This window comes from Blastococcus litoris (assembly GCF_003075095.1).
GTDB lineage: Bacteria > Actinomycetota > Actinomycetes > Mycobacteriales > Geodermatophilaceae > Blastococcus_B > Blastococcus_B litoris.
In genome coordinates this window covers 56002-113167 of the sequence record NZ_QCZF01000010.1, presented here as the reverse complement: position 1 = coordinate 113167, position 57166 = coordinate 56002, and the positions used below count along the sequence as shown (strand labels likewise).

Sequence of the window (57166 nt, the reverse complement as noted above, 5' to 3'; positions counted from 1 at the left end):
ACTGTCAGCACCACCCGATAGACAGCAGTTCGAGCACCTCGATCGCGGCTCTTCCCCAGCCCTCCGATCCGCCCCAGCAAGCTCCGCTCAGCACGCCACCACCAGGGAGAGCTCCACACCATGACCGAGACCGACGACCGCTTGGCCGGCACCCGCGCACGGCGCAGCGCCAAGGCGCCGAGCCGCAAGGGCCTGAAGATCAAGCGCGTCTTCACCACTGCCGGTGTGCACCCGTACGACGAGGTGACCTGGGAGCGCCGCGACGTCGTCATGACCAACTGGCGTGACGGCTCGATCAACTTCGAGCAGCGCGGCGTGGAGTTCCCCGCCGAGTGGAGCATCAACGCGACGAACATCGTCACCACGAAGTACTTCCGTGGCGCGGTGGGGAGCCCCCAGCGCGAGAGCAGCCTCCGCCAGCTCATCGACCGCGTGGTGCTCACCTACGGTGCGGCCGGCCGCGAGCACAGCTACTTCGCCACCGAGGGCGACGCCGAGATCTTCGAGCACGAGCTGACCTGGATGCTCATGCACCAGTACTTCAGCTTCAACTCCCCGGTGTGGTTCAACGTCGGCACCAGCGCGCCGCAGCAGGTCAGCGCGTGCTTCATCCTCGCCGTCGACGACGAGATGGACTCGATCCTGAACTGGTACCGCGAGGAGGGCCTGATCTTCAAGGGCGGCTCCGGTGCCGGCCTCAACCTCTCCCGCATCCGCTCGTCCAAGGAGCTGCTCTCCTCGGGCGGCACCGCGTCGGGCCCGGTCAGCTTCATGCGCGGCGCCGACGCCTCCGCCGGGACCATCAAGTCCGGTGGCGCGACCCGCCGCGCGGCGAAGATGGTCGTCCTCGACATCGACCACCCCGACATCGAGGAGTTCATCGAGACCAAGGCGCGCGAGGAGGACAAGATCCGCGCGCTGCGCGACGCCGGCTACGACATGGACCTCGGCGGCAAGGACATCACCAGCGTCCAGTACCAGAACGCCAACAACTCCGTCCGCGTCTCCGACGAGTTCATGCGCGCGGTGGAGGAGGGCGACGAGTTCGGTCTGCGTGCCCGCCTCGACCACTCGGTCATCGAGACCGTCGACGCCAAGACCCTGTTCCGCAAGGTCACCCAGGCCGCCTGGGAGTGCGCCGACCCGGGCATCCAGTACGACGACACGATCAACGACTGGCACACCAACCCCGAGACCGGTCGCATCAACGCGTCCAACCCGTGCTCGGAGTACATGAGCCTGGACAACAGCTCGTGCAACCTGGCGTCGCTGAACCTCATGAAGTTCCTCAAGGCGGACGGCACGTTCGACTCGAAGAACTTCGTGAAGGCCGTGGAGCTGGTCATCACGGCGATGGACATCTCCATCTGCTTCGCCGACTTCCCGACCGCGCCCATCGGTGAGACGACCCGCGCGTACCGCCAGCTGGGCATCGGCTACGCCAACCTCGGCGCGCTGCTCATGGCGACCGGCCACGCCTACGACTCGCGCGGCGGCCAGACCCTCGCGGCGGCCATCACCTCGCTGATGACCGGCACCGCCTACCGCCGCTCGGCCGAGCTGGCCGGCATCGTCGGCGCCTACGACGGGTTCGCCCGCAACGCCGACGCCCACGCACGGGTCATGCGCAAGCACTCCGCGGCCAACGACGCCATCCGCCCGGTCGGCGCCGACGACGCCGACGTGCTCAAGGCCGCCACGCAGCAGTGGCAGGAGTGCCTCGAGATCGGTGCCGACAACGGCTGGCGCAACGCGCAGGCCTCGGTCCTGGCCCCCACCGGGACCATCGGCTTCATGATGGACTGCGACACGACCGGCATCGAGCCGGACTTCTCGCTGGTCAAGTTCAAGAAGCTGGTCGGCGGCGGCTCCATGCAGATCGTCAACCAGACGGTGCCGCGGGCGCTCAAGAGCCTGGGCTACCAGGAGGAGCAGATCGAGGCGATCGTCGAGTACATCGCCGAGCACGGCCACGTCGTCAACGCCCCGAGCCTGCGCCCGGAGCACTACGAGGTGTTCGACTGCGCGATGGGCGAGCGGGCCATCTCCCCGATGGGCCACGTCCGGATGATGGCCGCGGTGCAGCCGTTCATCTCCGGCGCCATCTCCAAGACGGTCAACATGCCGGAGACGGCGACCGTCGACGAGGTCGAGAACATCTACTTCCAGGGCTGGAAGATGGGCCTCAAGGCGCTGGCCATCTACCGCGACAACTGCAAGGTCGGCCAGCCGCTGTCCGACGCCAAGGCCAAGAAGGTCGAGGCAAAGGTCGAAGAGGTCGCCCCGTCCGCGCTCTCGCACCCGGTGCGCAAGCGCCTGCCCAAGAAGCGGACGAGCGTCACGACGTCCTTCAGCGTCGCCGGCGCCGAGGGCTACATGACCGCCGGCATGTACGAGGACGGCAGCCTCGGCGAGGTCTTCCTCAAGCTCGGAAAGCAGGGCTCGACCCTCGCCGGCGTGATGGACGCCTTCTCCATCTCGCTGTCGATCGCGCTGCAGCACGGTGTGCCGCTGGAGACCTACATCCAGAAGTTCACCAACATGCGGTTCGAGCCGGCCGGCATGACCGACGACCCGGACATCCGGATCGCCCAGTCGGTGATGGACTACATCTTCCGCCGTCTGGCGCTCGACCACCTGCCGGTCGAGACGCGCGCCACCCTCGGCATCTTCAGCGCCGAGGAGCGGGCCGCCCAGGTCTCCGGCTACGGCACCTCCGCCTCGACCGCCACGGTCACCGAAGAGGAGGAGGTCGACCTGGAGCAGCTGCGCAGCTCCGCGCCGATCGAGACCGCCCCTGCCCAGGAGAAGGTCACCCCGGAGGGCCCGAAGACGGTCAAGGAGGCGCACTCCTCGGCCGAGCTCCTGGAGCTGGTGACCGGCACCGCCACCGACGCGCCGCTGTGCATGACCTGCGGCACGAAGATGCGCCCGGCCGGCAGCTGCTACGTGTGCGAGGGCTGCGGCTCCACCAGCGGCTGCAGCTGAGAACGTGGCGGTCCGCCGATAGGTGACGGACCTCCCGAGAGCGGGCGGCGGGGTCGCGCGTGCGTGCGGCGCACGACTCCCGCGGCCAGGTACCGAGGGACGGGGCGTGGGACCAGCGGGTCCCACGCCCCGTGTCCGTTGCTGCGTTCCTGCATGCGGCACTGCGGCCGCGGGCGTTCCGGTGCCGCTCATCGGAGCGGGCCCTCCGGTAGGTAACGGCGGCGCTCTTCGGCTGAACAACCTGCAGCTCACGCCGATGACAAACCTCGACGAGAGAACAGTCGTGGGCCATCCGGTGGTGTGAGTTCCTGACCGTGTGCGTCCCGGCGTGAGCCACAGCAGGAGAATCGATGCGCCGTCGTCCCCAGGTCACCGCTGCACCGTCGGCGGCTCCGATGCCGCGGGACGTGGAGGCGGTCGAGAAGGTCATCGCTGCCCTCGATGGCGTCAAGAGTCGCACCGCCGCTTTCCGCACCGTGGGCGAGACGCTGGTCGAGGCTCTCGGGCTCGGCTACGGCGCGGTGTGGGTCGCCGACGAGAGCGGGTTCTTCCAGCTCGTCGGTGAGTCCGGCCAGCTGGCCGCCGCCATCGCCAACACCCCCGGAGGTCGGATCGAGGGACTGCGGGCCGGTGACGGCTTCGGCGGCGAGGCGATCAGGACGCGCCGGGTGGTGCTGACCGACGCCACCAGCAACCCTGCGGAGTGCCTCCGGTGGCAGGCGGCGCGAGCGGCCGGTGCGACCCACGGGGTCCTGGTCCCCGTCATCGAGGACGGCCAGGTCGTGGCGTTGAAGGAGTACTACAACGCCGGGCCGATGACCTTCGTCGGTGCCCGTCGGGAGAAGTGGGAAGCGCTGGACCGGCTGGTGGCCCACGCCCGGCGAGCTGCCCTGGACCGGACCGCGCTGCGGGAGACCCTCGACGACCGGGCCGCGGTCACGACGGTGGTCACCGAGATCGGCACGGCGGCGAACGCCGAGGCGGCCCTGCGGATCGCGCTGGACACGGTACGCACGGCCTTCGGCTGGGCGTACGGCTCGTACTGGGCTCTGGACGCGGATGCGCAACTCCTGCGCTTCCAGCAGGAATCCGGGTCCGCCGGCGAGGAGTTCCGCAAGGTCACCCTGGCCGCCAGCTTCGCCGAAGGTGTCGGGCTGTCCGGTCGCGCGTGGCGAGCCCGGGATCTCTACTTCGTCCGCGACCTGGCGGAGGTGACCGACTGCGTGCGCGCCCCCGCCGCCCAGCGCGCCGGTGTCCGCTCGGGAGTGTGCTTCCCGCTCATCGTCGGCGGCCGGGTCGTCGGCACGATGGACTTCTTCGTCACCGAGACGATCGAGCTGTCCGAGTCCCGTGCCGCTGCCCTGCGCAACGTCCAGCAGCTGGTGTCCCAGCGACTCGACGTGCTGCGCCGCACGGAGGCCTCGGCCGACAGCGCGCGTGACCTGCTCGACACCGTGGCCCGACTGCGCGAAGCCGCCGGGGACGCCGGACGGGTCGCCGAACAGGCGGTGACGCAGGCATCGACCATGAGTGGCGAGGTCGATGCGCTCTCGCAGGCGTCGAACGCGATCGGCGAGGTGATCCGGATCATCTCCGGCATCGCCGAGCAGACCAACCTCCTGGCACTGAACGCCACCATCGAGGCAGCCCGCGCCGGTGAGGCGGGGAAGGGCTTCGCCGTCGTCGCCAGCGAGGTCAAGGACCTGGCCCGGGAAACAGCCAAGGCCACCCAGCGGGTTGCCGACCAGATCGCGGCCATCCAGGCCACCAGCCAGACCGTCACCACCGGCATCGAGGCGACGAGCGAGATCATCGGACGACTCGACGTCGTCCAGGCACGCATCGGTGAGGTCCTCGAGGAGCAGGCGGGCATGGCAGCGGCCTTCGGTTCGATGGCCTCCTGAGCAGCAGGGCCGGCCCGCCGGGGCCTTCTCCGCCAGGTCGGCCCCGACCGTCGAGAGGCCCCGCCGCCTGCGCGAGCAGGGGGCGGGGCCTCCGTCCGTGGGGCGGCACCGCGAGATGCCGCCCCACGACGCCCGTCTACTGGGCGGTCTGCGCCTCGCGGCGGGGGAGCACCCAGTCCGGCCGCACGTAGTGGCACGTGTAGCCGTAGGGGTACTTCACCAGGTAGTCCTGGTGCTCCTCCTCGGCCTCCCAGAACGGGCCGGCCGCCGTCACCTCGGTGACGACCTTGCCCGGCCACAGACCGGAGGCGTCGACGTCGGCGATCGTGTCGAGCGCGACCGCCTTCTGCTCGTCGCTGGTGTAGAAGATCGCCGAGCGGTAGCTGCGGCCCACGTCGTTGCCCTGACGGTCCTTCGTCGAGGGGTCGTGGATCTGGAAGAAGAACTCCAGCAGCTCACGGAACGAGATCACGCTCGGGTCGAAGACGATCTCGACCGCCTCCGCGTGATCACCGTGGTTCCGGTAGGTCGCGTTGGGGGTGTCGCCACCCGAGTAGCCGACCCGGGTCGAGAGCACGCCGGGACGCTTGCGCAGCAGGTCCTGGGCGCCCCAGAAACAGCCGCCCGCGAGGATCGCCGTCTCAGTGGTCATGGGTGTGTGCCTCCTTCTGGTCGAGCACGCCTGGCACAACGCCGGCACCGCCCGCGGTGTTTCCTACCGCGCGCACGAACGGGCGGTGTCAGCGGCCCAGCGCCACGACCTCGTCCAGCCCGGCCTGCAGATCGGCGACCAGCCCGCCCGGGTCGGTCACCGCGGCGGCGTCGACGTTGATCCCGATGCAGCACGTGTCCTCGTGCGAGAGCAGCGTGATCATCGCCGCGCACCCGGGCAGCGGACCGAAGGGGAACATCCGCACGATGCGGGAGCCGGCGATGTAGACCGGGTGCGACACCCCCGGCATGTTCGACACCTGCACGTCGTTCGCGCTGGTCAGCGAGCCGGACAGCGCTCCGATCACCGGCGCCGGCAGCCACCCCAGGATCGGCCCGACCAGGTCGTCGAGCACGCCGGAGCCGCTCTCGTTCCGCGCCGACAGCACGAACTCGCGGATCGCCTTGATCCGCGTCGCCGGGTCCGGCTCGGCCAGCGACGCCGGCAACCGGGCGCCGGTGAACCGGTTCCCGCCCTGCGGGTCGTCCTGCGCGCGCAGGCTGATCGGGATGCCCAGGGTCAGCGTCTCCGCGGGCGCCCCCAGCCGCTCGTGGTAGCGCCGGAACCCACCCACGACGGCGGCGAGGAGGCCGTCGTTGAGCGAGCCGCCGGCCGCCTTGGACCCGGCCTTGAGGTCGGCCAGCGGCACCTCCGCCACCTCGAAGTGCCAGCCGCCCCCGCGCGGCGTCAGCAGCGACGAGCCGCTCTTCGGCGGCGACAGCGTCGAGGTCGCCGACCGTGCGGCGTCGACGGCGGAGGTCGCGGCCTCCCACGGCCGCCGCAGGGTGCCCAGCGCGCCGACACCGCGCCGCAGCGCGGCCAGCGGTACCGACTTCGCGGTACCGACGATCTGGTCCCGCAGCACGCCCACGGGCGAGGCGTCCCCGGGCGCGGGCACCGGCGGCTCCGGGCGGGACGGGTCGTGCTCGGCGGTCCGGCTGTGCAGCAGGCTCATCAGCTGCACCGCGCCCAGGCCGTCGGTGGTGCTGTGGTGGGTCTTGACGACGTAACCCGCGCGCCCGTCCTCCAGTCCCTCGACCAGCAGCACCTCCCACAGCGGGCGGTCGCGGTCCAGCGGCGCGGCGGCGAACTCGCCGACGACGTCGAGCAGCTGCCGCATCGAGCCGGGAGCCTCCAGCCGCACCCGCCGCACGTGGTGCTCGAGGTCGAGCTCGGCGACCGTCACCCACCGCGGCGCGCCCACGCCGAGAGCCGGCTCGACCACCCGCTGGCGCATCCGGGGCACCATCCGCGAGGCCCACTCGTGCGCCCCGCGCAGCCGCTCCCACTCGGGTGCGGGCTCCAGCAGCTCGAGCAGGGTGACGTTGCTGCGCAGCCGCGGGTCGGCCACCTCCGCCCGCCACATCGCCGTCTCGAGGGGGTTCATCTCCGGTGAGATGCCCCAGTCCAGCGGCGTGGCCGGGGGAGCGGCGGCCCCGTCGTCGGCGCCGGCCTCGGTGACCTCGACGGGGCGGTCGCTGCGTCCCGACCAGTTGGCCAGGGTGTCGAGGTACTGGGCGCGGACCTCCGCCACCCGGGCGTCGATGTCCTCGACCGTCCACCCGTCGGTCGGGATCGGCGGCAGCACCCGTACCTGCACGGTGCCCGAGTGGATGGTGGCCGCGCCCCGCCACATCAGCTCGCCGGCGTTGCGGATCACGATCGGCACGACCGGCACCCCGGCCTGCATGGCGACGTGGAACGCGCCCTTCTTGAACGGGCCGAGGTTCGGCGTCGCCGAGCGCGTCCCCTCCGGCGCGATCACCAGCGAGATGCCCTCCCGCAGCCGTTGGACCGCCGGTTCCAGCGCCTGGCGCGCCTTCGCCGGGTCGCCGCGGTCGACGAACGCGACGTCGGCCAGCCGGAACGCCAGCCCGAAGCCCGGCGTGTTCGCCAGCTCCTTCTTGGCGACCGCCGTGAACCCGCCGCGCAGCAGCTTGGCCAGCACGAGCACGTCGAGCTGGCTCTGGTGGTTGAACAGGTAGACAGCCGGCCGCGTGGCCAGGTGCTCGGCGCCCTGGACGTCGAGCCGCACGCCGGCGAGCGCGCTGCCCAGCTCGCCGCCGAGCGTGATGCCGAGGTCGACCGCCTCGCGCCGCGAGCCGCTGAGCGCGCCGATGGCCACGCCGGTGGCGAAGCCGCCCAGCATGCCGCCGATCCCGGCAGCCGTCCGGGCGAGCTCGGCGGGCCCCCCGCGGCCGCGGGAGCGGAACCGGGCGATCGGCCACGAGTAGTGCCGGGCGGCAGCCTCCAGACCGCTGCCCGGGTTGAGCGCCCGGGAGCGGCCTGCGGTGCGGAGGAACGGCACGTCCTCGTCGCCGTTGGAGTAGGCGAAGCTCCGCGTCAGGTCGATGCCGTGCTCCTCGGCGAACGCCCGCACCGCGGTGGCCTTGCCCGCGCGCCACAGCAGCGGGCCCCCGGGCCGGCCGGTGCAGATGCCGTCCACGATCTCGACCGGCGACACCAGGATGTGCTCCACCCCCATGGCGCGGGCGGCCGGCTCCACCTGGAAGCGGGTCGCCGACGACGCGAGGACGACGGTGTGCCCCGCTCGCAGGTGCGCGGTGACCAGCCGCCAGGCCTCCGGGTACAGCGAGCCGGCGATGCCCTGCACGAACAGCCGCTCGCCGAGCTCGACCAGCTCGTCCTCGCTGCGCCCGGCCCACGCCTTCATGCCGGCGACGGTGAACCGCTCGAAGTCCTCCTCGGTCGTCACCCCGCGCAGGCCGGTCAGCAGCAGCTGCCCGAGGTCGGCGGGCGTCACGTGCAGCGAGCGCAGGTGGTGCCGGGCGAAGGCGGCCAGCGAGTACCCGTCGATGACCGTGCCGTCGAAGTCGAAGAACGCGCCGACGCGAGGGCCGCGCGGTGCCGCCTCGACGTCGGCGAGCAGCTGCTCCTCGCTCCACTCGCCCGCCCGGGCGGTCGTGGCCGGTTCCTGCTCGCTGCTCACGGCTCCACTCCCACGCTCTCCCGCCGTGCGGCGGCGTCCAGCTCGTCGATGACGACCACGCGGCGGACGACGTCGCGCACCTGCGCCGCCCACTCCTGCCGGTTGCGGGCCAGCTCCTCGCGGCCGGGGTCCACCAGGTCGAGGTTGCGGGCCAGCTGCATCGCGGTGGCGAACAGCTCGCGTGACAGCGACTCCGGCCCGTGCAGCCGGCCCTGCAGCAGCATCTGCTGACCCATCCCGCTGCACTCGGCGAGGAATTCCGGCTCGACGACCGGCGTGCGGGGATCCCTCGCCGCCAGCCGCTCGGCCACCACCAGCTGCGCGTCGACGAACGAGCGCAGCACCCGGTGGGCCACCAGGAGCGGCGCCCGGCAGAGCACCTCGCGGCCGTCGGCGGTCTCCCACTCCGGGTCCAGGCGCTCGAGCTCCGCGCCGATCCGCTCCCGGTAGGCGTCGCGCTCCGGGAAGAAGAACTCGAACTTCAGCTGGTCGCGCAGCCGGAACGCCTCGTCCCAGCGGTCGACCGGGTCCCCGAGCATGACCAGCTCGGCGATCGCCCGGTCGACGACGTGGTGGATGGCGCTGTTGCGGTAGAAGGCGGCCACCAGGTGCTGGCCGCGCTCGATGGCGTGCACCGGCTCCTCGCCGCCGTCGTAGACGGTGACGACGCCCTGGCCGGCCAGCGTGGTGAGCACCTGCCGCACCCCGCGGAAGGTGCGCAGCGCACCGCCGGAGTGCGGCAGCTCCCGCTCGTCGAGGAAGTCGAGCAGCGGCTCCACCACCCGGCGCACCTGGCCGAGCGTGAGCGCCCGGTCGCGGACCCCCAGCAGCGCCAGGGTGACCAGCGCCGTCGCGGTCGCCGGCGTCACGGAGTTGATGCCCACGGCCACCTGGAAGGCGACCTTCTGCAGCGTCAGCCGCCGGGCGTCGGGGTCGGACGGGTCCGCCCCCGCGGCCAGCGCCGCCGCGAGGGACAGCGGCTCGGCGAACGCGACGTGCACGGTGCCCAGCGGCGTGCTCACCTGCTCGCGCGCGTAGGAGGCCAGCCACGACAGGCCCTCGCCGCGCTTGGCGGCACCGCCCTGCTCGGCCGCCATCAGCGAGACCTCGCGGAGCTGGTCGTAGGTGATGGCCACCGGCACGAGGAGGACGTCGTCGACCCGGCGGCGCTCGACGGCGTCGGCGACGTAGCGCAGCAGCCCGTGCCGCGGGGGGCGCAGCTTGCCCGTCCGGGAACGGCCGCCCTCCATGTACCACTCGAGGTTGAAGCGCTTGGACAGCAGGAACGCGAAGTACTCGCGGACGGCGAGCTTGTAGACCTGGTCGTCGCCGAAGCTGCGGCGGATGAAGACGATCCCCGCGCGCTTCGCCAGCGGACCGACCGGCCAGAAGCTCAGGTTGTCCCCGCCCAGCACGTGGTTGCGGGGGAAGTCGTGCGCGGCGAGGACGTCGGCGAGCACCAGTGGGTCGACGTAGGAGCGGTGGCTGGGCAGGAAGACCAGCGGGTGCCGGCGGTTGAGCTCCCGCAGCCGGGCGAGCCCGTCGGTGTCGGCCTGCACGTCCCACGCCCGTGAGTGCAGCGGCCGGAACATGCCGGTGAACACCTCGACGGCGGCCGGGTCGACGGCGGCCACCAGCCCGTCCAGCGCGCTCGTGGCGCGGGCGCGCAGCTCGTCCTCGGGGCAGTCCAGGCGCTCGGCGAGCGCGGACAGCTCGCGGCGGAACTCGGGGCTGGCCTCGATCGCCTCGACCACGTGCCGGGGGACCTTCACCCGCTCGCCGACGACGCCCCGCTCGGCCCGGTCGAGGGCGAGGGACGCCTGCTGGGCGACGAAGTCGGGCAGCGACCCGTTGCCCGACCACCGCCCGGCCAGCTCGGCGACGGTCGCCGGCGCCGCCAGCACCACCTGCGCGCGGTCAGGGTCCCGGTCGAGCGCCAGCTTCTGCAGCGGCCCGGGAGGGCGGCGGCGCAACGAGGGCATGGCCGCCGACCAGCGGCCCCTGCGCCGCCGGCCGTCCTCCTCGTGGCCCACCGGGTGCCGCGGCGTCCAGGCGACGCGGAGCGCGGTCACCACGGTGTCCGGGTCGGCGCCGGACAGCGGCTGCTCGAGGGCCGACCCGCGCAGGGGGAGCACCGTCGCGGTCCGGCCGGACGCCTCCTCCGCGAGCGCGGCCTGGACCAGCCGGCGTTCGGTGTCGCTCGAGGCGTCGACCAGCACGATCAGGGAGGCCCCATCGCCCACCTGCAGTCGGCTCACTCCTGCCCACCTCTCCTCGGGGACGCGAACCCTAGAGGAGAACGTGTCCCATCCGCGCCGCGGCCGCGACCGCAGGGCCGTCCGACTCCCGTCAGGCGCACGGGCGGCGAGCCACGTCGAGAACTCGAACGACCACGGAGCGCGCAGGTGACGGGCAGGCCGGTGGGTCAGCGGCCACGGATGTCGTTCGCACGCCTCCGTGGGCCGTACCGCGGTGGGCGTCGGCCGCCGGCGAGCACGAGCTGGAGCACGCGCTGCCGGTGCGGGCGGTGGGGCTCGAGCAGCTCGAGCATGCGAGCATCGTCGGCCCGCGGCTCACCGGCCAGCGTCCACGCGACCATCGACGGGATGCCGTCGTCCCCGACGATCGCGATGTCCCGGTCGCCCCAGCAGCGCGCGCCGAGGCAGCTGCACGTCCAGGGGCCCAGGCCGCGGACCGACCGGACCGCGGGCAGCGCCTCCTCGAACGGGCGGTCCACGAGCGGCGCCAGTGCCCGCGCAGCCCGGGCTGCGGACACCAGGTGCTCGGCCCGCCGGCGGTCGATCCCGAGCCGGTGGAAGTCCGCCGAGCCCAACCGTCCGACCGTCGCCGGGTCCGGCGGGTGGACCAGCCCGGGCACCGTCTCCGAGGGCGAGCCGTAGCCGTGCACCAGCCGTTTCCACTGCGCCGCCGCGTCCACCCGGCTGATCCGCTGCTGCACGATCAGGTAGGCCGCGTCGTGCCAGAGGGTGCTGGTCCGGGCGATGCGTCGGCCTCGGTTCCGGCGCCACAGATCCCGCACGGGCTGCTCGCGCGGATCGAACCCGGTCACGTCGTCCAGCAGCCCGAGCAGGCCCGGCGCGCGGGTCAGCAGCCAGGTGCCGCCAGGACCGCCGGCCTCGATGCGGGCCGCCGACCCGGACCACGTGACGACGAGCCCACCGGGCCCGTCCGGGGTCAGCGTCGCCCGCTCGAACCGCCCCGGTGCCGTGCGCAGCGTCGGGTCCCCGGGCAGCCAGGCGAGCGCGCCGAGCGTCGCCTCCAGATCGATCCCCTGGACGTCGACCTCGTCAGTCGTCACGGGGCTCCTCCGGTCAGACCCCGGGTGGGGGACGAACCCAGCGTAGGACGGGCGTACGGGCGCAGAGCCGACGGTCGGCCCCTGTGCCCCGAGCTCACGTCCGGCGAGCCGGGGTCCCGGCGAGCCGGCGGTGGGTGACCCCGCCCAGCCTCAGCGAGACGGCGCGGCCGGCCGCGTCGCGCTGCACCGGGACGAGCTCGCCGGCCGGGCCGAAACCGGGCTGCGCGGCGACCCGCAGGGTGTCGTCGTCCACCACCTCGAGCTCCTCCGCACCCGGCAGCGGGTCGTCTGCCGTCGGCCGGACGAGCACCAGGCGACCGCCCAGCTCCGCCACGTCCAGGACACCCCACAGGCTCGCGAACCGGCCGGTGAACGACGTCGTCGGTGCGCCGGCGGGCGGGGCCGCCACCTCGGCGCGCGGTGCCAGCGCCAGGTCGACCAGCTTGACCAGCCCGACCGCGAGGCCCTCCGCCGGCCCGTCGACGGCGTTGGTCAGCACGCTGACGACCAGCCGGCCGACCGGGTCGACCAGCGTGAGCGTGATGTGGCCGGGATAGCCGCCGCTGTGCCCCACGAGCTGCCGCTCGCCGACCTCCTGCAGCGCCATGCCGACGCCGTACCGGCCGACCTCGCGCCCGTACGCCGTCACCACCGACTCCAGCCGCTGCATCAGCCGCTTGGAGCCGTCGGTGAGCAGCCTCTCGTCGCCGAGGAAGTGGGCCGCCCCGTACGTGCAGAGGTCCTCCGCGGTGGACCAGAAGCCGGTGGCCGCTGCCATGGCCCCGGTGGGGGCCGGCGCGATCGTCTCCCGGGTGGTGGCGCCCAGCAGCAGGCCCGTGTGCCCCGCGGCGTACTCGCCGGCGCGGGCCGGGTCGTGGTCCGGGCCGGTGCGGCGCAGCCCGAGCGGCTCGACCACGGCACGGCGCAGGTGGTCGGCGTACGAGGTCCCGGTCACCGCCTCGACGGCCATGCCGAGGAGCCCGTAGCCGGCGTTGGAGTACTTGAAGTGCTCGTTGCGGCGGTGCACGGCTCCGGCCCGCAGGACCTCGCGCAGCACGCCGTCCCGGTCGGGGAAGGGCTGCTCCAGCTGCCAGAAGTCGGCGCGCGCCCCGTCGCGGACGACGCCGCCCTGGTGGCCGAGCAGCTCGCGGACCGTCACCGCCGCGACGTCCGAGCCCTCGAGCTCCGGCACGTGCCGGCCGATCGGGTCGTCGAGCCGGATCCGGCCGGCCTCGGCCAGCTGCAGCACCGCGGTGGCCGTGAAGGTCTTCGAGTGCGACGCGACGGGGAACAGGTGCTCGGTGGTCAGCGGGGCGCCGGTGGTCTCGTCGGCGACACCCACGGCGGCCGACAGGACGAGCTCGTCACCGGAGCGGACGGCCACCTGCACCCCGGGCACCCGGCGGTGCGCGGCCTGCGCCTCGACCCACGACCGCAGGTAGGGGGCGGCCGAGCGGATCGTCGCGGTCGTCGTCACGGGCGCCGAGCGTAGGCAATTCGGGCGGGTGCCCTGGACCGGCCGACGGCCAGGCTGTACACCGACGGGGTGACGACGTCCCTGGCCGACCTGGACATGCCCGTGGTGCTGCCCCGCTGGGTCCCCTCCGGTGCCGTCGAGGTCGTGTCGACCGGCAAGGGGCGGGCCGGGTCAGGGCCCGAGTACTGGGACGACATCAGCGTCGGCCCCGCCGGGCACCGCAGCGGCCCGCGGCCCTGGACGGTGCGCACCCTGGCCCGCCGCGGGTGCCGCCCCGGACGGAACGGCGGGTGGACGCAGGACCCGCCGCTGGACCGGGCCGCGGCGACCGCCGTCGTGGAGCTGCTGCTGCAGCGGATCCCGACTGGGTTGTCGGGGGACGCCGTCCGGCAGCTGGTGGACCAGGCGGGCGACACCGGAGACCGGGTGGCCCGGCGGCTGATGGACGAGCGCAGCTGGCACCGGGAGACCGCGGACGTCGACGGCCACGAGTTCGTCCTGTGGTTCCACGGGAGGCGGGAGGGTTTCGCGGCCGTCGCGGACCTCGGCCTGGTCACCCTGATCACGCACGGCTCGGTCCCGCCCGACGTCTGGGTCTTCTCCCTCGTCTGGCCGGACCAGGCGCGCGCGGTGCTCGACCGGTCGCGGCGCGCTGGACAACGGACCGGCCGTGCCTGACGCTTCGGGCATGGCGGAGCAGCGGTACTCCATCCCGCTCGACGAGCTGGTGTCGAGCGCGCGCATCCCGGTCGCCGAGCAGGTCGAGCTGCAGAACGAACCGCGGCAGCCCCCGGTCGACTGGTCGGCCGGGGTGCACCCCTACGGGGACGGGGCGTCCGGCGACGCCGACGGCGACTGAGCCCGGGTCACCGGCCGGGCGGCAGCGCCCGGTCGTGGCGCTTGTTCCAGCCGAGAGCGGCCGTCGCGGCGAAGAACAGCACGCCGACGACGGCGAGCCAGAACAGCCCCTTCACCACCGCTCCGATCACGGTGATCGCCAGCCAGATCACCAGCAGCAGTCCCAGCAGGCGCAGCATCGGGGTCTCCCCAGGTCGGATCGGGTCGTCCCGACCAGCGTAGAGCCGTCAGCAGCCCACGTCGGCGATGTCGTGGTCGGCGGCCCGGCCGGTCGCCGTCGCGAGGTCGTAGCCGGAGCAGAAGTAGAAGCTCAGCCGCTCGGACCGGTCCAGCGCCACGGGGCGCCAGGTGCCGGTCGCATCCGGCTCCAGGTACCGGAGGCTCTCCGCCAGCAGCGCGTCGTCGGCGGCCGGGTCGTGCTGCAGGTACTTCGCCAGCCACGCCTGCGTGTAGACGCTGGACAGCGCCTGGCCCCAGCGGGACGCGGGCAGCACGTAGGCGATGTCGGTGTACTCCAGGTGGGTCGAGGCGCGCGGGACGACGACCATCGAGTCGACGCCGGCCACCGTCCAGCCGTCGAAGCCGGTGGCGAGTTCCCGGCGCGGATCGGGGGCCTCGGTCGGCGAGCCGGCGCCGGAGGCGTCGAACAGGCCGGAGTTGGCGAAGTACGGCGCAACCGTGAACCCGTACTCCGACTGGACCCCGAGCGCCGGCACGACCGGCTCCAGCGGACCCAGGGCGTCGAACTCCTCGCCGTCGCGGACCGCGGCGGTCGTCGACAGCTTGTCGAGGGCAACGACGGTCTGGATCCGGTCGTCCACGCCCTGCAGGTAGGAGACGGCGATGGCGCCCAGGGAGTGGCCGATCACGGCGAGCCGGGTGGTGCGGCCCGGTGTGGCGGTGTCCGGGTCGGGCGAGCGGTCGAAGGACTCCCAGAGCGGGTTGTAGGCGTCGACGTCGACGCTGCCGGCCGACGGGCTGCCGTAGGGCGCCGACGGCGTGGAGAGGAAGAAGTCGATCGCGTCCTGGGTGCCGTAGACGAAGTTCGAGGTCTGCTGGAACGGCACGCCGGGGCAGCCGGTCTGCTCGCCGGCCAGCGGGGCCGCGGCGAACGAGCAGTAGGGCAGGTCGGCCGGGTCGGCCTGGTGGGGGAAGGTCTCGCTGCGGCCCTGGCCCTGCACGTCGTAGGTGAGGACGACGTAGCCCCGCTCGGCGAGGTCCTGGGCCAGCCACCAGTACATGCGCTCGCTGCCCTGGACCGAGCCCGTGGTCAGGACGACGCCCGGGAAGGGGCCCTCCAACGGCTCGCCGGTGTAGGGGTCGGTCGCGCCCGGCAGCGGGGAGAAGACGTCGCCCTGGATGAGGGCGCCGTACCGGTTCGGAAAGGACACCGGGGTGATCTGCCCGCGGGTGCCGTCCCAGCCGGCGCGGTACGGGTTGCCGCTGTTCCACCCGGGCACGGCCTGCCCCGGCGTGAGCGCCGGCCGGTTCGGCCGGGCGGCCTGCGCGAGCAGGTCGGCCGCGAACACGGGGTTGATGTACGCCGGCGATGCCAGCCCGTAGGCGGGGGAGAGCTGCCCGTCCGGGGCGGTCTGGCGGCCGTAGGCGTCGGCGATGTTCTGCGCGTCGCGGGCCAGGTACCCCGGCGTTCCCGGAGCGGGGTCGTCCGGTGCCGCGGCGGCGCCGGGGTTCCCGGTGAGGACGACGGCGAGAGCGGCACCCAGGGCGAGCACGGCACGGGGCAGCGGACGGCGCATGCGGACTCCTTCGTCGGCGGGTGCGCTGTCAACGAGCCGCCGCGGATCCGGTTACCGCTGGACACAGGTATCGCTCCGCGGAGCGGCCGGGCAGCATGGGCGCATGAGCTACCGCGCAGCCGAGGACCGCTACGACTCCATGACCTACCGGCGGACCGGCCGCAGCGGCTTGGACCTGCCCGCGATCAGCCTGGGGCTCTGGCACAACTTCGGCGACGACATGCCGTTCGACCGCCAGCGGGCGATCCTGCGCCGCGCCTTCGACCTGGGCATCACGCACTTCGACCTGGCCAACAACTACGGGCCGCCCTACGGCTCCGCGGAGACCAACTTCGGCCGCCACCTGGCCGACGACTTCGCGCCCTACCGCGACGAGCTGGTCATCTCCACCAAGGCCGGCTACGACATGTGGCCCGGCCCGTACGGGCAGGGCGGCGGCGGTCGCAAGTACGTGCTGTCCAGCCTCGACCAGTCGCTGAAGCGCATGGGCCTGGACTACGTGGACATCTTCTACAGCCACCGCCCCGACCCGACGACGCCGCTCGAGGAGACGATGGGCGCCCTCGACACGGCGGTCCGGTCCGGGCGCGCGCTGTACGCGGGCATCAGCTCCTACTCGCCGCAGGACACCGCGAAGGCGGCGGCGATCCTCGCCGACCTCGGGACTCCGCTGCTGATCCACCAGCCGTCGTACTCGATGCTCAACCGCTGGATCGAGACCGAGGGCCTGCTCGACACCCTGGAGCAGGTGGGGGCGGGCTGCATCGCGTTCTCCCCGCTGGCGCAGGGCATGCTCACCACCAAGTACCTCGACGGGGTCCCCGAGGGATCGCGCGCCGCGCAGGGCAAGTCGCTGTCGGCCGACCTGCTCACCGAGGAGGCGCTTGGCCGCATCCGCACGCTGAACGGCATCGCGAAGGGCCGCGGGCAGAGCCTGGCGCAGATGGCGCTGGCCTGGGCCCTGCGCGACCCCCGGATGACGACGGTGCTCATCGGGGCGAGCAGCGTCGGCCAGCTGGAGCAGAACGTCGCCGCCCTGGACCACCTGAGCTTCAGCGACGAAGAGCTGTGGGCCATCGACGAGCACGCGGTCGACAGCGGCATCGACCTCTGGGAGGCGCCGCGCACCCAGCAGCAAGGCACCGCCTGACCGGCGTTGCGCTCCCCGTCGCCGACGGGGAGGCTCGGCCCGTCGAGCGATCGGGGGACCCGTGCGGGCGGACGAGGCAAGGGACGTGTCGGGACTGGCGCGGCTCACGCTGCGGGGCAGCACGACGCGCGTCCACGAGCTGCACCAGGGCATCGCCGACCGCGCGTTCCGCGCTGTGGGCCCGTCCGGCCGGCCGGTGCAGGTCGTCCACGACGCGATCGCCGGGCTGAGCTACTCGGGCGTCCGCCTGGCCCTGGGTGCCGGGGCTCGCGTCGCGGGCGAGGTGGCGGCGCTCGGCGCCAGCGGGCGCGGGCTCGACGACGACCGGGCCGGCCGGGTGGCGCTGGCCATCCTCAACGGTGCGCACGGTGACCTCGTCCGGCGCGAGGCACCGGCGCTCGCCCTGGACATGACCGTGCGGGTCGAGGGGAGGGCGGTGCCGCCGGAGCCGGCGGCGCTCCGGGAGGCGTTCCCTGACGCCACGGGTCGGCTGGCCGTCTTCCTGCACGGGCTCACCGAGACCGAGGCCTCCTGGTGCTACGGAGCGCAGCGCCGCGGCGAACCCGGCACCACCTACGGCGGCCGGCTGCGCGACGAGCTCGGCCTGACCCCCGTGTACCTGCGCTACAACACCGGCCTGCACGTCTCCGACAACGGCCACGCCCTCGACGACCTGCTGGGAGCGCTGGTCGGCGCCTGGCCGGCGCCGGTGCAGGACGTCGTCCTGATCGGCCACTCGATGGGCGGGCTCGTCGCCCGCAGCGCCCTGCACCAGGCCGGCGGCGGGACGCCGGCGGCGCGGGACTGGACCCGGTTGGTCCGGGACACGATCACCCTCGGCTCGCCGCACCTCGGGGCGCCGCTCGAGCGTGGCGTCCACCGGCTGACCGCCCAGCTGGCGCGGCTGCCCGAGACCCGGCCGCTGGCCCGGCTGCTGGCACTGCGCAGCGTCGGCATCAAGGACCTGCGCCGCGGAACGCTCGTCGAGGCGGACTGGACCGGCCGGGACCTCGACGCCGCGGGTCCGGCCGAGCACACCCACGTGCCGCTGCACGACGGCGCCCGGCACTTCGTCGTCCTGGCGACGCTGAGCCGCAACCCCTCGGGCCCGCTCGCCGACCTGCTCGGTGACCTGCTGGTGCCGCCGCGCAGCGCGAGCGGCGACACCGGGGACGACGACCGGCTCGCCTTCCCGGCCGACCACGTGCACGCCCTGGGCGGGCTCAACCACTTCGACCTGCTCAACCACCCGCGCGTCCTCCGGCAGATCCGGCGGTGGCTGGAGGAGCGCCCGGAAGGCCCGCGGCCCGCTGCGCCCGAGGTGCCGCCGGGAGGCTGACCAGGCATCCTGTCGCGGACCGCACCGTGACCGAGGGCGCCGTCGGTCGTTCGATCCTTCAGAGACGAGGGAGTCACCGTGGCCGAGGACGACCAGAACATCCTGCAGCGACTCATCAGCTGGCGGGTCGGGGCGGCGATGGAGCCGCACCCGCCCAACGAGACGCTGATGAAGCTCCAGCAGCCCTTCGTGGACCTGCTGGAGAAGTACTACTTCCGGGTCGAGGTGGACGGCTGGGAGCGGGTGCCCGACGAGACCTCCCTGGTGATCGGTGTGCACTCCGGCGGGGCGCTGACCATGGACGCCTGGTCGCTGGTCAACGCGTGGCAGAAGCACTTCGACGGGCAGCGGGTGCTGCACGGCACCGCGCACGACGTGCTGATGGCCGCGCCCGGGCTCGGCGACTACTTCCGCGCCGTCGGGGTCATCGCCGCCAACCGGAAGAGCGTCGGCGCGGCGCTGGCCCAGGGGGAGGACGTCGTCGTCTGGCCGGGCGGTGAGGTGGACTCGATGCGCAGCTGGCGCAAGCGCGACGTGGCGACGCTCGGCGGCCGCACGGGGTTCGTGAAGCAGGCCATCAGGTCCGGCGTCCCGATCCTGCCGGTGGCCACCGTCGGCGGGCACGACACCGTCTTCGTCCTCAACGAGGGCGAGTGGCTGGCGAACGCGCTGGACAAGGTGCTGGGGCTGAAGAAGACGCTGCGCGGGTCGAAGCTGCCGATCATCGCCGGGATCCCGTTCCCCCTGGCGGTCGAGATCCTGCCGGCGCACGTGCCGCTGCCGGCCAAGATCCGCACCGAGATCCTGGAGCCGATCGAGGTCGACACCGATCCCGAGCGCGCCGAGGACGCGGCCTACGTGCAGAAGATCTACGACCGGGTGGCGGCCGACATCCAAGCCGGCATGGACCGGTTGGCCGCCAAGCGCACCCTCCCCGTGCTCGGCTGAGCCGGCGGGGTCGACGGGAACCCGCGGGGTTGGCAGGGTGACCTGCGACGACCGACGACGGCGACGGACGGAGCAGTGATGGCGGCCCGGTACGAGTACAAGGTCGAGGAGATCCGCGAGGGGATGCTCGGCGGCAAGATGTCCGGCGACAAGCTGGAGAAGGTGCTCAACGACCGCGCGCGGGACGGCTGGCAGCTCAAGGCGATCACCGCGGTCGAGGTGAAGGGCCGGATCGGGCCCGGCGGCGTCGAGGGCGTGCTGGTGACCTTCGAGCGGCCCGTCGCGTGACGACGATCCCGCAGCTCAGCGACGAGGCCGCCGCCTCCTGGCTGGCCGAGCACCGCACCGGCGTCGCGCCGGAGGAGGCGCTGGCCTTCTTCGACGGTCTCCCCACCGTGCCGGTCGCCGACATGCTCGGCCGCTGGCGGGGGAGCGGCCTGCCCACCGGGTCGAAGCTGGACGGGCTGCTGGAGGCCTACGGCTGGTACGGCAAGGAGTTCAACGGGGCCGAGTCGGTGCACCCGCTGCTGTTCGCCGGGCGCGGAGGGCCGAGACCGGTCGACCCGGCCTGGATCCCGCTGTCGCTGCTGCGGGACCACTCCGGGCTGGCCCGGCTCTGGCCGGTCCGGACGGCGTTCGGCCGGCTGCGCCCGCTGCTCCACACGAACCGGCCCACGGCGCGGCTGCGGACGATCGAGCACCGCGGCGTCGACACCGCCGCGATGGTCTACGACGCGCTGCCGATCATCGACGTCTTCCGGCGGATCGGACCGGACACGATCCTCGGGGCCATGGACATGCGGGGCCTGCCGGCGCCGTTCTTCTTCCTGCTGGAGCGCGAGCCGGTCACCGGCTGACGGCGAGCTCCTCGAGCAGTGCGCGGACGCGGCGCTCGATCTCGTCGCGGATCGGGCGGACGGACTCGACGCCCTTGCCGGCGGGGTCCTCGAGCTGCCAGTCGAGGTAGCGCTTGCCGGGGAAGACCGGGCAGGCGTCACCGCACCCCATGGTGATGACGACGTCCGACGCCTCGACCGCGTCGGTCGTCAGCACCTTCGGGCGCTGGGCGGAGATGTCGATGCCGACCTCGGCCATCGCCTCGACGGCGGCCGGGTTGACCCGGTCGCCGGGCAGCGATCCCGCCGACCGCACCTCGACGCCGTCCCCTGCCAGGTGGCGCAGCCACCCGGCCGCCATCTGGGAGCGGCCGGCGTTGTGGACGCAGACGAACAGCACGGACGGCGTCATGCCGGGACCTCCTGCGGGAAGAAGCGGCGCCGCGCGGCGAGCGCGACGTAGACCAGCGCCACCAGGACGGGCACCTCGATCAGCGGGCCCACGACCCCGGCGAGCGCCTGCCCGCTCGTGACGCCGAACGTGCCGATGGCGACGGCGATGGCCAGCTCGAAGTTGTTGCCGGCCGCGGTGAACGCGAGCGTCGCCGTCTTCGCGTAGCCGAGGCGCAGGCGCATGCCGAGGGCGAACGAGCCGCCGAACATCAGGACGAAGTACGCGAGCAGCGGCAGGGCGATGCGGGCGACGTCCCAGGGCTGGGAGGTGATGGCGTCGCCCTGCAGGGCAAACAGCATGACGATGGTGAACAGCAGCCCGTACAGCGCGACGGGACCGATGCGGGGGAGGAACGTCCCCTCGTACCAGACCCGCCCCTTGCGCCGCTCGCCCAGCGTGCGGGTGAGGTACCCGGCCACCAGCGGCACGCCGAGGAAGACGAGCACCGAGAGCACGATCGCCCAGACGCTGAACTCGGCGGACGTGGTCGACAGGCCGAGCCACGCCGGGAGCAGCTGGAGGTAGAACCAGCCCAGGGCCGCGAAGGCCACGATCTGGAACACCGAGTTGATCGCGACGAGCACCGCGGCGGCCTCCCGGTCCCCGCAGGAGAGGTCGTTCCAGATCAGCACCATGGCGATGCACCGGGCCAGGCCCACGACGATCAGGCCGGTCCGGTACTCGGGCAGGTCGGGCAGGAGCAGCCAGGCCAGGGCGAACATCAGGGCCGGGCCGAGCACCCAGTTGAGCACCAGACTCGCGCCGAGGAGCCGGCGGTCGCCGGTGACCCGGTCGAGCTCGGAGTACCGGACCTTGGCCAGCACCGGGTACATCATCAGCAGCAGGCCGACCGCGATGGGCAGGCTGACGTCCCCCACCTCGACGGCGCTCAGGGCGTCGTCCAGGCCGGGGACCCAGGCGCCGAGTGCCAGGCCGAGGGCCATGGCGGCGACGATCCACACCGGCAGGAACCTGTCGAGGGTCGACAGCTTCCGCAGGACCGGGGCGTCCGCCGGGACGTCGGCGCGCGAGGTCTCGCGGACGGCGTCGCTCATGCGGGGGTCAGGGCCGCGGTGTCGAACAGGTTGGCGACCGCGGCGAGCGCTTCCGGCCGCACCGCGTAGTAGACCCACACGCCGCGCTTCTCGCGGTCGAGCAGACCGGCGGAGTGCAGGACCTTGAGGTGGTGGCTGATGGTCGCCTGGGTGAGGTCGAACGCGACGTTGAGGTCGCAGACGCACGCCTCCCCGCCGGCGCTCGCGGCGATCAGGCTGACCAGGCGCAGGCGGACGGGATCGGCCAGCGCCTTGAGCAACGGCGCGACCTGCTCGGCCTGCTCCACGGACATCGGCGTGCCGGTGAGCGGCGTGCAGCACGCCAGGCCGGGGTCGCTCATCGGGGTCTCCTCGCTCGCGGACATCGAGTCACATCATAACGACAACCATCGTATTGACAACCGTCGATGTCTGGTGTTCATTCGGCGACCAGACATCGACGCCCGTCGATGTCTGCACCGGAAGGAGCCCACCATGTCCCGCGTCCAGCTGGCCCTGCGCGTCGCCGACCTCGAGGCGGCCGTCGACTTCTACTCGCGGCTGTTCGACATCGCGCCGGCCAAGCGCCGCCCCGGGTACGCCAACTTCGCCGTCACCGAGCCGCCGCTCAAGCTCGTCCTCCTCGAGGGGGAGCCGGGCGAGGCGACGCGCATGGACCACCTCGGCGTGGAGGTCCCCTCCACCGACGAGGTCACCGCGGCGACCGCCCGGCTGGCCGAGGCCGGGCTGGCGACGCGGATCGAGGACAACACCACCTGTTGCTACGCCGTCCAGGACAAGGTCTGGGTGACCGGCCCCGGCGGGGAGCCGTGGGAGGTCTACACCGTCACCGGCGACGCCCGGCCCGACCTCGAGGGCACGACCTCCTCCGAGCTGTCCGAGGTCGGCGGAGACGGCACCTGCTGCCGGCCCGAGGGGTCCGACACCGACGCGCGGCTCGCCGTGTCCTGCTGCTGACGGGGTTCAGGCGGGGAGGTCGTCGGCCAGGTCGCCCAGCTGCCGGAGCTCCCACGGTGGCAGGACGACGCCGGTCCGTCGGACCTCCCCGCCGAGCCGGCCGACGAGCCGCCGCGCGCGATCAGGTGGCGCGCCGACCGCCGCCTCGACGAACCAGACGATCCGTTCCGAGGTCAGCTCGTCCTCCTCGAGACCGGCCTGGGCCGCGACCAGGAGCGCCTCCGCAGCCGTCCGGCGCCCGTCGAGGCGAAGCAGTCGCGCGCGACGGACCTGCAGTCGAGCCCGCGCCCGGGCGTCGTCGCCCGACGCGACGACGGCCTCTGCCCGCCGCAGGGCGGCGTCGGCGTCGGCCGGTCGCCCCTGGTCGACGAGCAGGTCGGTGAGCGAGCAGCTGCCCAGCTGGACGTGCAGCATCCGGCCGCTCGGGAGCGCCGAGTCCACCAGCGACGTCAGTCGCTGCTCCGCCTCCCCGACGCGGCCCTCGTGCCGGGCCAACTGCGCCTCTGCGAACGCCACGATGTCCTCCCAGCGGGCCGACAGCGGATCGGTCATCAAGGACACGGCGCGGGCGATCGGCCGGGCGGCCGCGGCGTCGTCGCCACCCAGGAGGTGCAGCAGTCCCAGCCGGGCGGCGTTGACCGCGGTGATGCGGCGGTCACCCTCCAGTTCCGCGAGGGTCAGCGCGCGCTCCTGGTGCGCCAGTGCCGTCGGCAGCGAGCGGTGGGCCCACAGTCCCGCCAGCGTGTGCGCGGCACCGCATGCGACGGCGTCTCCTGCCGTCGGGCCGTAGCGCACCGGACCACGGCCCACCCGCTCGGCGACCTCGCCCGCCTCGACGCCGGCGGCCGTCGCTGCTGCGAAGTCGTCGAGCGTGTCGGCCAGGGTCTGCAGGGCGAAGGCCAGGACAGGTGCGTCATCGGCTGCACGCGCGATGGTCACCGCCTCCGCGGCGCGCTCGGCGGCTCGACGGCGGTCGTGCGTGGCGGAGAACCAGGCCAGGTATGCCAGTCCGATGGCCCGTGCCGGCGCCTCGACGGGAGCGGCCGCGAGTGCGAGCTCGAGGCGGCGCTCCCCCTCGCGTTCCTGACCGGCCTCGAAGTAGAGGACCATGGTGTCGACCACCAGTTGGAGGTGGTCGGTAGCCCGGCCGGCCCGCTCCCAGTGGTCGATGGCGGCGCGCAGGTTGTCGGCATCGGCGATGGCCTGTGCCAGCCATCGCCCGGTATCCGGTCCCTCGCTGTGCGCCGCCAGCCCTACGGCCCAGTCCGCGAACCAGTCGGCCGCCCGTTCCTCGGTGCGGCGCAACTCCGCAGGGTCCTCGGCGAGTCGTCCGGCGGCGTACGAGCGGATCGTCTCCAGCAACCGGAAGCGGGGGATGCCTCCGGCGGGTGGTGCCGGCTGGACGAGGCTGCGGTCGACGAGCTCGACCAGCAGGGGGACGACGGGCGGGCCGGGCCGGTCGCCGCAGACAGCCTCGAGCGCCGCCAGGCTCGCCCCGCCGCGGAAGACCGACATCCGGGTGAGCAGCCGGCGCGCGTCGGCGTCGAGCCGCCGGTAGCTCCACTCGATGGCATCTCGCAGCGTGCGGTGACGCTGGTCGCCGTCGTTCGTGCGGCCGGGGATGTCGAGCGGTTGCTCGAGCTGGCGCAGCACTCCGTCCGGGGTCAGCGCCTTCAGCCACGGGGCCACGATCTCGACCGCCAGGGGCAGGCCGTCGAGCCGCCGCACGATGTCGCCGAGGACTCCCGCATTCGCCTCGGTGACCTCGAACTCGGGGTCGCCGGCGCGCGCCCGGTCCACGAGGAGCCGGACTGCCGCACTGCCCCCGGCGGCCGTGACGTCACGCGCCGCGGGCGGGGGCACGAGGAGCGGCTGGACGGCGTACTGCTGCTCGCCGGGAATCCGCAGCGGCTGGCGGGTCGTGAGGAGGATGCGCAACCCGGTCGTGCCCTGGAGCAGGGCGGCTACGAGCGCGTCCGTGGCCGGCAGGTGCTCGACGTTGTCGAGGACCAGCAGGAACGGGCCGGTGGCCAGCAGTGCCACCAGCGCGCCGACAGTCTCCGCCGACGGGTGTCCCAGGCGGGCAGCGATGGTGCCGGTCACCAGCGCCGGGTCCTCCACCGAGGCCAGCTCCACGACGGCGGACGGCTCGCCGGAGCGCGCCACCCACGCTGCGGCGACCACCTCGGCGAGCCGGGTCTTGCCCGCGCCGCCCGGACCGGTGAGTGACACCAGGCGGTGCGCGGCGAGCAGCTCGAGGACGACGGCGAGGTCCTGCTCCCGGCCGACGAACGAGTCCAGGCGGATGCTCGGTCCCGCTCCCCGGGCCGGGGCCGTCACCACGCCGACGAGGGAGGGGTCGTGGCGCAGGACGCGGCCGTGCATGTCCCGGAGTCCGGCTCCCGGATCGGCGCCCAGCTCGTCGGCGAGTGCCCGCTGCGTGTCGGCGTAGAGCTCGAGCGCGGCGTGCTGGCGCCCCTGGCGGACCAGCGCCCACATGAGCAGCTCGGTCAGCCGCTCCCGCCACGGCTCCTCGGCGCGCGCCTCGTCCAGGGCGGTCACGACGGCGGCGAGGTCGACCTCCGGTCCGCTCTCCAGCGACATCCCCGCCCAGTCCTCGAGGGCCTGCCACCGCCGCTCGCGGACCGGCCGCACCCCGTCGGCGTAAAACGGCTCGCCCGACAGCTCGGGCAGTGGCGGCCCGCGCCAGAGCGCCAGTGCTCGTTCCAGGAGCGGCCGGCCGATCGCGACCGATCCGGCGGCCGAGGCGCGGCGGCCGTCGTCGACGAGGTCCTGGAAGGACAGCAGATCGCACTCGTCAGTTCGCAGCCGGAGCCGGTAGCCGTGGCCCACGGACTCCAGCCGTCCGCTCCCGACGGCCTTGCGCCACGTGGAGACGTACGTCTGGACGACGCCGACGGCGCTGGCGGGAGGAGCGGAGCCCCAGAGCCCGTCGACGAGGTCTGCGACGGACACCACGTCGTTCGCCCGCAGCGCGAGCATCGCGAACAGGGCACGGCGCCGGTTCCCCGCGGGGCCCACCGGCGTGCCTCCGGCGAGCACCTCGAGGGGCCCGAGGAGACGGACCAGAACCTGTTCCTGCGCCGCCACTCGAGTTCCTTCCGGCCGTCGCCCCCGGATTCTCGCACCGCTCGAGCGCCGTTGGAGAGCCGTTGGAGACGCCTTCGAGCCGGGGCGCCCACGGTCGTCGTGTCGCCGCGAATCGCGGCACCCGACCGAGGAGGACGCCATGACCAGCACACCCACCCCGCCCGTTCCCGGCCCGACGGTCAGCACACCGTCGATCCCTCCGCCGCGCGTCCCGGCCCCGTCCGCGCGCCCGGTCGAGGTCACGCCGCGCGTCGACGCCGCCACGCCGTCGCGTCGTCGCCCGCGGCGGCTGCTCGCCGGTGCCGGGATGCTCCTGATCGGGGCGGTCGCCGCCCTGTTGATCGGTACGTCGTCCGGCTCGGACGCCCCTGTCCGCCCGTCGGTGCCGGTCGTCGAGGACGGACGATGGGGAGGTCCGGACGTGTACGAGCAGCAGCACGAGCCCCAGGACGAGGGAACCAGGCGCTACGGCAGCGCCGACGTCCTCGAACGGCCCGGCCAGATCTGACCGCCGGACACCGCGCCGTGCGCGGCAGACCCCCACGAGTGCTACGAACTCGTGGTGATCAGGCGCTGATCAGCACGAGTTCGTAGCACTCGAGGAGGCGCGGTGGACCTCGACGAGGTGGCCGACGAGCTGTACGCCGTCCCGCCGGAGGAGTTCATCGCCCTGCGGAAGCAGCGGCAGGACGAGGCGAAGGCCGACGGCGACAAGGCGCTGGCCACGGAGATCGGCGGGCTGCCCAAGCCGTCGGCCGCCGCGTGGGCCTGCAACCTCCTCGTGCGCGAGCAGCGGGCGGAGATCGAGGGCCTGGTCGAGCTGGGTGACCTGCTGCGGGAGGCGCAGGAGAACCTCGCCGGCGACCAGCTCAAGGCCCTCGACGTCCAGCGGCGGCAGCTGCTGAACGCCCTCACCCGCCAGGCGCGGGCGCTGGCCAACGACCGCGGCCACCCGGTGAGCACCGCCGTCGCCACCCAGGTCGAGGAGACGCTCCGGGCCGCCATGTCGGACCCGGAGGCCGGGCAGGCGCTGCTCACCGGCCGGCTCACCTCGCCGATGTCCTACAGCGGCATGGGGACGACGGTGGCCAGACCCGACCTCCGGCTGGTGCACCCGCCGAGGCCGGAGCGCGCCGGGAAACCGGCGGCGAAGGCGCCCGCCCCGAAGAAGCAACCGGGGGAGTCGGCCGCCGACCGCCGTGCCCGCGAGCAGGAGGAGCGCCGCCGCGCCGCGGAGGAGAAGCGGCAGCGCGAGCTCGCCCGCGCCCGGGAGGCGGCCGAGGCCGCCGAGGCCGCGGCCCACGACGCGGCCGCCGCCGCCGAGGAGCAGGAGCGCGAGGTCGACGAGCTCGACCGGCGCCGGACGGAGCTGCAGGAGCGGGTCGACGAGCTGGCCGAGGAGCTCGCGGACGCCGAGCGGGCGGTCGCCGACACCGCCGCCACGCTCAAGCGGGCCCAGCGCCGCCTGACCGCCGCCCGGCACGAGGCCGACGAGGCGGCGGAGACCCGCGACCGGGCGGTCGCGCACGCCGACGCGCTCGCCGAGGGCGGCTGACCGCGGCCCCCTTGCCCGCTCGCCGGGAGAGGTCGACACTCTGCGCCACCTGCCCCGATGACGCGGAGGACACCGTGAGCTCACCCCACGAGGCGGACATCGAGCGCACGTCGCCCGACCACTCCCGCAGCGGCGACGACGTCGCCGAGGCCATCGAGGTCGCCGAGCGCGGCAGCTCCGTGCAGGAGGTGCACGACCGCGGCACGGAGAAAACCACCGGGCGCGCACCCGTCGAGCAGCGGTACGGCGACCCGGAGATGACCGAGGGCCAGGTCGTGCTCGGCGACGGCGAGCCCGGAGGTCACAGCCCGATCGGCCTCGACCCCGAGGCCGGCAGCTCCGGCGCGGCCCAGTCGGAGCCCGGCGCCCGCATCTCCGACCGCGTGGCCGCGGGCGAGGAGCCACCCGCGGATCCGTCAGCCGGCTAGTCCTCGATGACGGCGAGACCCTGCTCGCGCAGCCGCGCGAGGGAGTCGAGCATGCCCGTCACCGTGTCCGGGTCGTGCCCCTCCCAGTCGGCCACCTCCCCGACCACGCGCACCGGGTGGCGGGAGCGGTAGGACTGCGTCGGGTTGCCGGGGAACCGCTTGTCGGTGACGTTCGGGTCGTCCTCGAACGGGCCCTGCGGCTCCACCACGTAGACGTGCCCCCGCTCCTCGAGCCCGGCCAGCGCGGTCGCCAGCTCGGCGCCCCACGCGGCCGTCTCCTGCAGGGCGGTGAAGTAGACGTTGTTCGACGTCCGGCCCGTCTCGAAGTTCGAGCCGTGCCCGGCCACCAGTTCGTCGCCGACCGCGAGCACCGCCTTCGTCCCGTGGAAGAAGGGGCCCGACACGTGCGCGCAGTGCTCGTACGTGACGGGCACGCGGGCTCCAGGCGTCTCGTCCATCGCCGTCCCTCCCGGCTCAGCTCCACAGCTCCACGCGCACCGTAGGCCGGGTGCGATCGCTCCGGCCCGACAGCAGGGCACTCGTCGCCTCCGGGGTGGTGAGGAAGCGCTGCAGCGCCCGGGCGGCGCTGGTCGCCGCTCCCTCTCCCGGGATGCCGGCCCACCAGAGGCCGGTCACCGGCGTCCCCTCGACCCGCAGCCGGACGACGTCGCCGCGGCGCACGGCCTCGCGCACGGCATGGGCCAGCGCGAACATCACCCCGCTCCCGGCGCGCACGGTGGCCAGCGCCTCGGCCTCGCTGCCCAGCCGCTCGACGTCCGGGGCGACGGGCAGCCGGGCCACCCAGCCCGCCTCCTCGCTGCCGGCCTCGATGCCGCCCGGCCCGGCCAGCCACCGGCATCCCGCGACCTCGGCCGGCCGCAGGGCGCCGAGCCGCGCGAGGGGGTGATCGGGAGCCGCGACGACGACGCGCTCGTAGCGCAGGAAGGGCACCGCGTCGACCGACTGGCCCGGCGCCGGCACCGGCCGCACGCCGAGCACGATGTCCGCGGCGTCGTCGGCCAGCGCGTCCGCCGGGCACGTGCCGACGGCCAGGTCGACGGCGACTCGCGGGACCCGGCGGGAGAAGGCCGCCAGCACCGCCCCCGCCGCGTGCTCCGCGCAGCCGGCCGTGGCCAGCACCCGGAGCCGCCCGGCCGACGTCGCGTGCGCCACCTCCCGCCGGGTCCGGTCGGCGAGGCGGACCAGCTCCCGGGCGCGGACGGCCAGCGCGCGCCCGCCGGGGGTCAGGGTGATGCCACCGCCGCTGCGGCGGAACAGCGGGTCGCCGAGGTCGGTGCGCAGGGCCGCGACGGCCGCGGAGACCGCCGGCTCGCTCACGCCGAGCGCCTCCGCCGCGGCCCGCAGCGACCCGAGCTCGGCGACGAGCGCGAACGCGCGCAGCTGGGTGAATGTCATCGTCGCCACCCTCATAAGGGAACGGTTATTTGCATGTTGACAGTGACGTGGGTCACGGACAAGCTCGCGCCGTCCGGGGCCCAGAGCGGGGATCCCGGGAGAGGGGGTACCCCCGTGCAGGTTCCGGCTCCGTTCGAGTACGTCAGGGCGACCAGCGTGGAGAACGTGCTGGAGCTGCTCGACCGGCACGGCGAGGAGGCCCGGGTCATCGCCGGCGGGCACAGCCTGCTGCCGATGATGAAGCTCCGGCTCGCCCGGCCCGAGTGGCTCATCGACATCAACGACGTCGCCGAGCTCGACCACCTCACCGAGGACGCCGACTCGTTGCGGGTCGGGGCGCTCACGCGGCACGCCACCCTGCTCTCGTCGGAGCTGGTCGGCCGGCTGTTCCCGATCATCCACGACGCCGAGCGCGTGATCGCCGACCCGGTCGTCCGCAACCGCGGCACGATCGGCGGTTCCCTGGGTCAGGCCGACCCCGCCGAGGACCTCACCACGGTCTGCGACGTGCTGGACGCGGAGATCGTCATCGCCGGCAGCGCCGGGCCGCGGGTCGTCGGCATCGCCGACCTGCACCGAGGGCCGTACGAGACCGCGTGCGAGCAGCACGAGCTCATCACCGAGATCCGGTTCCCCATCCGTGCCGGCCGGGGCAGCGCCTACGAGAAGGTCGAGCGGCGGGTCGGCGACTGGGCGGTGGCCGCGGCCGGCGCCTCCGTCGTCCTGGAGGACGACGGCCGGATCTGCGACGTCACGGTCGGGCTCACCGCGCTCGGGGTGGAGGGCTGCGTGCCCGGGATGCTCGAGGCGCTGTGCGAGCAGCAGCCCTCCGAGGAGCTGTTCGCCGAGGCCGGCCGCATCGCGGCCGAGGCCAGCTCGCCGGTCGAGGACCAGCGCGGGCCCGTGGACTACAAGCGGCACCTCGCCGACGAACTCACCCGCCGGGTGCTGCGCACGGCGGTCGCCCGTGCCGGTGCCCTCGCCGCCGTCTGAAGGAGCCCGACCATGCAGGTCACGATGACCGTCAACGGGGACGAGGTCACCCGCGACGTCGAACCCCGCCTCCTGCTCGTGCACTTCCTGCGGCAGACGCTCGGCCTCACCGGCACCCACTGGGGCTGCGACACCAGCAACTGCGGCACCTGCGTCGTGCTGGTCGACGGCGAGCCCGTGAAGTCCTGCACCCAGCTCGCCGCCATGACGGCCGGGCACGAGGTCCGGACGGTGGAGGGGCTGGCCGACGGGGCCACCCTCGACCCGGTCCAGCAGGGCTTCATGGAGGAGCACGGCCTGCAGTGCGGGTTCTGCACCTCCGGGATGATGCTGACCGCCCGTGCGCTGCTCGACCGCAACCCGCACCCGGACGAGACCGAGATCCGCGAGGCCATCTCCGGCCAGATCTGCCGGTGCACCGGCTACGCCACCATCGTCCGCTCCGTGCAGTGGGCCGCCGCCCACCCGGCCGCCGACACCACCGAGCAGGAGGTCCGGGCATGACGACCGTCCAGGAACGCTCGCCGATACCCCAGGAGCGCGAGCCCAACCCGGCGATGACCGCGGCCGACCGGCCGATCGGCTACGGGCGGGTGCAGCGCAAGGAGGACCCGCGGTTCGTCCGCGGCAAGGGCCGCTACCTCGACGACGTCGTCCTGCCCGGGATGCTGCACGGCGCGATCCTGCGCTCGCCGCTGGCCCACGCCCGGCTGGTCTCCATCGACACCACCGAGGCGCTGGCCCACCCGAAGGTCCGTGCGGTCATCACCGGCAAGGACCTGGAGGGGCTCAACCTCGCGTGGGCGCCCACCCTGTCGGCCGACGTCCAGGCCGTCCTGGCCACCGACAAGGTGCGGTTCCAGGGCCAGGAGGTCGCCTTCGTCGTCGCCGACGACCACTACTCCGCCCGCGACGCCCTCGAGCTCATCGACGTCGAGTACGAGGACCTGCCGCCGGTGGTCGACGCCCGCCGCGCCCTCGACCCCGACGCCCCGGTCATCCGCGACGACAAGGAGGGGCAGACCGACAACCACATCTTCGACTGGGAGGCCGGCGACGCCGCCGCGACCGACGCGGTCTTCGCCCGCGCCGACGTCGTCGTCAGCCAGGAGATGGTCTACCCGCGCGTGCACCCGGCGCCCATGGAGACCTGCGGCGCGATCGCCGACTACGACCCGATCGACGGCAAGCTGACGCTCTACGAGACCACCCAGGCCCCGCACGCCCACCGCACGCTCTACGCGATGGTGGCCGGCATCCCCGAGCACAAGATCCGGATCATCGCCGGCGACATCGGCGGCGGCTTCGGCAACAAGGTCGGCATCTACCCCGGCTACGTCTGCGCCGTCGTCGGCTCGATCGTCACCGGCAAGCCGGTCAAGTGGGTCGAGGACCGCTCCGAGAACCTGATGAGCACCTCGTTCGCGCGCGACTACATCATGAAGGGCGAGGTGGCGGCGACGAAGGACGGCAGGATCCTCGCCGTGAGGACGCACGTGCTCGCCGACCACGGCGCGTTCAACGCCACGGCGCAGCCGACCAAGTACCCGGCCGGCTTCTTCTCCATCTTCACCGGCAGCTACGACCTCGAGGCCGCGCACTGCTCGGTCACCGGCGTCTACACGAACAAGGCGCCCGGCGGGGTGGCCTACGCGTGCTCGTTCCGCGTCACCGAGGCGGTGTACCTGGTCGAGCGGATGGTCGACGTCCTCGCCGCCGAGCTGGAGATGGACCCGGCCGAGCTGCGCCTCGCGAACTTCATCCGCCCCGAGCAGTTCCCCTACGCGAACAAGACGGGCTGGGAGTACGACTCCGGCGACTACGAGCCGGCCATGCGGATGGCGATGGAGCAGGTGGGCTACGCCGAGCTGCGCCGCGAGCAGGCGGAGAAGCGGGCCCGCGGGGAGCTGATGGGCATCGGCGTCTCGTTCTTCACCGAGACGGTCGGTGCCGGCCCCCGCAAGCACATGGACATCGTCGGGCTGGGCATGGCCGACGGCGCCGAGGTGCGGGTGCACCCGACCGGCAAGGCCGTCGTCCGGCTGTCGGTGCAGACCCAGGGCCAGGGCCACGAGACGACGTTCGCGCAGATCGTCGCCGAGGAGCTCGGCATCCCGCCGGAGGACATCGAGGTCGTGCACGGCGACACCGACCAGACGCCGTTCGGCCTGGGCACCTACGGCAGCCGCTCGACACCGGTCAGCGGCGGCGCCGTGGCGCTCGCGTCCCGCAAGGTGCAGGACAAGGCCAAGCTGATCGCCGCCGCGATGCTGGAGACCCGGCCCGAGGACCTCGAGTGGGAGAAGGGTCGCTTCTTCGTGAAGGGCGACCCCTCGGTCGGGAAGACGATCCAGGAGATCGCGCTCGGCGCGCACGGCACCGTCGCGCTGCCCGAGGGCGTCGACGGCAACCTGGACGCCGAGGTCACCTACGACCCGCCCAACCTGACGTTCCCCTTCGGCGCCTACATCTGCGTGGTGGACGTGGACGCCGGCACCGGCAAGGTGCACGTGCGCCGGTTCGTCGCCGTCGACGACTGCGGCACGCGGATCAACCCGATGATCGTCGAGGGCCAGATCCACGGCGGCCTCGCCGACGGCGTCGGGATGGCGCTCATGGAGTTCATCGGCTTCGACGAGCAGGGCAACTGCCTGGGTGGCTCGTTCATGGACTACCTGATCCCGACGGCGATGGAGGTGCCGGACTGGGAGACCGGCTACACCGTGACGCCGTCGCCGCACCACCCGATCGGCGCGAAGGGGATCGGCGAGTCGGCGACGGTCGGCTCGCCCCCGGCGGTCGTCAACGCAGTCGTCGACGCGCTCGCCCCGTTCGGGATCACCCACATGGACATGCCGTGCACCCCGGCGCGGGTGTGGGAGGCCATGCAGGGCCGGCCCACCCCGCCGGTCTGAGGGGTGCCGATCCGATGAGCGTCACCGACACCGCGGCGGAGCTGACCCGCACCCGCGAGCCGTTCGTGCAGGCCACGGTGGTCCGCGCGCAGAAGCCGACCAGCGCGCACGCCGGTGACACGGCGCTGGTGCGCGCCGACGGGCGGATCGACGGATTCGTCGGGGGCACCTGCGCCGAGGCGTCGGTGCGCGAGTACGGGCTGATGACGTTGTCGACCAACGAGCCGCTCCTGCTGCGCATCGTCCCGGGCGAGGTGGGGCCGCAGGACTCCGAGGAGGGCGCGGTCACCGTCGCCAACCCGTGCCTGTCGGGGGGAGCGGTGGAGATCTTCCTGGAGCCGCGGGTGCCCGCGCCCCGGATGCTGGTGGTCGGCGACAGCCCGGTGGCCGAGGCACTGGCCGACCTCGGCCGGCCGCTGGGCTTCGACGTCCAGCTGGAGGCGGGGGAGCAGGCCCGCCCGCGGCCGGAGGACGCCGCGCTCGTGGTCGCCTCGCACGGCCGCGGCGAGGAACCGGCGCTCACCGAGGCCCTGCGCCTCGGCGTCCCCTACGTCGGGCTGATCGCCAGCCGCATCCGCGGGGCGGGGGTGCTCGCGTCCCTCGACGTCACCGACGAGCAGCGCAGCCGCGTGCACAGCCCCGCCGGGCTCGACATCGGCGGGCGGACCGCGGCGGAGATCGCGCTGTCGGTCCTGGCCGAGCTGGTGGCCGAGCGGCGCACGCGGGAGAGGGTGGCCCCGGCTGCGGCGCCCGCGACGGCCGTCGACCCGGTGTGCGGGATGACCGTGGCCGCGGTGGACAGCACCCCGCACGCCGAGATCGACGGCACGACGACCTGGTTCTGCTGCGCGGGCTGCCGGACGTCGTTCCTGGCGGACCCGGCCCGGTATGCCCCCGCCTCCTGACCAGCTCTCGGCACGGGAGGCTGCGCGGGCCGGGGCGGAGGAGGACGTGCGCGCCCGCCTCCCGGACGTCGGCGCACTGGCCGAGGCCCTCGACCAGGTCGACTACCTGGCCGAACCGGGGCTGGCGACCGCGCTCTTCCTCGCCGTGCGCCTGCCCCAGCCGATCCTGCTGGAGGGCGAGCCCGGCGTCGGCAAGACCGAGGCGGCCAAGGCCCTGGCCCGGGTGCTCGACACCCCGCTGTTCCGGCTGCAGTGCTTCGAGGGGATCGACGCCGCGGAGGCGCTGTACGAGTGGAACCACCCGCGCCAGCTGCTCGGCATCCGGCTGGCCGAGGCCCGGGGCGCCCCGCTGGCGGAGGACGACCTGTTCGGCGCCGACTACCTGCTGCGCCGCCCCCTGCTGCAGGCGATCGAGCACCCCGGTCCGGGCCCGGCGGTGCTGCTGCTCGACGAGATCGACCGGGCGGACGCGGAGTTCGAGGCCTTCACCTTCGAGGTGCTGGCGGAGGCGGCGGTGACCGTGCCGGAGCTCGGCACGATCCGCGCGGCGCACCCGCCGGTCGTCGTCCTCACCTCGAACCGCACCCGCGACCTGCACGACGCGCTGACCCGCCGCTGCCTCTACCACTGGATCGACTACCCCCCGCCCGACCGGGTGGCCGAGATCGTCCGGCGCCGGGTGCCCGGCAGCGCCGAGCCGCTGGCGGTGTCGGCGGCCGCCGCGGTGAACCGGCTGCGGTCGCTGGACATGGTGAAGCCGCCGGGGATCGCGGAGGTCATCGACTGGGTGGCGGCGCTGGACCTGCTGGGCGTCGACCGGCTCGACGCGGCGGCGGTCGAGCGGACGTGGGGGACGGTGCTCAAGAACCGGGACGACCAGGAGCTGGCCCGCACCCGTGGGGCGGCGTGGTTGGCCGGTGCCTGACCTCGGGACGGGCGGGGAGGTCGTGGTCGGAGCCGGCCCGCTCGCCGTGGGGCTGACCACCGCGCTGCACCGCGCCGGGCTGCCGGCCCCACCGGATCGGGCGGCGGGCCTGGCACGGGCGCTGCAGCTGGTCCCGCCGGTCGACCGGGAGGCGCTGTACTGGACCTGCCGGGTGGTGCTGGTGACCGACCGCGCGCAGCTGGCGGTCTTCGACGCCGTGTTCTCGGCGGTGTTCGACGGCCGTCTCGACCCCGCCGACAGCCGGGGTGACCCGACCGCACCCCCACCCATCGGCAGCGAGCCGCGCACCCGGCCCGCGCCGCCGGACGACCGGCCGTCGCAGCCGGGGGAGTCGGGTGCGGCCGCCGGCACGCCGGGTGGGGACGGCGGCGGCGCCGAGCGGGAGGTGCTGCTGGCGGCCGCCTCACCCGAGGAGCGGCTGCGGCAGACCTCGTTCGCGGAGCTCGACGTCGCCGAGCTGGCCGGGGTCCGGGAGCTGGTCCGGCGTCTGGTGCTGAGCACTCCGGTCCGGCGCAGCCGTCGCATCCGGGCGACCCGGCGGTCGGGCGACCGGCTGGAGCTGCGCCGCACGGTGCGGGCCGCCCAGCGGTCGGGCGGCGACCCGGTGCGGCTGGTGCACGCGGTCCGCCGGACGACGCCGCGGCGGCTGGTCCTGCTCTGCGACGTCTCGGGCTCGATGGAGCCCTACACCCGGGTCTACCTGACGCTGCTGCAGGGCGCGGTGGCCGGTGCCCGGGCGGAGGCGTTCGTGTTCTCGACGCGGCTGACCCGGCTGACCCGCCAGCTCGCCGGCCGCGACCCCGACCTGGCGCTGGCCCGTGCGGGCGCGACGTCCTCGGACTGGGCCGGGGGCACCCGCCTGGCGATGAGCATCGGCCGGTTCGTGGCCGACCACGGCCGCCGGGGGCTCGCACGTGGTGCCGTCGTGGTCGTGCTGTCGGACGGGTGGGCGACCGACGACCCCGACGACGTGGCCGACGCGATGCGGCGGCTGCGCCGGCTGGCCCACCGGGTGGTGTGGGTCAACCCGCGCAAGGCCGCGCCCGGCTACGCGCCGGTGGTCGGGGGCATGGCCGCCGCCCTCCCGTTCTGCGACGCGTTCGTGAGCGGCCACAGCCTCGCGGCGCTGGAGGAGGTCGTGGCGGCCGTCCGCGAGGGGTGAGCGCGGACTCTCACCCCATCGTCTTCTGGCCGTCGATGCTCTCGCGGAGGATGTCGGCGTGGCCGGCATGCTGGGCGGTCTCGGCGACGACGTGCAGGAACACCCGCCGTGCGGAGCGGACGGCGCCCGGCCGGAACCACGGGGCCGGGGGCAGCGGGTGCGAGGCGTCGAGGTCGGGCACGGTGCGCACCAGTTCGTCGGTGCGCTCGGCGACCTCCGCGTAGCGCGCGAGCAGCCCCTCGAGAGTCTCGTCCGGCCCCATCCGGAACTCGGCGGCCCACTTCTCCAGCTGCTCCGGATCGTCGCCGGCGCCCATGGCCGTCGGCCCGTCGAGGACGAAGTCGGCCCACATCTCCTCGGTGTGGGCGACGTGCTTGATCAGGCCGCCCAGCGTCAGCTCGCTCGCCGTCGGCCGCAGCCGGGCCTGCTCGTCGGTCAGCCCCTGGACCGTGTGCCGCAGGAAGTAGCGGTGGGTGGCCAGGGTCTCGAGCAGGTCCGCCCGCTCGGCGGTGAGGGTGGTCGCGGTGGTGGTCATCTCGGGTCGCCTTCCGTCGTCCTCGATCGGTCACCGTCGACGCTACGGAGAATCGGTGCCAGATCCTGACCGCGATGCGTGAGAACCTCCGGTCATGGCCGATTCCACCGCCCGCGCGCTCCGCCTGCTGTCGATGCTGCAGAACCGCCGGTACTGGGGCGGGGCCGAGCTGGCCGACCGGCTCGGCGTCTCGGTCCGCACGCTGCGTCGGGACGTCGACCGGCTGCGCGAGCTCGGCTACCCGGTGCAGGCGCGGCCCGGGGTGGACGGCGGCTACGAGCTCTCCCCGGGAGCGGTCCTTCCGCCGCTGGTGCTCGACGACGACGAGGCGGTCGCCCTGACCGTCGGGTTGCAGGCCGCCGCGCAGTCGCCGGTCGCCGGCACCGCGGAGGCGTCGGTGCGGGCACTGGCCAAGATCGTCCAGGTGTTGCCGACCCGGCTGCGCCGCCGTGCGGACGCGCTCCGCGCGGTCACCGTCGCGGCCGTGTGGACGCCGAGCCGGGCGGAGATCGACCCCGCGTGCCTGACCGCCGTCGCGCAGGCCTGCCGCGACACCGAGCGGCTGCGCTTCGGGTACACGACGGCCTCGGGCGAGTCGGCCGAGCGGTTCGTCGAGCCCTTCCGCCTGGTCGCCCTGGGCCGGCGCTGGTACCTGGTGGCCTTCGACCTCGACCGGGGCGACTGGCGCAGCTTCCGGCTCGACCGGCTCAGCGCTCCGCGCTCGACCGGGGCGCGCTTCGCGCCGCGCTCCCTCCCCGGTGGTGACGCCGCCGAGTTCGTCCGGGCGGGGATCACCTCCCGCCAGCCGGGTCACCGGGTGGAGGCCGAGGTGCAGGCCCCTGCCGACGAGGTGCGCGCCCGGATCGGGCAGTGGTCCACGGTCGAGCCGACCGGCGCCCGCAGCTGCCGCGTGCACATGGAGGCCGACGACCTCAGCTGGCCGGCGCTGGCGCTGGGCACGGTGGGGGCGGAGTTCGCCGTCCTCTCCCCACCCGAGCTGCGCGACCTGCTGGGGGAGTGGAGCGGGCGCTTCGCCGCAGCCGCGTCCGCGGAGCGGGGCCGCACCTCATAGGGGACCCAGCCGTCTCGCATCTCGATTGGGTTGCGGTACGTCACCGTGACTTCCAACACCTTAGCGCTGAGGTAACGGTGGGCCGCACCAACCGGCAGACCCCGAGGAGCCGTCCATGCGATCCCCCCGACTGCTGGCCAGTGCCCTGGCCACCGCTCTCCTGCTCTCCGCCGCGGCGTGCGGCGGCGGTGACGACGACAGCGGGGACGGCGGTGGTGGCGGCGGAGGCGGCGGAGGCGGCGAGGGCACCCGCATCGCGGCGGTCTTCTCCGGCACCACCACCGACGCCGACTACACGTTCCTCGGGCTCGAGGCCCTCCAGGCGGCCGAGGAGGACCACGGGGCGGAGATCACCTACTCCGAGAGCGTCCAGGTGCCCGACGCCGAGCGCGTGCTGCGCGAGTACGTCGCCGACGGCTACAACGTCGTGTGGACCCACGGCAGCCAGTTCTACGACGCCACCGTCGCCGTGGCGGCCGAGGCGCCCGACGTGGTCTTCATCGCCGAGCAGGACACCGAGCCGGCCGACGTCCCCGAGAACGTGTGGGTCCTCGACCGCAACTTCCACCTGGCCTTCTACCCGCTGGGCGTCCTCGCCGCCTCGGCCTCCGAGAGCGGCAAGATCGCCTACCTCGGCGGCGTGACCCTGCCGTTCTCCTACTCCGAGGTGCACGCGGTCGAGCAGGCGCTGGAGGACAGCGGCTCGGACGCCACGCTCACCCCGGTGTGGACCGGCGACTTCAACGACCCGACCAAGGCCCAGCAGTTCGCCAGCCAGCTGCTCGCCGACGGCAACGACGTCGTGCTCACCTCGCTGAACCTGGGCGCCGTCGGCGCGTTCGAGGCGGTGGACGACGCGGCCCCCGGCGTCCTCATGTCGGCGAAGTACACGGACAAGTCCAACCTGTCGCCCGACCACTACCTGACGTCGGTCATCTACGACTTCTCCGTGATGCTCGACGACATCCTCAGCTCGATCGAGGACGGCGAGACCGGCGGCTACCTCGGCATGACCTACGAGCAGGGCATCTCGCTGCAGACGCCGCAGAACGTCGATCAGGCCGTGGCCGACGAGGTGAACGCCATCGTGGAGCAGCTCGCGTCGGGCGAGATCGAGGTCGAGCGCGACGTGACCCCGGTCGAATGACGACTGCGCACACCGCCGGGTCGGCCCCGGGCTCCGCGCCCGGGCCGGCCCGGCCGCTCACGATGACCGGTGTCACCAAGACCTTCGGTCCGGTGCGCGCCCTGTCCGACGCCGACTTCGAGCTCGCCGCCGGCGAGGTGCACGGCCTGGTCGGCGGCAACGGGGCGGGCAAGACGACGTTGATGAACGTCCTCTACGGCCTCTACCGCGCCGACTCGGGGGACATCCGGGTCGACGGTCGCGAGGCGCACATCCGCTCCCCGCGGGACGCCATCGGGCTCGGCATCGGCATGGTGCACCAGCACCTCCTCCAGGTGGCCACGTACTCCGTGGTCGAGAACGTGGTGCTGGGGACGACCGAGCAGTCCGGCGGGCTGCGGGCGGCCGCGCGGCGGATCACCGAGCTCTCCGACCAGTTCGGGCTCTCCGTGGACCCCCGCGCCCGGACCGACCGGCTGTCCGTGGGTGCGCGCCAGCGCGTGGAGATCCTCAAGGTGCTCTACCGCGGCGCGCGGATCCTCATCCTCGACGAGCCGACGACCAACCTGACGCCGCAGGAGGTCGACGACCTGTTCGCCTCGCTGCGCGGCATCGTGGCCGAGGGCACCAGCGTCGTGTTCATCTCGCACAAGGCCCGCGAGGTGCTGGCGATCTGCGACCGCATCTCGGTCATGCGCGACGGGCGCCGGCTCACCACCGTGCGTCGCGCCGACACCGACGCGACCGGTCTGGCGTCGCTCATGGTGGGCGAGGTCGCCTCGGAGCAGTCCTCCGAGCTGGCCGCCGCGCTGGGTCTGGCCGCCGTCGGGGAGGTCACGGCGGAGGAGACCGGGCCGTCCGCCCAGGGCGCGGAGCGGCTGGTCGTCGGAGGCCTCGTCGTGCACAACGACATGGGCATGCCCGCCCTCCGCGGCGTCGACCTGACGGTCCGCGCGGGCGAGGTGCTGGGCGTGGCGGGCGTGGCCGGCAACGGGCAGGTCGAGCTGGCCGAGGCGCTCACCGGCGTCCGCCCGTCCGAGGTCGGGACGGTGCGGGTCGACGGCAGCGACCTGGCCGGCGCCCGCACCCGCCGGTGGATCGATGCCGGGGTCGCCTACGTGCCCGAGGACCGCCACCGCGACGGCATCCTGGGCGCGGCCACGGTCACCGACAACCTCCTGCTCGGGTCGCAGCGCAGCGGGTCCTACCGGAAGGCGGGCCTGATCGACTGGCGGCGGGTGCGGGAGCACGCCCGGACGACGATCGACCGCTACTCGATCAAGACGCCGGGCCCCGACGCCCCCGCGGCCAACCTCTCCGGCGGCAACATCCAGCGGCTGGTCCTGGCCCGTGCCTTCGACCGGGAGCCCGCCGTCCTGGTGCTGCAGAACCCCACCCGCGGCCTCGACCTGCGCTCGATCAAGTTCGTCTACGACCGGGTGCACGAGGCCCGCGACCGGGGGTGCGCCGTCGTCCTCATCTCCGAGGACCTCGACGAGCTCAGCCTGCTGGCCGACCGCATGGTCGTCCTCTACTCCGGTGAGGTCGTCGGCGAGCGCAGCCGCGGCACCTACGACGCCTACGAGCTGGGCCGGCTGATGGCCGGCGTCCGGGAGGACGCATGACCGCCCCCGTCCTGACCGAGCCGGACGCCCTCGCGCCCGCCCCACCGGGGCCGGCCGCGCGACTCCTGCGCGGCCTCCTGCCCTACGTGCTGGCGCTGGTCCTGGCGTTCGTCGTCTCGGGCATCGTGATCGCCGCCCTCGGCTACGACCCGGTCGAGGCGTTCCGCACGATCCTGACGACGTCGTTCAAGACCGACTTCGGGTTCACCGAGACGCTCACGAAGTGGGTCCCGCTCACCCTGCTGGCGCTCGGCTTCACCATCCCCCTGGCGGTGGGCCGGTTCAACATCGGCGGTGAGGGCCAGCTGCTGGTCGGCGCCACCGCCGCGGCCGGCGTGGGCATCGTCTACGGCGACCTGCCCACCGGTGTCCTGCTGCCCCTGGTGATCGTCGCCGGCGTCCTGGCCGGCGTCGTCTGGGCGGGGATCGCCGCGTTCCTCATGGGCCGGTTCCGGGTGAACGAGATCCTCAGCACGGTGCTGCTGAACTTCGTCTCGTTCCAGGTGCTCGACTACGCCGCGACCGAGGTGTGGTCCGACCCCGCCGCGGGCGTGGCGGCCACCCAGCGGGTGGGCGCGAACGCGGAGCTGCCGACCCTCGGCGGCCCGCCCGGGGTGCACGCCGGTCTCCTCCTCGCCGCGCTGGTGGCCCTGGCGACGATCGTCGTGACCCGCCGGACCGCAGCCGGGTTCGAGCTGCGCGCCGCCGGTACCAACCCGCGGGCCGCCGGCATCAACGGCATCCGCGTCGAGCGCATCGCGGTCGTCGCCCTGATCGTCGGCGGGGCGCTCGGCGGTCTCGCCGGCGCGCTGGAGGTCAGCGGCGTGCACGGCCGGGCGCTCGAGGGCATGCAGTCGAACTTCCTGCTGCTCGGCATCATCATCGGGCTGATCGCCCGCGGCAGCGCCCTCTGGGTGCCCGTCGTCTCCTTCGGGATCGCGATCCTCGAGGTCGGCGCCAGTTCCATGCAGCGCACCGTCGGCGTGCCGGCGGAGATGGTCCTCATCATCGAGGCGCTGATCCTGATCTTCCTGCTGCTCTCCGACGTGATCGCCGGGCGGCTGGCGAGGAGAGCGGCATGAACGAGTTCGCGGTCCTCGCCCAGCTCACCGTCGTCGCGATGGTGCCCTACCTGCTCGCCTCGCTGGGCACGATGCTCGGCGGGCTGGCAGGCGTCTTCAGCGTCTCCCAGGAAGGCGTCATGCTGCTCGGCGCCTCCGTGGGCTTCCTGGTCAGCTACGGGACGGGCAGCAGCACGGTCGGGGTCCTCGTCGCCGCCGCGGTCGGAGCGCTCTTCGGGTTCGCCCTCGGCTGGGCCACCACGGTGCTGCGCCTCGACCAGTTCGTCGTCGGCCTCGCGCTGTTCTTCGCGGCGACGGGGCTGGCCGGTCTGCTCTACCGCATCGTCATCGGGCAGACCGCCACGACGCCGCTGGTGGACACGCTGCCCCGCCTGGAGATCCCGCTCCTCAAGGACATCCCGCTGCTCGGGAAGGCGCTGTTCTCGCACAACCTGCTGGTCTACCTCGCGGCGCTGGTGACCGTCGGGCTGTGGTTCTTCCTGTACCGGACGCGGGCCGGGCTGGACCTGCGGTCGGTGGGGGAGAACCCCAAGGCAGCCGACAGCCTCGGCATCGCGGTGGTCCGCACGCGGCTCTGGACGACGGCGGTGGGCGGCGCGCTCATGGGCGTCGCGGGTGCCTTCCTCCCGCTGGTGTACACCGGCACGTTCACCGAGGGCATCGTCGGTGGTCGCGGCTGGCTGGCGATCGCCCTGACGTTCTTCGGCGGGTGGCGGCCGCAGTTCATCGCGGCGGGAGCGCTGTTCTTCGCCACGATGGACGTCGTGGCGTTGCGCGCGGAGGTGTCGGGGATCGACATCCCCAGCCAGGTGCTGCTGGTCATCCCGTACGTGGCCACGCTGGTCGTCATGGTGTTCGCCTTCCGCTGGGCCCGGGTTCCCGAGTTCCTCGGGCGGAACTACGACCGGGAGAGCCGGACCGGCTGAGCGGCGCACCGGCCGGGGGCCTCCGGCTCCCGGCCGGTGCTCACCGGCTCAGGCGGCGACGAACTCGAGCAGCCGCTCGCGGGGGATCCCCGGCGACGGGGGTGCCGGCTCCTGGGCGGTGATCCGGGCCAGGACGTCGGGCCGGGTGAAGGCCTCCTGCGGTGGCGTGAGGCACTGGACCGTGGCCAGCAGCGCCCGGAAGACGTCGGCGTCGACCATCGCCGCCGTCTGCAGCCGGGCGGAGAACGGGTCGGGGGCCGGAGGCTGCCGGCCCTGGCGCAGCGCCTCCATCTCCGCGTGCCGGGCCTCGTCCATCGCCATCTGCGCCCGGTAGAAGGGGGTCAGCGTGCGCTCGGTCGCGTCGTCGTGGACGAGGGCGAGGTCGCCGGGGCGGTCGAGGTGCTCGGCGACCGCCCTGGCCAGCAGCTGGGCGTGCACCACGCCCACCGTCAGGCCCCGGCCCGCGCTCGGGTTCGTGCACGCCCAGGCGTCGCCCACCGCGAGGAAGCCCGTCGCGACGGGTCGCCCGTCGACGACGAAGCGGCGGTAGCGGTCGAGCACCCCGGCGATCGGCAGCACACCGGAGGCGGGGCGGCCGTCGAGCCAGTGCGCCTGCCGCGGGCAGGCGCCGACGAGCCGGTCGAAGACCTCGGGAGAGCGGAGCGCCTTGAGCGGCGTGTCGTGCGCCGGCGCGTACAGCGTCACCGACCACGTGCCGTTGTCGCCCTCCAGCGTCAGCACCGAGAACCCGCCCATGGGGGTCAGCGCGGGGCCGCGCTGCTCCGGTGCCCGCGGGCCGGTGAAGAAGCGCGTGAAGTACATGAAGCCGCGGTCGGCCGACTCGACGACGGGAGGCCGGGCGCCCATCTCCACCAGCCACCCCGCCGTGGGCGTGCGGCGGCCCATCGCGTCGACGACCAGGTCGGCCGGCAGCACCTCGCCGCCGGCCAGCCGGACGCCGGCGACGTGCGGCACGCCGGCCACCGCCGACGGTCCCGGCACCAGGCCCGCTGCCCGCTCGCCGCGCCGGACGGTGATCCCCGTGTGCTCCTCTGCGGCGGCGGCGACCACCGCCTCGACGACCGCGCGGCGGCCGGTGACGTAGCGCAGGCGTTCGTCCCCCTCCCGTGGGGAGCGGTCGGCGAGGGTGGGCGGGAGGTGGGCCGCAGGGTCGACCTGCACGCAGCCGGCGGCGAGCAGGCGGTCGGTGAGCCCGGGCAGCTCGGCGTCGCAGACCTCGCGGAAGCGGGCGAAGACGGTGTGCGCCTGCTGGAACTGGGGGACGCCCTTGCGCCGCCAGGCCGACCACGCCGCGGCGGGGGTCGTCGGAGCCCCGTCCGGATCGGCCTCGAGGACGGTGACCCGGTGACCGGCCCGCCCCAGCATCATGGCGGTGGACAGGCCGACGACGCTCCCACCGCAGACGACGACAGCTGCCATGGCGAGCCTCCCGCTCGTGCCCCCCGCCCGGCGGACGGTGCCACGTCGGCGGGCGCGGGACCAGGGACGTGGGGCCCTGCTCCGGGGGCTCGCTCAGGCGGTGCGGCCGCTGCGCTTCTGCAGGTAGAGGTCGGCGTCGGCGCGGGCGAGCACCGTTGTCAGGGTGTCGCCGTGCTGCGCCGCCGCGATGCCGACCGACCAGGCGAAGGCGTGGGTGGCCGCCAGCTGCTGGAGGATCTCGCGGGCGCCCGAGGAGTCGGTGGCGGGCAGGCACAGCACGAACTCGTCGCCGCCGTACCTGCCGAGCAGGTCGGCCTGGCGCAGGCGCGCGGACCAGCCCGCGGTCAGGTCCCGCAGCAGGGCGTCGCCGGCGCCGTGCCCCTCCCGGTCGTTGACCTCCTTGAAGTCGTCGAGGTCGAGCAGCGCGAAGCTCAGCGGCTCGCCCGTGCGCGCCGCCCGGGCGAGGTGCCGGCCAGCCTCCGCCTCCCACGCGCGGCGGTTGGCCACGCCGGTGAGGGGGTCGGTGGTCGCGGCCCGGCGCAGGCTGCGGGCCAGCCGCCCCTGCGCCTCGGTGAAGGCGACCACCGAGACCATCAGGGTGATCCAGGCGACGGCGAAGCGGTCGGGCCGGGCCGCCACCGCACCCGCCGTCGTCACCGCGACGAGCAGAGCGGCGTGCGCCCGGGCGGCCGGCAGCTCGAAGAAGTGCGCCGCGTACAGCCCGACCGCGATCACCGCCGGGCCCAGGCCGACGATCCCCACCGACGTCGCCGACCGCGACGCGAGCAGGCCGATCAGGACGCTGACCAGGGCGACGGCGGCGTGGAACTCCCAGGAGCGCAGGCGCGCGCGGAAGGCCCAGATGAGCGCACCGCCGACGAGCCCGACGACGGCCAGGACCGCGGTCAGCTCCACCGGGGCGTCCTGGTGGATCGGCCAGAGGGCCGATGCCAGGCACAGCGCCCCGCTGACGGCGTAGAGCGCCGCCAGGAGGAGGGCCGGCGTCCGCCGGTCGGCAGTCATGGCGTTCATCCTGCCTGGGAAACGACCGTCCCCGGCATTGGTTGCCCCCCATGGGGTGGCGTGCCGCGTCAGCCGCCGGTGAGCTCCGTGGGCGTGGTGATGACGTCGACCATCGCCCCGCGGCGGTGCACCGTCATGGGCAGCGGACGCCCGATCGCCTCCCCGAACAGCAGCCGCTGCAGGCTCTGCGCGTCGGCCACCGGGCGGCGTCCCGCCTCGAGCACGAGGTCGCCCGGCTTGAGGCCGGCCCGGTCGGCCGGGGCGCCCGGCACCACGTCGACGATGCGCAGCCCGCGGCGCCGTCCGTTGCGTTCGGCGAGCGGTGCGGGCAGCGGCGCCGGGGTGCTGACCAGCCCGAGGTAGGCGCGCCGCACCCGGCCGTCGGCGACGAGCGCGCCGACGATCCGGCGGCTGGTGTCGTTGACCGGGATCGCCAGGCCCAGCCCCCAGCCGGCGACGGCGGTGTTGATGCCGACCACCCGGGACGACGAGTCGGCGAGCGCACCGCCGCTGTTGCCGGGGTTGAGCGCGGCGTCGGTCTGGATGACGTCCTCGACCACCCGCGCCGTCCGCCCGTCGCGCGTGGGCAGCGACCGGCCGAGCCCGCTGACCACGCCGGCGGTCACCGATCCGCTCAGACCCAGGGGGTTCCCGACGGCGACCACCAGCTGCCCCACGCGGAGGTCGCCGGCGTCGCCCAGCTCGGCCGGCGGCGGGGTCGCGTCCCGCGCCCGGACGACGGCGAGGTCGGACAGCGGGTCGGCGCCGACGACGTCGACGTCGGACTCGGTCCCGTCGCTGAACACCGCCCGCCCGCGGGTGGCCCGCCCGACCACGTGCGCGTTGGTCAGCAGCAGGCCGTCGTCGCTCACGACCACGGCCGACCCCGCCCCCGACCGGCCGTCCGGGCCGGTGACCTGGAGCGCCGCGACGTGCGGCGTGAGGTCGCCGGCGACGGCGGTGACGATCCGCGAGTACGCGTCCAGGGCCGCCTCGGTCCCGGACCCGGGTGCCACGCTCATGGCGTCCCTCCCTCGATTACAGGCTTACACCCAGTGAACGCCTGTCCGGGGCGCCGTGGCGGCCGTCACGCCGTGGGCGAACAGGACCCCGATACTGGGCCGATGACGCGCGGAGGCCGGCCGTGACCGCATCGGATGCCGCGCGCCGGCGGGCCGCCGAGAACGCCTGGCGGCGCCTGCGGCCCGTGCTCGCCGACGAGGCCACGGCTGCCCTGGGCGCCGACGAGGCCGACGCCTTCCTGACCAGGGTCGACGTCGCGCTCGTCGACCTGCACGAGCCGCTCGCCGTCCTCTACGGGGAGGACGCCGACGCGCTCTTCGCGCGGGCGCTGCGCCTCGCCCTCGCCGCCGCTGCCGAACGGCCGCCCGACCTGCGCCGCCTCGACCGCCGTCGCGAGATCGATCCCGGGTGGTTCCAGCGGGCCCGGATGCAGGGCTACGTCTGCTACGTCGACAGGTTCTGCGGCACGCTCGACGCGCTGCCCGGGCGGCTGGACCACCTGGCCGAGCTCGGCACCACCTACCTGCACCTCATGCCGCTCCTGCAGCCCCGGCCGGGGGAGAACGACGGCGGCTACGCGGTCGCCGACTACCGCGCCGTCGATCCGCGGCTGGGCACCATGGCCGACCTCGAGGACGTCGCCCGCGCCCTGCACGAGCGGGACATGAGCCTGTGCATCGACCTGGTCCTCAACCACACCGCCCGCGAGCACGCGTGGGCGCAGGGCTGGCTGGCCGGCGACCTCGCCTACGCCGGCTTCTACACCGCGTTCCCCGACCGCCGGATGCCCGACGCCTACGACGCGACCATCCCGGAGGTCTTCCCCGACCGCGCCCCCGGCTCGTTCAGCTGGGTGCCCGAGGCGTGCGGCGGTGCCGGCGGCTGGGTGTGGACGACGTTCTGGCCCTACCAGTGGGACCTCGACTACACCAACCCCGAGGTGACGCTGGCGATGCTCGGCGAGATCTCCTGGCTGGCCAACCGGGGGGTCGACGTCTTCCGCATGGACGCCGTCCCGTTCATGTGGAAGCGGCTGGGCACCAGCTGCCAGAACCAGCCGGAGGGACACACGCTCCTGCAGCTGATGCACGCGCTCACCCGGCTGGCCGCGCCGGGCGTGGTGTTCAAGGCGGAGGCGATCGTCTCCCCGGAGGACCTCGTGCCCTACCTCGGCGGGCACGACAGGTACCGCCCCGAGTGCGAGCTGGCGTACCACAACCAGCTCATGGTGCTGCTGTGGAGCAGCCTCGCGACCGGGGACGCCCGGCTGGCCAGGTCGGCGCTGGATCGGATGCGGCCCATCCCGCCGAGCACCTCGTGGGTGACCTACGTCCGGGGGCACGACGACATCGGCTGGGCGGTCAGCGACGTGGACGCCGCCGCCGTGGGGGTCAGCGGGTCCGGCCACCGGCGGTTCCTCAACGACTTCTTCAGCGGCCGCTTCCCGGGGTCGTTCGCCCGCGGGGAGCTCTTCCAGGAGAACGAGGCGACCGGCGACGCGCGGATCTCCGGCTCGGCGGCCTCGCTGTGCGGGATCGAGGACGCCCTCGAGCGGGACGACCGGGCGGCACTCGACGCCGGCGTCCGGCGGCTGGTCCTCCTGTACTCGGTGGCCTACGCCTACGGGGGCATCCCGCTGCTCTACATGGGGGACGAGCTGGCGCTGCGCAACGACCGCGGCTACCTGGCCGACGCCGAGCGGGCGCCGGACAACCGGTGGCTGCACCGGCCGCCGATGGACTGGGCCGCAGCCGGACGGCGGGCGGACCCGGCGACCCTGGAGGGCCGGGTCTTCGGCTGGTTCGTGCGGCTGGGTGCCGCCCGCCGCTCCCTGGTGGCGCTGCGCGGGGGAGTGGAGTCCGAGGTCCTCGACGTCGGGGACGACGCGGTGCTGGCCTGGCGGCGCCGGCACCCGCGCGGCGGGACGTTCGTCGCCGTCGCCAACTTCGGCGCGACGGCCGCGCGGATCGACGCGGACGCGGTGACCGGCTTCGGCACCTTCCGGGAGGTGCTCAGCAGCGACGGGCCGCTGGGCGTGGAGGAGGGCCGGCTGCTGCTGCCCGCGCACGGCTTCGCCTGGTTCGCCGAACCCTGAGGAGGGTGCGGCCCGGCTCGCGAGGCCCTACCGTCGGCAGCGCGGCTGGGTGCCAGCCGCCCCCTCGGCCGGGCAGGCCGGCGACGACGGCGTCGCCTCGCGGCACGGGAGCGCGTGTGGACCAGGCCGTCACTGCCGCGGCACCGGGCGCCGCGGGAACGGCGGCCCTCCCGCCGGCCGGCAGCACGTTCGGCGTCGAGGAGGAGTTCCACCTCGTCGACCCGCGGACCTACCGGCTGACCCGCAGCCCCGCGCTGGCCGACGCGGTGCTCCGGGGCGAGTCGGGTCCGCACCTGCACGCCGAGATCACCACCACGCAGCTGGAGTCGGCGACGGGGATCTGCACCGGTCTGTCGGAGCTGCGCGCGGAGCTGGTCACCACCCGCGCCGAGGCGGCCGGGGCGGCCGCGCGGGCCGGGGTGCGGATCCTCCCCGCGTCGACGCACCCGTTCGACAGCTGGCAGCAGCAGGACATCACCCCGGCGCCGCGCTACCAGGCGATGGTCGACCGCTGGGCCGGGCTGGCCGAGCAGCAGGACATCGTCGGCTGCCACGTGCACGTCGGCGTGCCCGACCTGGAGACCGCCGTCGCGGTGATGGACCGGGCCCGCCCATACCTCTCGGTGCTCCTCGCCATGACCGGCAGCTCGCCGTTCCACGACGGCGTCGACACCGGGCACCACAGCTACCGGACGGTGTGGTGGTCGCGCTGGCCCAACACCGGTCCGCCGGAGCACCTCGGCAGCGCCGAGCGGTTCCGCGAGGTGGTCGCCGGCCTGGTCACCTCCGGCGTCATCGCCGACGCCTCGCACCTGTACTGGGACCTGCGGCCCTCCAGCCACCTGCCCACGCTGGAGTTCCGGCTGGCCGACGTCTGCACCGAGGTCGACGACGTCGTGCTGCACGCGGCCCTCGCCCGGTCGCTGGTGCGGGTGCTCGCCGAGCGGGCCGGGCGGGGCGCGCCGTGCCCTCGGCCTCGACCCGAGCTGCTGCGGGCGGCGCGCTGGCGGGCGGCCCGGCACGGCCTGGACGGCGGCCTGTTCGACCCGGTGCGCGGCGACCTCGTGCCCGCTCGCGTGGCCGTGCGGCGGCTCCTGGCCGAGCTGCAGGACGACCTCCGCGACCACGACGAGTGGGATGTCGTCGTCGACATGGTGGAGCGGCTCTTCGAACGGGGGCCGTCGTCCTCGCGGCAGCGCAGGACCTGGCTGCAGACCGGTGACTGGCGCGAGGTGGCCGCCCGGATCGTCCGGGAGGGCACCGCGCTGGAGAACCGCTAGGCGGACTCGCGGCCGGTCAGGTCCTCGTCGCCGGGGGAGGCCTTGGGTCCGCCGGTCTTCGAGGCCTCGAAGTCCGGGCCCAGGTTCTCCAGCGCGAGCCTGCCGAAGACCTGCTGCTGGGTGGCCACCCGCTGCGAGCGGCCGCGGCCCAGGAAGCTGATCAGCCAGTGGAAGACCGTCGTCACCCGGCTCTTGAAGCCCACGATGTACATGAGGTGGACGACGAGCCACAGCACCCAGGCGATGAACCCGCCGAACTTGAACTTCCCGATGTCGGCGACCGCCGAGAACCTCGAGATCGTCGCCATCGAGCCCTTGTCGAAGTAGTGGAAGGGCTCGGCCGCCGGCTTGCCGGCGAGCCGCCGCTTGATCGCGTCGGCGGCGTACCGGCCGCCCTGGATGGCGACCTGGGCGACGCCCGGGAGCTTGTCCAGGCTCATCATGTCGCCGACCACGTGCACCTCGGGGTGGCCGGGCAGGGTCAGGTCGGGGAGCACCGCGACGCGGCCGGCGCGGTCGACCTCGGCGCCGGACTGCTCGCCGAGCTGGCGTGCCAGGGGGGAGGCCTGCACGCCGGCGGCCCAGATCTTGGTCGCGGCGTTGATCCGGCGGACCTCCCCGTCGGAGTCCTTGATCTCCAGGCCGTTCTCGTCGACGTCGGTGACCATGGCGCCGAGCTGGACCTCGACGCCCATGTCGTTGAGCTGCCGGCGCGCCCGCCCGCCCAGGCGCTCCCCGAACGAGGGCAGCACCATGGGCGCGGCGTCGAGCAGGATGATCCGAGCCGTCCGCGGGTCGATGTTGCGGAAGTCCTTCTTCAGCGTGCGGTGGGCGAGCTCGGCGATCTGGCCGGCCATCTCCACCCCGGTCGGGCCGGCGCCGACGACCACGAAGGTCATCAGCCGGTCGATCTCGGCCTGCTCGGTGGCCAGTTCGGCGAGCTCGAAGGCGCCGAAGATGCGGCCGCGCAGCTCGAGGGCGTCGTCGATGCTCTTCATGCCGGGGGCGAACTCGGCGAACCTGTCGTTGCCGAAGTACGACTGCCCGGCCCCGGCCGCGACGATCAGCTCGTCGTAGGGGTGCACGCTGGTGCGGCCCAGCACCGTCGAGGTGACGGTCCGGGCGGCGAGGTCGATGTCGGTGACCTCGCCCAGCACCACGCGCGCGTTCTCCTGGCGGCGCAGGATCTCGCGGGTGGCGGGGGCGATCTCGCCCTCGGAGAGGATGCCCGTGGCGACCTGGTAGAGCAGCGGCTGGAACAAGTGGTGGCTGGTCTTGCCGATCAGCGTGATGTCGACATCAGCCCGGCGGAGCCGCTGGGCGGCGAAGAGCCCGCCGAACCCGGAGCCGACGATGACGACACGCGGCCGACCGCCCGGGGTCGCGCTGTCGGCGGGAACTCGCGCTGGTGATGTCGTCATGACGAATATCCTTCCACTCCGGCTCGTCCGGCCCTCGGGCGGCCCCGCGCGATCCCCGCCACACTTTCCCGTGCGGCCCGGCGGTTCGCGCGTCGTCCTACCGACCGGTAGAACACCCGCTGGTGGGCACCTCTTCCGTCTCCGTGGTCCTGGTGCCCGGTCTGGGCCTGGACGAACGCTCGTCGGCCGAACTCCGCCGGCTGGTACCGGGCACTGTGGTGCGGCTACCCGGGATGGGGCTGCCGGAACCCGTTCCGCCGCTGGAGGAGCTCGCCGAGCGGCTGCTGGGCGGGCTCGGCCCGGGTCCCGTGGTCCTCGTCGGGCACTCGCAGGGCTGCCACGTGGTCGCCGTCGCGGCCCGCGACCCCCGGGTGCGGGCCGTGGTGCTGCTGGGTCCGACGACCGACCCGCGGCTCCGGTCCGCGCGCGGCCTGATCGGGCGGTGGGTGCGCACGGTCGCGCGCGAGCCGTGGTGGCAGGTGCCGCGCGTCCTGGCGCAGTGGTGGTGCACCGGACCGCGGGCCATGCGCGCGCTGTGGCGGGTGACGGCCCGCGACGACACCGACCGGCGGCTGCGCGACGTCGCCGTGCCGGTGGTCGTCGTCCGCGGCACCCGTGACCGGCTCTGCCCGCACGACTGGGCCACCCGGCTGGCGGCGGCCGCACCCCGGGGCCGGCTGGTCGAGGTGCCCGGCGCCGCGCACATGACGCCGCAGACCCACCCCGCCGCGGTGGCCCGCGCGGTGAGCACCTGTCTCTAGGGCTGGCCGTCCGTGCGGGTGCGCACCTCGGCGTACCGCTCGCGCACCGCGGTGGCGGGCTCGGCGTCGAACTCCTGCAGCCCCGGCTGCGCCCACTCGGGGGGCGCGGCCTCGCCGGACAGGACCCACGCGGCCTGCCGGGCCGCGCCGTCGGCGACGTACTCGCCGGGCGGCGGGACCAGGACGGGGCGCCCGAAGATGCCGGGGGCCAGCTGCTGGACGGCGGGGGAGCGGGCGGCGCCGCCGACGAGCAGCACCCGCTCGACCGCGACGCCCTGCGCCACGACCGCCTCGATGCCGTCGGCGAGCCCGCACAGCAGACCCTCGACGGCGGCGCGGGCCAGGTGGGCCGGCGTCGCGGTCCGCAGCGTGAGGCCGTGGACGGCGCCGGTGGCGTGCGGGAGGTTCGGCGTCCGCTCGCCCTCCAGGTAGGGGACGAGCACCAGCCCGTCGGCGCCCGAGGGGGCGGACAGGGCGAGGTCGGAGAGGGTGGCGTGGTCGACTCCCAGCATCGCGGCGGCCGCGTCGAGCACCCGTGCGGCGTTCAGGGTGGCGACCAGCGGCAGGTGGTGGCCCGTGGCGTCGGCGAACCCGGCCACCGTCCCCGTCACGTCGGCGACGGCGGTGGTGGTCACCGCGGAGACCACCCCGGAGGTCCCGATCGAGACGACGACGTCGCCGGGGCGGGCCGCCAGCCCCAGCGCCGCGGCGGCGTTGTCCCCGGTGCCCGGGCCGAGCGCGGCCGACGTCCCGTCCAGCACGCCGACCTGCTCGGCCGGCCCGGCCACCCGGGGGACGGCCGGACGGCGGCCGCGCATGGCCAGCTCCAGCAGGTCGAACCGGTACTCGCCGCTGCGGGCCGACCAGTAGGCGGTGCCGCTGGCGTCGCCCCGGTCGGTGGCCAGGTCGGCCAGCCCGCGCTCGGTCGCCAGGCGCCAGGTCAGCCAGTCGTGGGGGAGGCAGACGGCGGCGGTGCGGTCGGCGTTGCCGGGCTCGGCGTCGGCCAGCCAGCGCAGCTTGGTCGCGGTGAAGGAGGCCACCGGCACCACCCCGACCGCGTCGGCCCAGGCCTGCCGGCCGGTGGCGTCGTCGCCGTCCCCGAGCTCGCGGATCAGGTCGGCGGCGGCACCGGCGGACCGGACGTCGTTCCACAGCAGCGCGTCGCGGACGACCTCGCCGTCCTCGTCGAGGCAGACCATGCCGTGCTGCTGCCCGCCCACCGACAGGCCCGCCACGTCGCCCAGGCCGCCGGCCGCCTCGGCCGCCTCGCGGAACGCCTGCTCCCACGCCCGCGGGTCGACGGCGGTGCCGTCCGGGTGCGGAGCACGTCCGGAGCGCACCAGCTCGCCGGTCGCGGCGTCGCGGACGACGACCTTGCACGCCTGGGTGGAGGTGTCGACGCCGGCCACGAGGGTGCGGCCCGCGGTCATCGGGGGCCGCCGGAGGGGGAGGTCACGGGCGGGACTGTAACCACGGTCGGGTGATCCCGGCCGCAGAGGGCGAGGCGACGGTGGCCATCGCGAACCCATCACAGTTGGATGACGACGGCGTGCGACCTTGACCACATCGCGGACGCACGCCTAATTTGTTGACGCAACCGACAAATGGTCGCGACGAGGCGATCGAGGGGGTGGGACGGCTGTGTTCGAGGAACGGCGGCTCTACGACGGCGCCACCCGCCGCCACGCCCCCGCCGACCAGGCGACCGTCCGGCGCAGCAACCTCGGCCTCGTCCTGCGGCACCTCCGCGACGCCGGCCCCCGGTCCCGCGCCCGCATCGCGCAGGAGACCGGGCTGAACAAGGCCACCGTCTCCAGCCTCGTGGCCGAGCTCGCCGACCGGCGGCTGATCACGACCGGCGACGTCGACCGCGCCGGCTCCGTCGGCCGGCCCGGGCTGATCGTCCACCTGGACGGACGAGGGGTCTGCGGCATCGGCGTGGAGCTCAACGTCGACTACATCGCCATCCTCGTGCTCGACCTGCGCGGCGAGGTGCTCTTCGAGGACCGGGTCGCCGTCGACGTCCACGACCTCGGCGCCGAGGGCACCCTCGACGAGGTCGCCCGGTTGGTCAAGGAGGGGACCAGCGCCTCGGCCGGGCACGGCGCGGTCCCCGTGGGCATCACCGTCGCGGTCCCCGGCCTGGTGCGCAGCGTCGACGGCGTGGCGACCTACGCGCCCAACATCGGCTGGCGCGACGTGGCGGTCCTCGACGGGCTGCGCGACCGGGTGGGCCTCGACTGCGCCATCCGGGTCGAGAACGACGCCAACCTCTCCGCCATCGCCGAGTGGGCGATGGGCCCGGAGGCCCGCACACCCGACCTCGTCTACCTGACCGGTGAGGTCGGTGTCGGTGGCGGGCTGATCGTCGACGGCCGCCTGCTGCGCGGTGCCGGTGGGCTCTCCGGCGAGGTCGGGCACACCGCCCTGGGCGATCCCGACCTCGTGTGCGGGTGCGGGCGCCGCGGCTGCTGGGAGACCGTCGTCGGCCTGACCGCGCTGCTCCGGGCGGCCGCCGACCCCGACGACCCGGTGCACGACCACACCCGCGACCTCGAGACCCGGCTGGCGGAGATCGCCGCGCGCGCCGACGCCGGCGACCGCCGCGCCCTGGCGGCGCTCGAGCAGGTCGGCACGCAGCTGGGCCACGGCGCCGCCGTCCTCATCAACGTCTTCAACCCGCAGGTCGTGCTGCTCGGCGGCTACTTCGCCGTCCTGGGCCGCTTCTTCCTGGAGCCGATGGCCGCCGTCCTGCGCGCGCGGGTGTTCGGCCCCGACCTGGCCGGCGCGCGCGTCGTCCTCTCCACCCTCGGCTTCACCGCCGCGGTCCGCGGCGGAGCCCACGTCGCACTCGAGGCCGTCTTCGACGACCCGACCCTCGTCGCCGGCGACGCGTCACCCGCGCCGGCCGCCCGTTCCTGACCTCCCGCACCACCCCATCGATCGATCCGGACGGAGAACACCCGCATGACCGACTACACCCCCGCCAAGGACGACAAGTTCAGCTTCGGCCTCTGGACGGTGGGCTGGCAGGGCGTCGACGTCTTCGGCGGGGCCGTCCGGCCGGCGCTGGACCCGGTCGAGACCGTGCACAAGCTCGCCGAGCTCGGTGCCGCCGCCGTCACGTTCCACGACGACGACCTCGTGCCCGACGACGCGACCCGCGAGGAGACGCTGAAGCGGTTCCGGCAGGCCCTGGACGAGACCGGACTGGGCGTCGAGATGGCGACCACCAACCTCTTCGGCGCCCCCGTGTTCAAGGACGGCGGCCTGACCGCCAACGACCGCCAGGTCCGTCGCTACGCGATCGCCAAGGTGCTCCGCAACATCGACCTGGCCGCCGAGCTGGGCGCGAAGACCTACGTCCTGTGGGGCGGGCGCGAGGGGGCGGAGTCCGGCGGCAGCAAGGACGTCGCCGCGGCCCTCGACCGCTACAAGGAGGGCCTGGACCTGTTCTGCGCCTACGTGCGCGACAAGGGCTACGACATCCGCTTCGCGCTGGAGCCCAAGCCCAACGAGCCCCGCGGCGACATCCTGCTGCCGAGCATCGGGCACGCCATCGCCTTCATCAACGAGCTCGAGGAGCCCGACCGCGTCGGTCTCAACCCCGAGGTCGGCCACGAGGAGATGGCCGGGCTGAACTTCGCCCAGGGCATCTCGCAGGCGCTGTGGCACGACAAGCTGTTCCACATCGACCTCAACGGCCAGCACGGGCCGCGCTTCGACCAGGACCTCCGCTTCGGCGCCGGCAACCTGCGGGGCGCGTTCTGGACCGTCGACGCCATGCTCGGCGCCGGCACCGGCAAGGCCTACGACGGCTACGTCCACTTCGACTACAAGCCGCCGCGCACCGAGGACGTCGAGGGCGTCTGGGAGACCGCGCGCGCATGCATGCGCAACTACCTGATCCTGCGCGACAAGGTGCGGGCGTTCCGGGCCGACGCGGAGGTCGCCGAGGCACTCGAGGCCGCGCGCGTGGCCGAGCTCGCCATCCCCACGCTGGGCGAGGGCGAGTCGCTGGAGGACCTGCGCGCCGAGTCCTTCGACCCGCAGGCGCTGGGGGAGCGGGGCCTGCAGTTCGAGCGGCTCGACCAGCTCGCGATGGAGCACCTGCTCGGCGTCCGCTGAGCACCTGACCGGGGTGGGAGGGGCCGGGCGCAGGGCCCTCCCACCCCGGTCAGCCGCGCCGCCGTCCCCGGCCGAGGACGGCGAGGGCGGCCAGCACGACGAGGGCGGCCGTCTCCACCCAGAACGACTCCCACCACAGCCGCGCCGCCGTCGACTCGGTGAAGCCGAAGAGCCCCACGGTGGTGGCGAGCAGGAGGCCGGCCAGCGTGCCGGCGGCGGTGAGCGCCCCCGTGCCGGCCACCCAGGGGAGCAGTGTGCGCGGGGTCACCAGCAGCAGGACCGCCAGGCCGAAGCCCGCGATCGTGTTCAGCAGGAACGCCGGCCCGATCACGTCGATGGTCCGGTAGCCGTCGGTCCAGAGGTCGAGGTGGATCCAGCCCATCGCGGCGAGCAGTGCCGCACCGGCGAGGCGCAGGACCCATAGGAGACCGGTGGCCGGGCGGCGATCGGGGACCGACGGCGCGATCATCGGCTGACCTCGTTCACGAGACACGGATGGTGGTCTCCATGCCCATCGCCCGGTGGTTGGCGATGGAGCAGTAGAGGACGTACTCGCCGGGCTCGAGGGTCACCGTGACCGTCGACGTCCGGCCCGGGTCGACGGCGTCGGCCGCAGCCACGTCCTGCCCGTCGCGCTCGACCACCAGGTCGTGCGTGGAGCTGCCGTCGTTGACAAGGGTGAACTCCACCTGGCCCGCGGTGACGCTGTCCTCGTCGAGCTCGAGGCCGAAGTCGACCGCGGTGACCGTCACCGCCTCGCTCTCCTGCTCGGACGACGAGGTGGGGGCGGGGCTCGTCGGCTCGCCGGCCGGCGACGGCGCCTCCTCGGTGGTCGAGCCCGCCGGCGACGACGACCCGGCTGCGGCGTCGTCGTCGGAGCCGCCGCACGAGGCGAGGCCGGCGGCGAGCAGCAGCGCGGCGGCGCCGGCGGCCAGCCGGTGGGCGGGGGCGGAGCGGAGCCGGTGCGGCACGGCGGACCTCCTCGGGTGTTCAGGTGAGGCCGGTGACCTCCCGACACCACGTGACCACGGCTGCCAGCACGTCCTGGTTCACCGGCCGGCGGATCTCCTCCTTGTAGGCGCTCAGGGAGGGCGGTCTCGGCTGGGTGCGCAGGGTGTGCGTGACGTCGGGGGCGAGCACCGTCGTGACCGGCCCGAGGGCCGTCGCCTCGATGACGGGGAGGTCGGCGGGATCGACCTGCAGGTCCTTGTCGCCGGTCAGCGCGAGGACCGGGACGGTGATCCGGCGCAGGTCCTCGCGCGGGTCGTGCGCCAGGAACTCGCGGTGCCAGCGGGCGTTGATCCGGGCACCGCCGATGCGGGCGACGTCGGTGGTGGTCGCGCGGATGCGGTCGTGGTTGGCGGCGACGCGCGCCGTCAGGTCCACCCGGAGCAACCGGAGCAGCCCGCGGACGGGCGCCGGGAGCGTGGGCGCGATGTGGCGCGCCTGCCACAGCAGCAGGTCGTCGCCGCGCGTGGCCGACATCGAGAGCAG

51 protein-coding genes (1 of these 51 cut by a window edge) are annotated in these 57166 nt (G+C 74.1%); 29 read left to right on the top strand and 22 right to left on the bottom strand.

Annotated elements, in window-relative coordinates:
• Positions 1-120: 120 nt before the first annotated feature.
• Both DCS98_RS19290 and DCS98_RS23960 read left to right on the top strand, forming a co-directional pair.
• The gene (locus DCS98_RS19290) at positions 121-2988 is read left to right on the top strand and encodes a vitamin B12-dependent ribonucleotide reductase (RefSeq protein ID WP_116453015.1); all 2868 of its coding nucleotides are present in this window, start codon (positions 121-123) and stop codon (positions 2986-2988) included.
• 350 nt (positions 2989-3338) lie between these two features.
• Complete coding sequence (locus DCS98_RS23960) at positions 3339-4892, top strand: methyl-accepting chemotaxis protein (RefSeq protein WP_116453014.1); 1554 nt, start codon at positions 3339-3341, stop codon at positions 4890-4892.
• A 136-nt stretch (positions 4893-5028) separates the two neighbouring features.
• On the opposite strand, the gene msrA is transcribed toward DCS98_RS23960, so the two are convergent.
• From msrA to DCS98_RS19260, 5 genes are all read right to left on the bottom strand, one after another.
• Positions 5029-5544, bottom strand: coding sequence for a peptide-methionine (S)-S-oxide reductase MsrA (gene msrA, locus DCS98_RS19280; protein WP_116453013.1), 516 nt, complete (start codon positions 5542-5544; stop codon positions 5029-5031).
• 88 nt (positions 5545-5632) lie between these two features.
• A complete protein-coding gene (locus DCS98_RS19275; protein WP_206340350.1) occupies positions 5633-8554 on the bottom strand; it encodes a wax ester/triacylglycerol synthase family O-acyltransferase in 2922 nt (973 codons plus the stop codon).
• The gene (locus DCS98_RS19270; protein WP_206340349.1) at positions 8551-10812 is read right to left on the bottom strand and encodes a glycerol-3-phosphate 1-O-acyltransferase; all 2262 of its coding nucleotides are present in this window, start codon (positions 10810-10812) and stop codon (positions 8551-8553) included. Before DCS98_RS19270 ends, DCS98_RS19275 begins: the two co-directional genes overlap by 4 nt.
• 167 nt (positions 10813-10979) lie before the next feature.
• Positions 10980-11873 carry a DNA-3-methyladenine glycosylase family protein gene (locus tag DCS98_RS19265; RefSeq protein WP_116453012.1) on the bottom strand — a complete coding sequence of 298 codons (894 nt, stop codon included), beginning with the start codon at positions 11871-11873 and terminating at the stop codon, positions 10980-10982.
• A 94-nt stretch (positions 11874-11967) separates the two neighbouring features.
• Positions 11968-13350 carry a serine hydrolase domain-containing protein gene (locus DCS98_RS19260; protein ID WP_116453011.1) on the bottom strand — a complete coding sequence of 461 codons (1383 nt, stop codon included), beginning with the start codon at positions 13348-13350 and terminating at the stop codon, positions 11968-11970.
• 69 nt (positions 13351-13419) lie between these two features.
• Here DCS98_RS19260 and DCS98_RS19255 point away from each other — a divergent pair, with 69 nt between their 5' ends.
• On the top strand, positions 13420-14028 hold the full coding sequence (locus DCS98_RS19255) for a hypothetical protein (protein WP_116453010.1): 609 nt from the start codon (positions 13420-13422) through the stop codon (positions 14026-14028).
• Entirely contained in the window at positions 14021-14209 is a 189-nt protein-coding gene (locus DCS98_RS23145) for a hypothetical protein (RefSeq protein WP_164704663.1), read from the top strand. Before DCS98_RS19255 ends, DCS98_RS23145 begins: the two co-directional genes overlap by 8 nt.
• 7 nt (positions 14210-14216) lie before the next feature.
• Here the strand turns inward: DCS98_RS23145 and DCS98_RS23140 are convergent, their stop codons facing one another.
• Both DCS98_RS23140 and DCS98_RS19250 read right to left on the bottom strand, forming a co-directional pair.
• On the bottom strand, positions 14217-14387 hold the full coding sequence (locus tag DCS98_RS23140; protein WP_164704662.1) for a hypothetical protein: 171 nt from the start codon (positions 14385-14387) through the stop codon (positions 14217-14219).
• A 48-nt stretch (positions 14388-14435) separates the two neighbouring features.
• The gene (locus DCS98_RS19250) at positions 14436-15965 is read right to left on the bottom strand and encodes an alpha/beta hydrolase family protein (protein WP_206340348.1); all 1530 of its coding nucleotides are present in this window, start codon (positions 15963-15965) and stop codon (positions 14436-14438) included.
• A 103-nt stretch (positions 15966-16068) separates the two neighbouring features.
• Between DCS98_RS19250 and mgrA the strand changes: the two genes are divergently transcribed.
• The 5 genes from mgrA (at position 16069) to DCS98_RS19225 (ending at position 20259) form a co-directional block, all read left to right on the top strand.
• Positions 16069-17115 (top strand): L-glyceraldehyde 3-phosphate reductase, encoded by a 1047-nt coding sequence (gene mgrA, locus DCS98_RS19245; protein ID WP_116453009.1) that lies wholly within the window; start codon positions 16069-16071, stop codon positions 17113-17115.
• Positions 17116-17200: 85 nt separating this feature from the next.
• A complete protein-coding gene (locus DCS98_RS19240; protein ID WP_116453008.1) occupies positions 17201-18454 on the top strand; it encodes a lipase family alpha/beta hydrolase in 1254 nt (417 codons plus the stop codon).
• Between the two features lie 78 nt (positions 18455-18532).
• The gene (locus DCS98_RS19235) at positions 18533-19402 is read left to right on the top strand and encodes a lysophospholipid acyltransferase family protein (RefSeq protein WP_206340347.1); all 870 of its coding nucleotides are present in this window, start codon (positions 18533-18535) and stop codon (positions 19400-19402) included.
• Between the two features lie 78 nt (positions 19403-19480).
• A complete protein-coding gene (locus DCS98_RS19230) occupies positions 19481-19690 on the top strand; it encodes a DUF4177 domain-containing protein (RefSeq protein ID WP_116453007.1) in 210 nt (69 codons plus the stop codon).
• Entirely contained in the window at positions 19687-20259 is a 573-nt protein-coding gene (locus DCS98_RS19225; protein WP_241038407.1) for a DUF4334 domain-containing protein, read from the top strand. Before DCS98_RS19230 ends, DCS98_RS19225 begins: the two co-directional genes overlap by 4 nt.
• On the opposite strand, the gene DCS98_RS19220 is transcribed toward DCS98_RS19225, so the two are convergent.
• Genes DCS98_RS19220 through DCS98_RS19210 form a run of 3 tightly spaced genes read right to left on the bottom strand, consistent with a single transcriptional unit; the run spans position 20249 to position 22088 of the window.
• The gene (locus DCS98_RS19220) at positions 20249-20650 is read right to left on the bottom strand and encodes an arsenate reductase ArsC (protein WP_116453006.1); all 402 of its coding nucleotides are present in this window, start codon (positions 20648-20650) and stop codon (positions 20249-20251) included. The genes DCS98_RS19225 and DCS98_RS19220 overlap by 11 nt on opposite strands.
• Positions 20647-21747 carry an ACR3 family arsenite efflux transporter gene (arsB, locus tag DCS98_RS19215; protein ID WP_116453005.1) on the bottom strand — a complete coding sequence of 367 codons (1101 nt, stop codon included), beginning with the start codon at positions 21745-21747 and terminating at the stop codon, positions 20647-20649. The genes DCS98_RS19220 and arsB overlap by 4 nt, the downstream gene beginning before the upstream one ends.
• Positions 21744-22088, bottom strand: coding sequence for a metalloregulator ArsR/SmtB family transcription factor (locus DCS98_RS19210; protein WP_241038405.1), 345 nt, complete (start codon positions 22086-22088; stop codon positions 21744-21746). The genes arsB and DCS98_RS19210 overlap by 4 nt, the downstream gene beginning before the upstream one ends.
• Positions 22089-22221: 133 nt before the next feature.
• Between DCS98_RS19210 and DCS98_RS19205 the strand changes: the two genes are divergently transcribed.
• Positions 22222-22704 (top strand): ArsI/CadI family heavy metal resistance metalloenzyme, encoded by a 483-nt coding sequence (locus tag DCS98_RS19205; protein ID WP_116453003.1) that lies wholly within the window; start codon positions 22222-22224, stop codon positions 22702-22704.
• 6 nt (positions 22705-22710) lie between these two features.
• Here DCS98_RS19205 and DCS98_RS19200 read toward each other — a convergent pair whose 3' ends face one another.
• Positions 22711-25815, bottom strand: a complete 3105-nt coding sequence (locus tag DCS98_RS19200; RefSeq protein ID WP_164704661.1) for an AfsR/SARP family transcriptional regulator — start codon at positions 25813-25815, stop codon at positions 22711-22713.
• A 139-nt stretch (positions 25816-25954) separates the two neighbouring features.
• Here DCS98_RS19200 and DCS98_RS19195 point away from each other — a divergent pair, with 139 nt between their 5' ends.
• The 3 genes from DCS98_RS19195 (at position 25955) to DCS98_RS19185 (ending at position 27798) form a co-directional block, all read left to right on the top strand.
• Complete coding sequence (locus DCS98_RS19195; protein WP_116453001.1) at positions 25955-26323, top strand: hypothetical protein; 369 nt, start codon at positions 25955-25957, stop codon at positions 26321-26323.
• A 102-nt stretch (positions 26324-26425) separates the two neighbouring features.
• A complete protein-coding gene (locus DCS98_RS19190) occupies positions 26426-27370 on the top strand; it encodes an ATP synthase subunit B family protein (RefSeq protein ID WP_116453000.1) in 945 nt (314 codons plus the stop codon).
• 74 nt (positions 27371-27444) lie between these two features.
• Positions 27445-27798 (top strand): hypothetical protein, encoded by a 354-nt coding sequence (locus DCS98_RS19185; protein ID WP_116452999.1) that lies wholly within the window; start codon positions 27445-27447, stop codon positions 27796-27798.
• Here the strand turns inward: DCS98_RS19185 and arr are convergent.
• Both arr and DCS98_RS19175 read right to left on the bottom strand, forming a co-directional pair.
• On the bottom strand, positions 27795-28256 hold the full coding sequence (arr, locus tag DCS98_RS19180; protein ID WP_116452998.1) for an NAD(+)--rifampin ADP-ribosyltransferase: 462 nt from the start codon (positions 28254-28256) through the stop codon (positions 27795-27797). The two genes, DCS98_RS19185 and arr, sit on opposite strands and share 4 nt — an antisense overlap.
• A gap of 16 nt (positions 28257-28272) precedes the next feature.
• Complete coding sequence (locus DCS98_RS19175; protein WP_164704660.1) at positions 28273-29214, bottom strand: LysR family transcriptional regulator; 942 nt, start codon at positions 29212-29214, stop codon at positions 28273-28275.
• A gap of 114 nt (positions 29215-29328) precedes the next feature.
• Between DCS98_RS19175 and DCS98_RS19170 the strand changes: the two genes are divergently transcribed.
• Genes DCS98_RS19170 through DCS98_RS19145 form a run of 6 tightly spaced genes read left to right on the top strand, consistent with a single transcriptional unit; the run spans position 29329 to position 36135 of the window.
• On the top strand, positions 29329-30207 hold the full coding sequence (locus tag DCS98_RS19170; RefSeq protein ID WP_116452996.1) for an FAD binding domain-containing protein: 879 nt from the start codon (positions 29329-29331) through the stop codon (positions 30205-30207).
• A 12-nt stretch (positions 30208-30219) separates the two neighbouring features.
• Positions 30220-30711, top strand: coding sequence for a (2Fe-2S)-binding protein (locus DCS98_RS19165; RefSeq protein ID WP_116452995.1), 492 nt, complete (start codon positions 30220-30222; stop codon positions 30709-30711).
• Complete coding sequence (locus tag DCS98_RS19160) at positions 30708-33122, top strand: aerobic carbon-monoxide dehydrogenase large subunit (protein ID WP_206340346.1); 2415 nt, start codon at positions 30708-30710, stop codon at positions 33120-33122. Before DCS98_RS19165 ends, DCS98_RS19160 begins: the two co-directional genes overlap by 4 nt.
• A 14-nt stretch (positions 33123-33136) precedes the next feature.
• A complete protein-coding gene (locus DCS98_RS19155) occupies positions 33137-34027 on the top strand; it encodes an XdhC family protein (protein ID WP_116452994.1) in 891 nt (296 codons plus the stop codon).
• Between the two features lie 46 nt (positions 34028-34073).
• A complete protein-coding gene (locus tag DCS98_RS19150; protein WP_241038393.1) occupies positions 34074-34952 on the top strand; it encodes an AAA family ATPase in 879 nt (292 codons plus the stop codon).
• Positions 34945-36135 (top strand): vWA domain-containing protein, encoded by a 1191-nt coding sequence (locus tag DCS98_RS19145; RefSeq protein ID WP_116452992.1) that lies wholly within the window; start codon positions 34945-34947, stop codon positions 36133-36135. Before DCS98_RS19150 ends, DCS98_RS19145 begins: the two co-directional genes overlap by 8 nt.
• Positions 36136-36145: 10 nt before the next feature.
• On the opposite strand, the gene DCS98_RS19140 is transcribed toward DCS98_RS19145, so the two are convergent.
• On the bottom strand, positions 36146-36670 hold the full coding sequence (locus DCS98_RS19140; RefSeq protein ID WP_116452991.1) for a DinB family protein: 525 nt from the start codon (positions 36668-36670) through the stop codon (positions 36146-36148).
• A 94-nt stretch (positions 36671-36764) separates the two neighbouring features.
• Between DCS98_RS19140 and DCS98_RS19135 the strand changes: the two genes are divergently transcribed.
• The 5 genes from DCS98_RS19135 (at position 36765) to DCS98_RS19115 (ending at position 42501) form a co-directional block, all read left to right on the top strand.
• Positions 36765-37742 carry a helix-turn-helix transcriptional regulator gene (locus DCS98_RS19135; RefSeq protein ID WP_116452990.1) on the top strand — a complete coding sequence of 326 codons (978 nt, stop codon included), beginning with the start codon at positions 36765-36767 and terminating at the stop codon, positions 37740-37742.
• 115 nt (positions 37743-37857) lie between these two features.
• Entirely contained in the window at positions 37858-38889 is a 1032-nt protein-coding gene (locus tag DCS98_RS19130; RefSeq protein WP_116452989.1) for a BMP family protein, read from the top strand.
• Positions 38886-40493, top strand: a complete 1608-nt coding sequence (locus DCS98_RS19125) for an ABC transporter ATP-binding protein (RefSeq protein ID WP_116452988.1) — start codon at positions 38886-38888, stop codon at positions 40491-40493. Before DCS98_RS19130 ends, DCS98_RS19125 begins: the two co-directional genes overlap by 4 nt.
• Entirely contained in the window at positions 40490-41575 is a 1086-nt protein-coding gene (locus tag DCS98_RS19120; RefSeq protein WP_116452987.1) for an ABC transporter permease, read from the top strand. The genes DCS98_RS19125 and DCS98_RS19120 overlap by 4 nt, the downstream gene beginning before the upstream one ends.
• Positions 41572-42501 (top strand): ABC transporter permease, encoded by a 930-nt coding sequence (locus tag DCS98_RS19115; protein ID WP_116452986.1) that lies wholly within the window; start codon positions 41572-41574, stop codon positions 42499-42501. Before DCS98_RS19120 ends, DCS98_RS19115 begins: the two co-directional genes overlap by 4 nt.
• A gap of 48 nt (positions 42502-42549) precedes the next feature.
• Here the strand turns inward: DCS98_RS19115 and DCS98_RS19110 are convergent, their stop codons facing one another.
• The 3 genes from DCS98_RS19110 to DCS98_RS19100 form a co-directional block, all read right to left on the bottom strand.
• Entirely contained in the window at positions 42550-43941 is a 1392-nt protein-coding gene (locus tag DCS98_RS19110) for an NAD(P)/FAD-dependent oxidoreductase (RefSeq protein WP_116452985.1), read from the bottom strand.
• Between the two features lie 93 nt (positions 43942-44034).
• Positions 44035-44964 carry a GGDEF domain-containing protein gene (locus DCS98_RS19105; RefSeq protein WP_116452984.1) on the bottom strand — a complete coding sequence of 310 codons (930 nt, stop codon included), beginning with the start codon at positions 44962-44964 and terminating at the stop codon, positions 44035-44037.
• 68 nt (positions 44965-45032) lie between these two features.
• A complete protein-coding gene (locus tag DCS98_RS19100) occupies positions 45033-45986 on the bottom strand; it encodes a S1C family serine protease (RefSeq protein WP_116452983.1) in 954 nt (317 codons plus the stop codon).
• Between the two features lie 122 nt (positions 45987-46108).
• Between DCS98_RS19100 and DCS98_RS19095 the strand changes: the two genes are divergently transcribed.
• Together DCS98_RS19095 and DCS98_RS19090 are read left to right on the top strand one after the other, a co-directional pair.
• A complete protein-coding gene (locus DCS98_RS19095; RefSeq protein WP_116452982.1) occupies positions 46109-48082 on the top strand; it encodes an amylosucrase in 1974 nt (657 codons plus the stop codon).
• Positions 48083-48198: 116 nt separating this feature from the next.
• Complete coding sequence (locus tag DCS98_RS19090; RefSeq protein ID WP_164704659.1) at positions 48199-49362, top strand: carboxylate-amine ligase; 1164 nt, start codon at positions 48199-48201, stop codon at positions 49360-49362.
• Here DCS98_RS19090 and DCS98_RS19085 read toward each other — a convergent pair.
• Complete coding sequence (locus DCS98_RS19085; protein ID WP_116452980.1) at positions 49359-50783, bottom strand: NAD(P)/FAD-dependent oxidoreductase; 1425 nt, start codon at positions 50781-50783, stop codon at positions 49359-49361. The two genes, DCS98_RS19090 and DCS98_RS19085, sit on opposite strands and share 4 nt — an antisense overlap.
• Before the next feature lie 122 nt (positions 50784-50905).
• Here DCS98_RS19085 and DCS98_RS19080 point away from each other — a divergent pair, with 122 nt between their 5' ends.
• Positions 50906-51544 (top strand): alpha/beta fold hydrolase, encoded by a 639-nt coding sequence (locus tag DCS98_RS19080; protein WP_164704658.1) that lies wholly within the window; start codon positions 50906-50908, stop codon positions 51542-51544.
• Here the strand turns inward: DCS98_RS19080 and DCS98_RS19075 are convergent.
• Complete coding sequence (locus DCS98_RS19075; RefSeq protein ID WP_116452978.1) at positions 51541-52974, bottom strand: xylulokinase; 1434 nt, start codon at positions 52972-52974, stop codon at positions 51541-51543. The genes DCS98_RS19080 and DCS98_RS19075 overlap by 4 nt on opposite strands.
• Positions 52975-53185: 211 nt before the next feature.
• Here DCS98_RS19075 and DCS98_RS19070 point away from each other — a divergent pair, with 211 nt between their 5' ends.
• Together DCS98_RS19070 and xylA are read left to right on the top strand one after the other, a co-directional pair.
• Positions 53186-54466, top strand: coding sequence for an ROK family transcriptional regulator (locus tag DCS98_RS19070; protein WP_116452977.1), 1281 nt, complete (start codon positions 53186-53188; stop codon positions 54464-54466).
• 45 nt (positions 54467-54511) lie between these two features.
• Positions 54512-55672, top strand: a complete 1161-nt coding sequence (xylA, locus tag DCS98_RS19065) for a xylose isomerase (RefSeq protein ID WP_116452976.1) — start codon at positions 54512-54514, stop codon at positions 55670-55672.
• Between the two features lie 49 nt (positions 55673-55721).
• On the opposite strand, the gene DCS98_RS19060 is transcribed toward xylA, so the two are convergent.
• The 3 genes in view from DCS98_RS19060 to DCS98_RS19050 are tightly spaced (at most 19 nt apart) and all read right to left on the bottom strand, a layout consistent with a single transcriptional unit that may run on beyond the window.
• Positions 55722-56141, bottom strand: coding sequence for a hypothetical protein (locus DCS98_RS19060; protein ID WP_116452975.1), 420 nt, complete (start codon positions 56139-56141; stop codon positions 55722-55724).
• Between the two features lie 13 nt (positions 56142-56154).
• Complete coding sequence (locus DCS98_RS19055) at positions 56155-56643, bottom strand: cupredoxin domain-containing protein (RefSeq protein WP_116452974.1); 489 nt, start codon at positions 56641-56643, stop codon at positions 56155-56157.
• Between the two features lie 19 nt (positions 56644-56662).
• Positions 56663-57166: the 3' portion of an alpha/beta hydrolase family protein gene (locus DCS98_RS19050; protein WP_116452973.1), read on the bottom strand. 414 nt of this gene lie beyond the right edge of the window; only the last 504 of its 918 coding nucleotides appear in the window; its start codon lies beyond the right edge, outside the window; its stop codon occupies positions 56663-56665.

Bases quoted from the DNA above. Each gene is read 5' to 3' on its own strand.
- DCS98_RS19160 (WP_206340346.1), top strand. From the start codon at position 30,708: ATGACGACCGTCCAGGAACGCTCGCCGATACCCCAGGAGCGCGAGCCC.
- DCS98_RS19250 (WP_206340348.1), bottom strand. From the start codon at position 15,965: ATGCGCCGTCCGCTGCCCCGTGCCGTGCTCGCCCTGGGTGCCGCTCTC.
- DCS98_RS23140 (WP_164704662.1), bottom strand. From the start codon at position 14,387: ATGCTGCGCCTGCTGGGACTGCTGCTGGTGATCTGGCTGGCGATCACC.
- DCS98_RS19115 (WP_116452986.1), top strand. From the start codon at position 41,572: ATGAACGAGTTCGCGGTCCTCGCCCAGCTCACCGTCGTCGCGATGGTG.
- mgrA (WP_116453009.1), top strand. From the start codon at position 16,069: ATGAGCTACCGCGCAGCCGAGGACCGCTACGACTCCATGACCTACCGG.
- arsB (WP_116453005.1), bottom strand. From the start codon at position 21,747: ATGAGCGACGCCGTCCGCGAGACCTCGCGCGCCGACGTCCCGGCGGAC.
- DCS98_RS19195 (WP_116453001.1), top strand. From the start codon at position 25,955: ATGACCAGCACACCCACCCCGCCCGTTCCCGGCCCGACGGTCAGCACA.
- DCS98_RS19085 (WP_116452980.1), bottom strand. From the start codon at position 50,783: ATGACGACATCACCAGCGCGAGTTCCCGCCGACAGCGCGACCCCGGGC.
- DCS98_RS19110 (WP_116452985.1), bottom strand. From the start codon at position 43,941: ATGGCAGCTGTCGTCGTCTGCGGTGGGAGCGTCGTCGGCCTGTCCACC.
- DCS98_RS19205 (WP_116453003.1), top strand. From the start codon at position 22,222: ATGTCCCGCGTCCAGCTGGCCCTGCGCGTCGCCGACCTCGAGGCGGCC.
- DCS98_RS19290 (WP_116453015.1), top strand. From the start codon at position 121: ATGACCGAGACCGACGACCGCTTGGCCGGCACCCGCGCACGGCGCAGC.
- DCS98_RS19140 (WP_116452991.1), bottom strand. From the start codon at position 36,670: ATGACCACCACCGCGACCACCCTCACCGCCGAGCGGGCGGACCTGCTC.
- DCS98_RS19125 (WP_116452988.1), top strand. From the start codon at position 38,886: ATGACGACTGCGCACACCGCCGGGTCGGCCCCGGGCTCCGCGCCCGGG.
- DCS98_RS19135 (WP_116452990.1), top strand. From the start codon at position 36,765: ATGGCCGATTCCACCGCCCGCGCGCTCCGCCTGCTGTCGATGCTGCAG.
- DCS98_RS19120 (WP_116452987.1), top strand. From the start codon at position 40,490: ATGACCGCCCCCGTCCTGACCGAGCCGGACGCCCTCGCGCCCGCCCCA.
- DCS98_RS19210 (WP_241038405.1), bottom strand. From the start codon at position 22,088: ATGAGCGACCCCGGCCTGGCGTGCTGCACGCCGCTCACCGGCACGCCG.
- DCS98_RS19155 (WP_116452994.1), top strand. From the start codon at position 33,137: ATGAGCGTCACCGACACCGCGGCGGAGCTGACCCGCACCCGCGAGCCG.
- DCS98_RS23960 (WP_116453014.1), top strand. From the start codon at position 3,339: ATGCGCCGTCGTCCCCAGGTCACCGCTGCACCGTCGGCGGCTCCGATG.
- DCS98_RS19060 (WP_116452975.1), bottom strand. From the start codon at position 56,141: ATGATCGCGCCGTCGGTCCCCGATCGCCGCCCGGCCACCGGTCTCCTA.
- DCS98_RS19175 (WP_164704660.1), bottom strand. From the start codon at position 29,214: ATGACATTCACCCAGCTGCGCGCGTTCGCGCTCGTCGCCGAGCTCGGG.
- xylA (WP_116452976.1), top strand. From the start codon at position 54,512: ATGACCGACTACACCCCCGCCAAGGACGACAAGTTCAGCTTCGGCCTC.
- DCS98_RS19165 (WP_116452995.1), top strand. From the start codon at position 30,220: ATGCAGGTCACGATGACCGTCAACGGGGACGAGGTCACCCGCGACGTC.
- DCS98_RS19230 (WP_116453007.1), top strand. From the start codon at position 19,481: ATGGCGGCCCGGTACGAGTACAAGGTCGAGGAGATCCGCGAGGGGATG.
- DCS98_RS19105 (WP_116452984.1), bottom strand. From the start codon at position 44,964: ATGACTGCCGACCGGCGGACGCCGGCCCTCCTCCTGGCGGCGCTCTAC.
- DCS98_RS19130 (WP_116452989.1), top strand. From the start codon at position 37,858: ATGCGATCCCCCCGACTGCTGGCCAGTGCCCTGGCCACCGCTCTCCTG.
- DCS98_RS19100 (WP_116452983.1), bottom strand. From the start codon at position 45,986: ATGAGCGTGGCACCCGGGTCCGGGACCGAGGCGGCCCTGGACGCGTAC.
- DCS98_RS19220 (WP_116453006.1), bottom strand. From the start codon at position 20,650: ATGACGCCGTCCGTGCTGTTCGTCTGCGTCCACAACGCCGGCCGCTCC.
- arr (WP_116452998.1), bottom strand. From the start codon at position 28,256: ATGGACGAGACGCCTGGAGCCCGCGTGCCCGTCACGTACGAGCACTGC.
- msrA (WP_116453013.1), bottom strand. From the start codon at position 5,544: ATGACCACTGAGACGGCGATCCTCGCGGGCGGCTGTTTCTGGGGCGCC.
- DCS98_RS19075 (WP_116452978.1), bottom strand. From the start codon at position 52,974: ATGACCGCGGGCCGCACCCTCGTGGCCGGCGTCGACACCTCCACCCAG.